55 protein-coding genes and 1 tRNA gene (2 of these 56 running past the window's edge) are annotated in these 57,671 nt (G+C 31.3%); 31 read left to right on the top strand and 25 right to left on the bottom strand.

Translation table 11 applies throughout. The features are described from left to right. The 7 genes from ASC44_RS00840 to ASC44_RS00810 form a co-directional block, all read right to left on the bottom strand. Positions 1 to 178, bottom strand: partial view of a M50 family metallopeptidase gene (locus tag ASC44_RS00840; RefSeq protein ID WP_152973241.1) — the beginning only. It extends 950 nt beyond the left edge of the window; 178 of the gene's 1,128 nt are visible here — the first part of the coding sequence; the start codon lies at positions 176 to 178; the stop codon falls past the left edge of the window. 190 nt (positions 179 to 368) lie between these two features. Next, on the bottom strand, positions 369 to 944 hold the full coding sequence (locus tag ASC44_RS00835; protein ID WP_055445725.1) for a hypothetical protein: 576 nt from the start codon (positions 942 to 944) through the stop codon (positions 369 to 371). 221 nt (positions 945 to 1,165) lie between these two features. After that, positions 1,166 to 2,356: an enoyl-ACP reductase FabV gene (gene fabV / locus ASC44_RS00830; RefSeq protein WP_055445724.1), complete on the bottom strand. Its 1,191-nt coding sequence runs from the start codon at positions 2,354 to 2,356 to the stop codon at positions 1,166 to 1,168. A 3-nt stretch (positions 2,357 to 2,359) separates the two neighbouring features. Then, a complete protein-coding gene (lpdA, locus tag ASC44_RS00825) occupies positions 2,360 to 3,760 on the bottom strand; it encodes a dihydrolipoyl dehydrogenase (protein ID WP_055445723.1) in 1,401 nt (466 codons plus the stop codon). Between the two features lie 262 nt (positions 3,761 to 4,022). Continuing rightward, positions 4,023 to 4,793 carry a LuxR C-terminal-related transcriptional regulator gene (locus ASC44_RS00820; RefSeq protein WP_055445722.1) on the bottom strand — a complete coding sequence of 257 codons (771 nt, stop codon included), beginning with the start codon at positions 4,791 to 4,793 and terminating at the stop codon, positions 4,023 to 4,025. 75 nt (positions 4,794 to 4,868) lie between these two features. After that, positions 4,869 to 5,498: a CPBP family intramembrane glutamic endopeptidase gene (locus ASC44_RS00815; RefSeq protein ID WP_055445721.1), complete on the bottom strand. Its 630-nt coding sequence runs from the start codon at positions 5,496 to 5,498 to the stop codon at positions 4,869 to 4,871. A gap of 12 nt (positions 5,499 to 5,510) precedes the next feature. Then, on the bottom strand, positions 5,511 to 5,969 hold the full coding sequence (locus ASC44_RS00810; protein ID WP_055445720.1) for an Lrp/AsnC family transcriptional regulator: 459 nt from the start codon (positions 5,967 to 5,969) through the stop codon (positions 5,511 to 5,513). A gap of 178 nt (positions 5,970 to 6,147) precedes the next feature. Here ASC44_RS00810 and ASC44_RS00805 point away from each other — a divergent pair, with 178 nt between their 5' ends. Together ASC44_RS00805 and ASC44_RS00800 are read left to right on the top strand one after the other, a co-directional pair. Then, positions 6,148 to 7,362, top strand: a complete 1,215-nt coding sequence (locus ASC44_RS00805) for an aminotransferase class I/II-fold pyridoxal phosphate-dependent enzyme (RefSeq protein WP_055445719.1) — start codon at positions 6,148 to 6,150, stop codon at positions 7,360 to 7,362. Between the two features lie 25 nt (positions 7,363 to 7,387). Beyond that, a complete protein-coding gene (locus ASC44_RS00800; RefSeq protein ID WP_055445718.1) occupies positions 7,388 to 8,044 on the top strand; it encodes a MarC family protein in 657 nt (218 codons plus the stop codon). Positions 8,045 to 8,122: 78 nt separating this feature from the next. Here the strand turns inward: ASC44_RS00800 and ASC44_RS00795 are convergent, their stop codons facing one another. Continuing rightward, positions 8,123 to 9,601, bottom strand: a complete 1,479-nt coding sequence (locus ASC44_RS00795; RefSeq protein WP_152973240.1) for a hypothetical protein — start codon at positions 9,599 to 9,601, stop codon at positions 8,123 to 8,125. A 186-nt stretch (positions 9,602 to 9,787) separates the two neighbouring features. Next, positions 9,788 to 10,810 (bottom strand): metal-dependent hydrolase, encoded by a 1,023-nt coding sequence (locus tag ASC44_RS00790; RefSeq protein ID WP_055445716.1) that lies wholly within the window; start codon positions 10,808 to 10,810, stop codon positions 9,788 to 9,790. A gap of 86 nt (positions 10,811 to 10,896) precedes the next feature. Between ASC44_RS00790 and ASC44_RS00785 the strand changes: the two genes are divergently transcribed. From ASC44_RS00785 to ASC44_RS00755, 7 genes are all read left to right on the top strand, one after another. Next, positions 10,897 to 12,558: a Na+/H+ antiporter NhaC family protein gene (locus ASC44_RS00785; RefSeq protein ID WP_055445715.1), complete on the top strand. Its 1,662-nt coding sequence runs from the start codon at positions 10,897 to 10,899 to the stop codon at positions 12,556 to 12,558. A 145-nt stretch (positions 12,559 to 12,703) separates the two neighbouring features. Further along, complete coding sequence (locus ASC44_RS00780; RefSeq protein ID WP_055445714.1) at positions 12,704 to 13,348, top strand: peroxiredoxin; 645 nt, start codon at positions 12,704 to 12,706, stop codon at positions 13,346 to 13,348. Between the two features lie 6 nt (positions 13,349 to 13,354). Further along, on the top strand, positions 13,355 to 13,663 hold the full coding sequence (locus ASC44_RS00775; RefSeq protein ID WP_055445713.1) for a thioredoxin family protein: 309 nt from the start codon (positions 13,355 to 13,357) through the stop codon (positions 13,661 to 13,663). A gap of 175 nt (positions 13,664 to 13,838) precedes the next feature. Beyond that, on the top strand, positions 13,839 to 14,096 hold the full coding sequence (locus ASC44_RS00770; RefSeq protein WP_055445712.1) for a DUF6952 family protein: 258 nt from the start codon (positions 13,839 to 13,841) through the stop codon (positions 14,094 to 14,096). Between the two features lie 171 nt (positions 14,097 to 14,267). Next, positions 14,268 to 14,837, top strand: a complete 570-nt coding sequence (locus ASC44_RS00765) for a Crp/Fnr family transcriptional regulator (protein WP_055445711.1) — start codon at positions 14,268 to 14,270, stop codon at positions 14,835 to 14,837. Between the two features lie 60 nt (positions 14,838 to 14,897). Continuing rightward, a complete protein-coding gene (locus tag ASC44_RS00760; RefSeq protein ID WP_055445710.1) occupies positions 14,898 to 15,902 on the top strand; it encodes an NAD-dependent epimerase/dehydratase family protein in 1,005 nt (334 codons plus the stop codon). Positions 15,903 to 16,003: 101 nt separating this feature from the next. After that, a complete protein-coding gene (locus ASC44_RS00755) occupies positions 16,004 to 16,369 on the top strand; it encodes a VF530 family DNA-binding protein (RefSeq protein WP_083476210.1) in 366 nt (121 codons plus the stop codon). Between the two features lie 7 nt (positions 16,370 to 16,376). Here the strand turns inward: ASC44_RS00755 and ASC44_RS00750 are convergent, their stop codons facing one another. Further along, positions 16,377 to 17,006, bottom strand: coding sequence for a LysE family translocator (locus ASC44_RS00750; protein WP_241491381.1), 630 nt, complete (start codon positions 17,004 to 17,006; stop codon positions 16,377 to 16,379). Between the two features lie 103 nt (positions 17,007 to 17,109). On the opposite strand from ASC44_RS00750, the gene ASC44_RS00745 reads away from it, so the two are divergent. The 5 genes from ASC44_RS00745 to ASC44_RS00725 all read left to right on the top strand — a co-directional run bounded on the left by ASC44_RS00745 (position 17,110) and on the right by ASC44_RS00725 (position 23,643). Further along, a complete protein-coding gene (locus tag ASC44_RS00745) occupies positions 17,110 to 17,991 on the top strand; it encodes a LysR substrate-binding domain-containing protein (RefSeq protein ID WP_055445708.1) in 882 nt (293 codons plus the stop codon). Positions 17,992 to 18,282: 291 nt separating this feature from the next. Then, a complete protein-coding gene (locus ASC44_RS00740; protein WP_055445707.1) occupies positions 18,283 to 19,404 on the top strand; it encodes a PDDEXK-like family protein in 1,122 nt (373 codons plus the stop codon). 337 nt (positions 19,405 to 19,741) lie between these two features. Further along, complete coding sequence (locus ASC44_RS00735; protein ID WP_055445706.1) at positions 19,742 to 21,199, top strand: hypothetical protein; 1,458 nt, start codon at positions 19,742 to 19,744, stop codon at positions 21,197 to 21,199. Between the two features lie 122 nt (positions 21,200 to 21,321). Beyond that, entirely contained in the window at positions 21,322 to 22,167 is an 846-nt protein-coding gene (locus tag ASC44_RS00730) for a DUF4238 domain-containing protein (protein ID WP_055445705.1), read from the top strand. Between the two features lie 162 nt (positions 22,168 to 22,329). Further along, positions 22,330 to 23,643 carry a MutS-related protein gene (locus tag ASC44_RS00725; protein ID WP_055445704.1) on the top strand — a complete coding sequence of 438 codons (1,314 nt, stop codon included), beginning with the start codon at positions 22,330 to 22,332 and terminating at the stop codon, positions 23,641 to 23,643. A 112-nt stretch (positions 23,644 to 23,755) separates the two neighbouring features. Here ASC44_RS00725 and ASC44_RS17665 read toward each other — a convergent pair whose 3' ends face one another. Next, positions 23,756 to 24,004 (bottom strand): ankyrin repeat domain-containing protein, encoded by a 249-nt coding sequence (locus tag ASC44_RS17665; RefSeq protein ID WP_241491385.1) that lies wholly within the window; start codon positions 24,002 to 24,004, stop codon positions 23,756 to 23,758. Here ASC44_RS17665 and ASC44_RS18275 point away from each other — a divergent pair. Both ASC44_RS18275 and ASC44_RS00715 read left to right on the top strand, forming a co-directional pair. Further along, entirely contained in the window at positions 23,952 to 24,092 is a 141-nt protein-coding gene (locus ASC44_RS18275; protein WP_241491380.1) for a hypothetical protein, read from the top strand. The two genes, ASC44_RS17665 and ASC44_RS18275, sit on opposite strands and share 53 nt — an antisense overlap. A 236-nt stretch (positions 24,093 to 24,328) precedes the next feature. Further along, on the top strand, positions 24,329 to 25,564 hold the full coding sequence (locus ASC44_RS00715; protein WP_055445702.1) for an ATP-binding cassette domain-containing protein: 1,236 nt from the start codon (positions 24,329 to 24,331) through the stop codon (positions 25,562 to 25,564). A 6-nt stretch (positions 25,565 to 25,570) separates the two neighbouring features. Here ASC44_RS00715 and ASC44_RS00710 read toward each other — a convergent pair whose 3' ends face one another. The 3 genes from ASC44_RS00710 to ASC44_RS00700 all read right to left on the bottom strand — a co-directional run bounded on the left by ASC44_RS00710 (position 25,571) and on the right by ASC44_RS00700 (position 29,080). Further along, a complete protein-coding gene (locus ASC44_RS00710) occupies positions 25,571 to 26,041 on the bottom strand; it encodes an ankyrin repeat domain-containing protein (RefSeq protein ID WP_055445701.1) in 471 nt (156 codons plus the stop codon). A 117-nt stretch (positions 26,042 to 26,158) separates the two neighbouring features. Next, the gene (gene katG, locus ASC44_RS00705) at positions 26,159 to 28,333 is read right to left on the bottom strand and encodes a catalase/peroxidase HPI (RefSeq protein WP_055445700.1); all 2,175 of its coding nucleotides are present in this window, start codon (positions 28,331 to 28,333) and stop codon (positions 26,159 to 26,161) included. Between the two features lie 231 nt (positions 28,334 to 28,564). Beyond that, positions 28,565 to 29,080 carry a fasciclin domain-containing protein gene (locus tag ASC44_RS00700; RefSeq protein ID WP_055445796.1) on the bottom strand — a complete coding sequence of 172 codons (516 nt, stop codon included), beginning with the start codon at positions 29,078 to 29,080 and terminating at the stop codon, positions 28,565 to 28,567. 314 nt (positions 29,081 to 29,394) lie between these two features. Here ASC44_RS00700 and tpx point away from each other — a divergent pair, with 314 nt between their 5' ends. The 6 genes from tpx to ribB all read left to right on the top strand — a co-directional run bounded on the left by tpx (position 29,395) and on the right by ribB (position 37,295). Then, a complete protein-coding gene (gene tpx, locus ASC44_RS00695; RefSeq protein WP_055445699.1) occupies positions 29,395 to 29,901 on the top strand; it encodes a thiol peroxidase in 507 nt (168 codons plus the stop codon). Then, complete coding sequence (locus ASC44_RS00690) at positions 29,894 to 30,265, top strand: diacylglycerol kinase (RefSeq protein ID WP_055445698.1); 372 nt, start codon at positions 29,894 to 29,896, stop codon at positions 30,263 to 30,265. Before tpx ends, ASC44_RS00690 begins: the two co-directional genes overlap by 8 nt. Before the next feature lie 95 nt (positions 30,266 to 30,360). Further along, complete coding sequence (locus tag ASC44_RS00685; protein WP_055445697.1) at positions 30,361 to 32,820, top strand: FtsK/SpoIIIE family DNA translocase; 2,460 nt, start codon at positions 30,361 to 30,363, stop codon at positions 32,818 to 32,820. A 43-nt stretch (positions 32,821 to 32,863) separates the two neighbouring features. Beyond that, positions 32,864 to 33,505 (top strand): outer membrane lipoprotein periplasmic chaperone LolA1, encoded by a 642-nt coding sequence (gene lolA1, locus ASC44_RS00680; protein WP_055445696.1) that lies wholly within the window; start codon positions 32,864 to 32,866, stop codon positions 33,503 to 33,505. A 63-nt stretch (positions 33,506 to 33,568) separates the two neighbouring features. Further along, entirely contained in the window at positions 33,569 to 36,034 is a 2,466-nt protein-coding gene (locus ASC44_RS17660) for an LptF/LptG family permease (protein ID WP_420835936.1), read from the top strand. A 109-nt stretch (positions 36,035 to 36,143) separates the two neighbouring features. Next, positions 36,144 to 37,295, top strand: a complete 1,152-nt coding sequence (gene ribB, locus ASC44_RS00670) for a 3,4-dihydroxy-2-butanone-4-phosphate synthase (protein WP_055445695.1) — start codon at positions 36,144 to 36,146, stop codon at positions 37,293 to 37,295. Here ribB and ASC44_RS00665 read toward each other — a convergent pair. The 7 genes from ASC44_RS00665 to ASC44_RS00635 form a co-directional block, all read right to left on the bottom strand. After that, complete coding sequence (locus ASC44_RS00665) at positions 37,292 to 38,542, bottom strand: hypothetical protein (RefSeq protein WP_055445694.1); 1,251 nt, start codon at positions 38,540 to 38,542, stop codon at positions 37,292 to 37,294. The genes ribB and ASC44_RS00665 overlap by 4 nt on opposite strands. Positions 38,543 to 38,554: 12 nt before the next feature. Continuing rightward, on the bottom strand, positions 38,555 to 39,349 hold the full coding sequence (locus tag ASC44_RS00660; RefSeq protein ID WP_055445693.1) for a T9SS type A sorting domain-containing protein: 795 nt from the start codon (positions 39,347 to 39,349) through the stop codon (positions 38,555 to 38,557). Positions 39,350 to 39,391: 42 nt separating this feature from the next. Then, positions 39,392 to 40,384 carry a hypothetical protein gene (locus ASC44_RS00655; RefSeq protein WP_055445692.1) on the bottom strand — a complete coding sequence of 331 codons (993 nt, stop codon included), beginning with the start codon at positions 40,382 to 40,384 and terminating at the stop codon, positions 39,392 to 39,394. A gap of 27 nt (positions 40,385 to 40,411) precedes the next feature. Continuing rightward, positions 40,412 to 41,659 (bottom strand): hypothetical protein, encoded by a 1,248-nt coding sequence (locus ASC44_RS00650; RefSeq protein ID WP_055445691.1) that lies wholly within the window; start codon positions 41,657 to 41,659, stop codon positions 40,412 to 40,414. A gap of 165 nt (positions 41,660 to 41,824) precedes the next feature. Next, positions 41,825 to 43,018, bottom strand: a complete 1,194-nt coding sequence (locus tag ASC44_RS00645; protein WP_055445690.1) for a DegT/DnrJ/EryC1/StrS family aminotransferase — start codon at positions 43,016 to 43,018, stop codon at positions 41,825 to 41,827. 110 nt (positions 43,019 to 43,128) lie between these two features. After that, entirely contained in the window at positions 43,129 to 43,587 is a 459-nt protein-coding gene (locus tag ASC44_RS00640; protein WP_055445689.1) for a thioredoxin family protein, read from the bottom strand. Positions 43,588 to 43,659: 72 nt separating this feature from the next. Then, complete coding sequence (locus ASC44_RS00635; RefSeq protein ID WP_055445688.1) at positions 43,660 to 44,289, bottom strand: NAD(P)H-dependent oxidoreductase; 630 nt, start codon at positions 44,287 to 44,289, stop codon at positions 43,660 to 43,662. Positions 44,290 to 44,379: 90 nt separating this feature from the next. On the opposite strand from ASC44_RS00635, the gene ASC44_RS00630 reads away from it, so the two are divergent. From ASC44_RS00630 to ASC44_RS00620, 3 genes are all read left to right on the top strand, one after another. Continuing rightward, positions 44,380 to 44,769 (top strand): acyl-CoA thioesterase, encoded by a 390-nt coding sequence (locus tag ASC44_RS00630; protein WP_055445687.1) that lies wholly within the window; start codon positions 44,380 to 44,382, stop codon positions 44,767 to 44,769. Positions 44,770 to 44,861: 92 nt separating this feature from the next. Further along, positions 44,862 to 44,946, top strand: a tRNA-Ser gene (locus tag ASC44_RS00625). Positions 44,947 to 45,182: 236 nt separating this feature from the next. Then, positions 45,183 to 46,400: a site-specific integrase gene (locus ASC44_RS00620; protein ID WP_055445686.1), complete on the top strand. Its 1,218-nt coding sequence runs from the start codon at positions 45,183 to 45,185 to the stop codon at positions 46,398 to 46,400. Positions 46,401 to 46,632: 232 nt separating this feature from the next. Here the strand turns inward: ASC44_RS00620 and ASC44_RS00615 are convergent, their stop codons facing one another. Together ASC44_RS00615 and galE are read right to left on the bottom strand one after the other, a co-directional pair. Further along, positions 46,633 to 47,628: a LacI family DNA-binding transcriptional regulator gene (locus tag ASC44_RS00615; protein WP_055445685.1), complete on the bottom strand. Its 996-nt coding sequence runs from the start codon at positions 47,626 to 47,628 to the stop codon at positions 46,633 to 46,635. A 6-nt stretch (positions 47,629 to 47,634) separates the two neighbouring features. Beyond that, positions 47,635 to 48,666, bottom strand: a complete 1,032-nt coding sequence (gene galE / locus ASC44_RS00610; protein WP_055445684.1) for a UDP-glucose 4-epimerase GalE — start codon at positions 48,664 to 48,666, stop codon at positions 47,635 to 47,637. Between the two features lie 112 nt (positions 48,667 to 48,778). Between galE and ASC44_RS00605 the strand changes: the two genes are divergently transcribed. The 6 genes from ASC44_RS00605 to ASC44_RS00580 are packed head-to-tail and all read left to right on the top strand — an operon-like array spanning position 48,779 to position 55,633. After that, positions 48,779 to 49,777, top strand: coding sequence for a GntR family transcriptional regulator (locus ASC44_RS00605; RefSeq protein ID WP_055445683.1), 999 nt, complete (start codon positions 48,779 to 48,781; stop codon positions 49,775 to 49,777). Positions 49,778 to 49,781: 4 nt separating this feature from the next. Further along, a complete protein-coding gene (locus ASC44_RS00600) occupies positions 49,782 to 50,684 on the top strand; it encodes an aldose 1-epimerase (RefSeq protein ID WP_055445682.1) in 903 nt (300 codons plus the stop codon). Between the two features lie 28 nt (positions 50,685 to 50,712). Next, complete coding sequence (locus ASC44_RS00595; RefSeq protein WP_055436941.1) at positions 50,713 to 52,332, top strand: solute:sodium symporter family transporter; 1,620 nt, start codon at positions 50,713 to 50,715, stop codon at positions 52,330 to 52,332. Further along, positions 52,332 to 53,492: a galactokinase gene (galK, locus tag ASC44_RS00590; RefSeq protein WP_055445681.1), complete on the top strand. Its 1,161-nt coding sequence runs from the start codon at positions 52,332 to 52,334 to the stop codon at positions 53,490 to 53,492. Before ASC44_RS00595 ends, galK begins: the two co-directional genes overlap by 1 nt. A 1-nt stretch (position 53,493) precedes the next feature. Further along, positions 53,494 to 54,513 (top strand): UDP-glucose--hexose-1-phosphate uridylyltransferase, encoded by a 1,020-nt coding sequence (locus ASC44_RS00585; protein ID WP_055445795.1) that lies wholly within the window; start codon positions 53,494 to 53,496, stop codon positions 54,511 to 54,513. Between the two features lie 16 nt (positions 54,514 to 54,529). Next, entirely contained in the window at positions 54,530 to 55,633 is a 1,104-nt protein-coding gene (locus ASC44_RS00580) for a formylglycine-generating enzyme family protein (RefSeq protein ID WP_055445680.1), read from the top strand. A gap of 89 nt (positions 55,634 to 55,722) precedes the next feature. Here the strand turns inward: ASC44_RS00580 and ASC44_RS00575 are convergent, their stop codons facing one another. Together ASC44_RS00575 and ASC44_RS00570 are read right to left on the bottom strand one after the other, a co-directional pair. Then, positions 55,723 to 57,303 (bottom strand): sulfatase family protein, encoded by a 1,581-nt coding sequence (locus ASC44_RS00575; protein ID WP_055445679.1) that lies wholly within the window; start codon positions 57,301 to 57,303, stop codon positions 55,723 to 55,725. Positions 57,304 to 57,383: 80 nt separating this feature from the next. Beyond that, positions 57,384 to 57,671, bottom strand: partial view of a hypothetical protein gene (locus tag ASC44_RS00570; protein WP_055445678.1) — the final stretch only. Its footprint extends 1,392 nt past the window's final position; only the last 288 of its 1,680 coding nucleotides appear in the window; its start codon lies beyond the right edge, outside the window — the gene reads right to left on this strand; the stop codon is at positions 57,384 to 57,386.

Below are 57,671 nucleotides of genomic sequence, written 5' to 3'. Positions count from 1 at the left end.
ATCTATATATCTCATGACCCTGACCAAGTACTATACGTTTGGGGTTTCCTCCTGCAAGTTTAGCAAAAAGCAAATGACCTAATTCGTGTAAAACTACTCCAATTTTTAAACAGAACAGAATAGCTATATAATTAAAGATAATTATTGATAATGGTTTTAGAGAAACAGAAAAATTCATAAACACTCCAACACATAAAATTATGTATTGAAATTTAGAAAAAAGAAAAAATATATTTTTTTTTATCATTAACTACTAAGATTACCTTTTGCTAAAATAGTATAATTCTTTTTTAAGAAATAAAATAAAACGAACCTAAAAAGGTTCGTTTTAAAATAGTCTTGAGTTAATTTCATAAAAAAAAGGAAACCTAATCTCTATCCACAATCTCGTCTTTAGCAAGATACTCAAAAACAATGTTTTTCATTTTTAGAGCATCTTTATGGTTCATATTAAAATCTCTTCGTTTTAATTTATGAGTTCTAGACAGCCAATTTTTAAAAGGTATAAAAGCACTTTTTCTTTTGTTTTGATACAGGTCGTATCTTTTATTCTTTGAGCTTACTATCTTAATAATTTTACCTTTAGAGATTATAAATGTCTTTTTACACTTATAAGGCATTTTACCTAAAAGTTGATCTAAATCTGAATAATAAGTGGAGTTAACAACTACTTTTTTTCCTACAGAACTCACAATTTCGATCTCTTCTTTATCTTGCATTACAGTTCCCCAAGAATAATACCCAGAATACTCACGCTTATTTTTACTTACAAGGATTGTATTCCAATATTCTGAAAAGTTTTTATGCAAAGTATTAAAAGTTGCAACAGAATCTTTTTTATTAAAATTCTCAATATAATCCTCAACAATTTTAGAGTTATCATTTTGAGAATTACTAATAGATAAGAAGAAGCATAAAAGAAGTGCTAGGTAGGCAGTTTTCATAATATTATTGTTTTAGATTTGGGACTCTAAAAATACCATAAAAGACGATTAAAAACAATATTAATCGTTGTAATGCGTAAATATTTAACAAACATGTAAGAAAATCAATTTAATTCTTACAATAACTAATTCAGTTTATACTCAAATCAAAAAAAATAATGAACAAAAAAAAAATGCGAACTTTAAAAGTCGCTTTTAATATATTATTATACGTATAAAAATTAAGCTTCTATACTTGGTACGTTAACCATTTCGTTAACATCTTTATCGTAATCTATACCATCAACCTTAAATCCGAAAAGATTAAAGAAATCAGTTTCATAACCTTTTAAATCTCCAATTTCTGGTAAAGTTTCAGTAGTCGCTTGTTTCCAAAGCTCTAAAACTTTTGCTTGAATATCATCACGCATTTCCCAATCGTCAATTCTAATACGTCCCGCTTCATCTAAAGGCGTATTTTCAGAATATAAACGTGCATTAAACAAACGTTCGATTTGCTCAATACAACCTTCGTGAATACCTTCCTCCTTCATTACTTTATACAATAATGAAATATACAACGGTATTACTGGAATTGCAGAACTCGCTTGTGTTACTAAAGCTTTATTAACAGAAACATAAGCTTGACCATTAATATCTTTTAAACCATCTGTAATTTTAAAAGCTGTTGCTTCTAAGTCGTCTTTTGCACGACCAATAGTTCCTTTTCTATAAACTGCTTCAGTTAATGAAGGGCCAATATAAGAATAAGCCACTGTTTTAAAATCTTTGGATAAAACACCTGCTGCTTTAAGTTGGTCGATCCACATTTGCCAATCTTCACCTCCCATTACAGCAACAGTATTATCAATCTCCTCTTCTGTACACGGTCCTATTGTTACTTCTTTAACTTCACCTGTATGAAAATCTACAGTGTTATTTGTAAATGTAGTACCAATTGGTTTTAAAACCGATTTAAAACGCACTCCAGACTCTGGATGCGTACGTACTGGCGAAGCTAAACTATAAACCAATAAATCTATTTCTCCTAAATCTTGTTTGATTAGGTTAATAGTTTCAGTTTTTATTTCGTTAGAAAATGCATCTCCATTTATACTTTTTGCATATAATCCATCTTTATGAGCCTGAGCCTCGAAAGCTGCACTATTATACCATCCTGGTGATGCTGGACGACCTGCTGTTGGTGGTTTCTCAAAAAAAGCACCAATGGTTGCAGCGTTAGATCCGTAAGCACTTGTAATACGTGATGCTAGTCCAAATCCTGTAGATGCACCGATTACTAATACCTTTTTAGGACCTTCTGTAACTGGTCTTTCTTTTATATATTCTATTTGGTTTATTACGTTTTGCTCACAACCTTTTGGGTGTGATGTTAAACATATAAAACCTCTTGTTTTTGGTTCTATTATCATAATCTATACGTGTAAAGCTCTATCGTCTGTTGCTGCTAAAGCTGCTTCTTTTACTGCTTCTGCAAATGTTGGATGTGCGTGAGACATACGCGAAATATCTTCTGCGCTTGCTCTAAATTCCATAGCAACTACTGCTTCTGCAATTAAATCTGCACAACGTGCACCAATCATGTGTACACCTAAAACTTCGTCTGTTTTCTCATCGGCTAAGATTTTTACAAATCCGTCGATATCTCCACTAGCTCTTGCTCTACCTAATGCTCTAAAAGGAAACTGTCCTGCTTTGTAAGCAACACCTTCTGCTTTTAATTCTTCTTCAGTTTTACCAACTGCGGCCACTTCTGGCCAAGTATAAACAACACCTGGAATTAAATTATAATCGATATGTGGTTTTTGTCCTGCTAAAGTTTCAGCAACAAAAGTTCCTTCTTCTTCAGCTTTATGAGCTAACATTGCTCCTTTTACAACATCACCAATAGCGTAAATATTAGAAGCAGATGTTTGTAAATGTTCGTTTACTTCTACCTGTCCTCTATCTGTTAATTTTACACCGGCAGCTTCTGCATTTAAACCATCTGTATAAGGTTTACGTCCTACAGAGACTAAACAATAGTCTCCTTTAAATTCTACTACTTCTCCTTTTTTGTTTTCTGCTTTAACGGTAACTTCGTCTCCATTACGCTCTACAGATTGTACTTTGTGAGACAGCATCATTTTACATTTTGCTTTCTTAAAAACTTTATTCAATTCTTTAGATAAACCTGCATCCATTGTTGGAAGAATGCGATCCATATATTCTATAACAGTAACTTCAGCTCCTAAACGACGGTATACTTGACCTAATTCTAAACCAATAACACCACCACCAATTATTATTAAATGTTTTGGTATTTCTTTAAGTTTTAAAGCTTCGGTAGATGTTATAACGCGTTCTTTATCTAATGTAATAAATGGTAAGCTAGATGGTTTAGATCCTGTAGCGATGATACTGTGCTTTGCTTCAATCTCTATTGTTTCTTCTCCTTTTATTGTAATGTGAGTAGCATCCTTAAAACTACCAACACCTGTAAAAACATCGATTTTGTTTTTCTTCATTAAAAAATCAATACCTCCAGTTGTTTGGTCTACAACGGCTTGCTTACGACCAATCATTTTTTCAAGATTTACTTTAATCTCTCCTGGAATTTCAATACCGTGATCTTCGAAGTGCTTTGTAGCTTCCTCGTAATGATGAGAAGAACTTAACAACGCTTTACTTGGAATACAACCAACGTTTAAGCAGGTGCCTCCTAGTGTTGAATATTTTTCTATTATTGCTGTTTTCATGCCTAGTTGTGCACAACGTATTGCTGCTACATATCCTCCAGGTCCTGAACCAATTATGGCTACATCGTATTTACTCATAAAAATTGTTTTTGTATAGATTTCCTATTTAATTGGAAATGACAAATTTATTATTAAAACAAAAGTACGATTTTGAATGATTAATTACGAATGCTTTGTGTGAATTTTAATACTTAATTTCTAGGTAAAATAAATCAAAAAAAAGCCTAATTAGAAAAGTGCTTTCTAGACTAGGCTTTTAAATAAAAGAATTGATTAATAGCAATGCGAAGTTCTAAATAAATATAAAACTCCACAATACTCAATTTGAGTAATTTTAACCTTAAATTAAAGTTTTATTGATTTTAAGCATTCCTATTAACTCTCCTGTTGAAGAAATTTTAAGTTTCTTTAAAATATTCCTCCTGTGCGTATCTACGGTATGCGAACTAATATTTAATTGTGTAGAAATTTCTTTACTAGAATAATTTAACACCAATAATCTAATAACATCTCGTTCTCTATTGCTTACTCCAGACTTTAGAAGTTTCTGAGAAAAGTTGTTATAATAAATTGTTTCGTATTCATTTTGGGCATTTAACAACTTTGCCGTAGCTGTAATTGGCATTTTAATATTTTCGTTTAAAACCGTATAATGAGCGAGCCCAATAATTGGTTTCATGTCACTATCGAAAGCTAAAGGTGTTGTATTTTGAATGATATTTATATAATTGCCTTTTGCATTTTTAAATCTGTAATTCCAGGTATAATTGGATATAGTTCTATCTTCTTCGGAGATTTCTGCAAGTGTAAACTCCATTAAATGGTTTAAAGCAGCTAACCAAACTTCAATATCTTCTGGATGAATTCTACTCCAAAAATATTTCATTCCTTTAGCTTTAAGCTCAACAGGATCTAAGCCTAAACAGGCTTTAAAGTTTTTACTAATATATTCGAACTTTAAGTCTTGAGTATTTGTAATACAAAAGAATGTAGAACTGTAAGGCAGAAACTGATCTAGCTCTATTATTTTTTGAATGTGGGTTTCTAAAGAAGGCTTACTATAAGATTCGAAAATAGATTTATAGACTTCCTGTATTTCTTGGTATTCCATAATAAATGATTAATAGCGCTTACAAAATAATAATTTTACTACAATAAAAAAAGGCTACTAACTATTTCTAATCGTTTAACTAGGAAATCCAAGCATTTCTCCCATACCAACGGTAAATAACCAACAGCCATAAATGGCATGTTCTATAGATACTAAGAGTGTCGATTTTGTTTTTTTATAAGTAAAAGCAAAAAGTAAACCTCCTAAAAAGGTTAAGACGATTACTAAGGTATTTCTAAAAAATAAGTGGGCTAATGAAAATACAATAGCATTTATAAAAATGAATAATTTTTTATTCTGAAATAAATTCTCGTAACGCTCAAAGTAAAAGGTTCTATAGATTAATTCTTGTGGATAAACCGAAAAAGTAGAATACACAAATAGTAAAACCAACCACATTAAGGGCTTATTTAGTAAAACCTTAAACAGACTCTCTTTATCCGAAAAGAAGACAAAAGCTATTGTTATAAAAGCAATGCCTGCTAATTTTATTAAAGTATTACGCAAAAACAGCGACCAATTAAGATGCTTTGCAATGCTAAATTTCTTTTTCTGAATGTTTAGCAGCACATATATTATGTACACAAAGCCAGTTACAGCTATAATTCCCTTTATCCAAAACGGAAAATCTATTGTAAAACTTACTGGAGTTACAATAAATATTAAAAAAAATTCTATAAGCTTATAACGTGTTGATTGAAACATAATTATTAAAATTTAAATTGAAATAGCAGTTGTATGCTTCACTTCATTAATCATGAACATGCTATGTGTGCTTCCAATATGATTAATATTAGTCAATTTATTGACCATAAACTCTCTAAAAGCTTCCATATCTTTTACAAGTACTTTTAATAAGTAATCGTAATCACCACTTATATGAAAACATTCTAAAACTTCTTCTAGTTCTGTGACTTCCTTCTCAAAACTGATAACGTAATCTTGAGAGTGTTTGGTTAATTTAATATGACAAAAAGCTACAAACGATTTCTCTATCGCTTCCTTTTTTATTAAAGCAACGTATTTATCTATTACACCATTACTTTCAAGTTTTTTTATACGCTCGTAAACTGCTGTTATAGATAAGTTTAATTTACCAGAAAGTTCTTTATTAGTCTGCTTACAATCCTCTTGTAATAATTGAATTAGTTTAGTATCTATAGCATCAAAAGTCATAATCGAAAAATTTTCAGTTGTATTGCCTAATTTTAAATTAAATATTAAAAATAAACTATATTAAATTAATTATTCAGATTTAAAATCTGAATTTAAACAAATCTATTGATTATTAATCTAAAATATATCAATTTTACATTATAATAATCAGATATAATAATTTTTTATATACAAAACTATGAAATTTAAACCAGCAAATAATATTCAGGACTTACAATATTTCGGAGAGTTTGGAGGCGTAAATCCTTCAATTTCAGATTCCTCTACCTACACCTTTTTATCGGCAAAAACAATGCAAGATACATTTGAAGGCAATGCAGATGGCTGTTACTTATATTCAAGACACACAACACCTTCAAACCTATATTTAAGTCAAGCTTTAGCAGCTATGGAAGGTACAGAGTCTGCTAATGTTACCGCTTCTGGAATGGGCGCAATTACTCCTGTTATTTTACAACTCTGTGGCGCTGGAGACCATGTTGTTTCTAGTAGAACCATTTACGGTGGAACTTACGCTTTTCTAAAAAACTTTACGCCGCGTTTAAATATTACAACGTCTTTTGTAGACATAACAAAATTAGATGTCGTTGAAGCCGCTATCACTTCAAACACCAAAGTTTTATACTGTGAATCTGTTAGTAATCCATTACTAGAAGTTGCAGATATTGAAGGTTTAGCAAAACTCGCTAAGAAGCATAATTTAAAATTAGTGGTAGATAACACATTCTCTCCTTTATCTATCTCTCCTGCTGTATTAGGTGCAGATGTAGTAATCCATAGTTTAACAAAATTTATTAACGGATCTAGCGATACTGTTGGCGGTGTGGTTTGTGGAACGCACGAATTTATAGACAGTTTAAAAAGTGTAAACGATGGTGCTTGCATGCTCTTAGGATCTACAATGGATAGTTTACGCGCTGCTTCTGTTCTTAAAAACTTAAGAACATTACATATTAGAATGCAACAACACAGCTATAATGCTACTTTTTTAGCGGAGCAATTTCAAAGCTTAGGTATAAAAACGGTGTATCCAGGTTTGGTTTCTCATCCTTCTCATGAGTTATTTAAAACAATGATGAATGAGAAATACGGATTTGGCGGCATGCTTACTATAGACGCTGGTTCTCTTGAAAAAGCAAACGCTTTAATGGAACTAATGCAAGAAAAAAACTTAGGCTACTTAGCAGTAAGTTTAGGCTTTTACAAAACATTATTTAGTGCTCCTGGAAGTTCTACTTCTTCAGAAATTCCTGAAGACGAACAAAAAGAAATGGGATTAAGTAATGGGTTAATTCGTTTTTCTATTGGACTAGATGCAGACATCGAGCGTACTTTCGATACAATGAAAGCTTGTATGCTTGAAGTTGGTGTTCTACAAACTGAAATGGCATAATTAAACTAACAACTTAATAAGTATAATGAACGAAGTAATCGCTTTCGGAATCTTATCATTCACGTCTTTTTTTACGTTGATAAATCCTTTTGGCACTATGCCAATATTTATGACTATGACTGCAGACTTAGATAAAAGTCATAGAACTAAAACTGCACAAAAAGCATCAATTGTATCTTTTATTACCATAATAATATTTGCCTTTTCTGGTCAAGTCTTATTTAATTTTTTTGGCATCTCTGTAAATAGTTTTAGAGTTGTTGGTGGTGTAATCTTTTTTTTAATGGGTATGGATATGCTCCAAGCACGTTTAGGTAAAGTAAAATTAAAAGAGTCGGAAATTAAAACATACGTCGATGATATTTCTGTAACACCCTTAGCCATCCCAATGATATGTGGACCTGGCGCACTTACAAATGCTATAGTTATGATGGAAGATGCACATTCTATAGAGAAAAAAGTAATCCTTATTCTTGCTGTAGTAGCTGTTATATCTTTAACCTACATTATTTTATACAGTTCGACTAAAATTATTAAAATTCTTGGTCAAACAGGTATAAATGTAATGATGCGTTTAATGGGTTTAATAGTTATGGTAATAGCTGTAGAATTCTTTTTTAGCGGTCTTAAACCAATAATATTAGATATCTTAAATAGTCAAGCAACTAGTATTCTAACTTAAATAATTCGCTTAATTTAAAACATTAAAAAGCCTGAACATAATACATGTTCAGGCTTTTATTTAGAATTTAATAAGAGATTATTGCTCTAAAAACGCTTCAATTTTAAGAAGTCTTTCTTCTAAACTCTTTATCTTTTGGTCTTGAGACTGTATAACTTCATCTGCAGACTTTATTTTTTTATTGAGTTCTGTAATGTATAAAAATTGTTCTTCTGTTTTTTCTAATAAAGAAAGAGACAAATCACTCAAATTAAACTTGAAATTATTTGCCTTAACTTTTTCGTAACTAGTTATCCCTTTTAGATGACCATTTGTTTTCACATATTCTTGTGCATCCTCGATACTTAAAAACGAATAATCTTTATTAATTTCAGAAAAACCATTAAAATACTTTTCAAAAACATAATCGGCGTATTTGTCGGCAGCAGTTGTAGCAACAAAATTATTTGCGGTCACCTGACCTAAAACTGTCACATCTTGAGAAACTCTAACATTTCCTAAAAAATAACCTGCCCAAGCACCTGCTTTTTCTGCTTTAGAAAACACACCATAATGCTGACCTCCAGCAGTTGTCGCAATCACATTAAAACTCCCGTATTTAGTGCCACTCCCAGTACCAAACAAATTATTAATCACACCAAAATGACCTCCATTTCCACTATTATTGATATTGTTATTTGTACCTCTCATAACACCATCTCCGCTACCGCTTAACTGATTATGGACACCATAAAACGCTCCAGTTCCTGCATTCATGGTATTTCTAACACCATATTTAATACCACTACCAATACCAGACAATATAGTGTTGACACCGTAATGATTAGCATCTCCTTTATTAGTAATTGTATTTTCAATTCCGTACTGATCTCCTGTTCCATTTCCCGAAAGTAAATTAAAAACTGCTCTATGTTTACCAGAGCCATTTCCAGATAATTCATTTCTAAATCCAAAATGAACACTATTATCGTTAGTAATAATTCTAGTTCTTATCCCTTCTGTATTTGCAGCTGTTGTTTCTGTCGCTAATTCATTATAAAAACCGGTAACATTAACTGTTCTTGCACCTACAGTTTTAACATTAATAGCTCGTGACTCATTTTCAGACCTAATATCTAAATCAGAAATAGGATCATCATGACCAATACCAACCAAACCTTTGGTAAAAATATTATCTACGATATCAAAAGAAGTATCTATTGTGTTTGCAACATACCAATCTGCATCAAAAGATTCTTTATTAAAATTAATCCAATCCGTTTGCGCATTATCCCAATAATAGAAACCAGAATCGTAATTCTTGGCAGTACCATTAATATTAGTTGCAGTTAGGTTATTATTTAAATAAACCATCATAGAATTTTGATCTACAATAGGATTAGTTGTTGGAAATTTATCAATCCTAGGCACCAATAAACCATCATCGGAGTTTGGAGCTATAATAGATGATGCAGAAATATCTAAAGAAGATTTAGGGTTCGTGTTGCGAATACCAACTTGGGCATTACTAATAAAAGTACTTAGTACTATTAATGCTAAAAGCATCGTATTTTTCATAGGTAACAAAATTTAGGTAGCGCAATATTAACTCCAATAATTCTTGGATAAAAGCATGTTACAACTTAAATGAAATTAAACCGTTAAATGGTGAATAAATAAGACAAATAACATTTGTGATTATTTATAAAGCAATAACATCATGATAATTACATAAAAGTAGAGATCAAATAAGTCGGTGGTAAATTAAATACCTTTCAGTCTTACCCAAAGTTTAAAAACAGCATCACTAAAATCACCTATTTTAGGCTGAAAAGGTTTCATATCTAACCGCTTCTCTACTTTAAAAAGGAGTAAACTAAAAACAGATTCATAACCATTTATTGTTTTAACTAAAGGATAGCGTAAATCGTTATATAAAAACTCATTATCTGCTATTTTTTCAATATTAAAATACCCATTACTAAACCAAGACAAATCTTCTAAGTCTTTATAGTCCAAAACTCTAATAGCTCTTTTTTTTGGTAGTTCTTGCCATTCTGAAAAACGATTCCTTTTATCAAATAACGAATAATAAGCTACTTTATAATGTGTTTCGGTTTCAGCAATACCATACCATAAAATATTATTAGCAATAGTTGGTTGCGTGCTAAAACGTGAATATTCTATATTTTCTTCAGCTAAAGATGTTTTAAAAATAGAATTAACATACAGTTTATTTCCAATGGTAAATAACATATAAATAGAACTAATAGCAATTCCGTAGGTTAACCATTTCTTTCTTTTTAATGTATTCCTTTTAAAGAACATTAAAACAATCACACAAACCAAAAAAGGCAATGTATACAAAGGATCTACAACTGCGATGTTATTAAAAGCCACACGATAATTAGAAAATGGCGCAAACAATTGCGTACCATAAGGCGTAAAACAATCTAATATTGGATGTGTAATAAGTGACCAAAAAAATAATAAAACCCAACCTTTTAAGGTTGTAGAACCCAAACGCTTTCCTGTATTATACAATTTATAAAACAACCAACCAAAGAGAAAAGCACCAAGAACAGAGAATAAAATGGAATGCATAAATCCGCGATGAAACAGCATAGCATCTATTTGGTTTCCAAAAATAAATTTACCAATAAAGACATCTAAATCGGGAATTGTGCCACCAATGGCTCCAAAAAGTAATGCTTTATTTCCAATTTTCTTTCCTAAAACTGCTTCTCCACAAGCGGCTCCTAAAATAATTTGAGTAAGTGAATCCATATAACTCGCTAATTTACAACGTCAAAATGAATTTGCATAACTTCTTCTAAAATCGTAACATTACATATCCAAAAAAAACTAACTAAATGCAAGACGACAATCTTTCGGAAATAGAAATCCAAGACCAAACAATTATAGAAAATAAAGAACTAAACATTTGGGAAGCATTAATACCTGTTGTCTTGTTAATGTGCATGCTAGCCTACAACATATTTGTTGCAGAAGGAGAAGCATTAGGTGCTTATTCTAATCAATTTATTTTACTAATAGCTGGTGGTATTGCAGCAATTGTTGGTTTTTTTAACAAAGTTAAATACAGGTTAATGTTAAAAGAAATCTGGGAAAACCTACAAAGTGTATTTGTACCTATAATGATTCTCTTTTTAGTTGGTGCCCTAGCCGGAACGTGGCTAATTAGTGGTGTTATACCAGCTATGGTATATTACGGTTTACAAGTACTAAACCCAACGGTATTTTTACCAGCTTCTGTAATTATTTGTGCTGTTATTTCTATTGCCACTGGTAGCTCCTGGACCACCTCTGCAACCGTTGGTATCGCACTTATTGGTATTGGTACCGCTTTAGGCATAAACCCAGGAATGATTGCTGGAGCAGTAATATCTGGCGCCTATTTTGGAGATAAAATGTCACCTTTAAGTGATACTACGAACCTTGCTCCTGCTATGGCTGGAACAGATTTGTTTACACATATAAAATATATGAGTATCACTACTGTACCCACAATAATTATTACACTAATAGCATTCTCTATTATGAGTGCAAGTATAGAGTCTACTGGAAGTTCAGATACTTCTTTTATATTAGAAACCATCGATAAATACTTTAACATTACACCGCTACTATTTTTAGTACCGGTAGCAGTAGTAGTATTAATACTTTTTAAGGTTAAACCGTTAATAGCATTAGTATCTGGTGTGTTATTAGCTGCAATGTTTGCTTTTATTTTTCAATCTAAACTTATTGAAAACATAACAGACTCTTCAACTAAAACAGTAATAACATCAATACTAACAGATACCAGTGTTGAAATAGATAATACAGAGTATCTAGCAAACCTTTCGGAAGCAGATATAGCCAAAGTAAATAACGACGAAGAACTTAAAAACTTATTTTCGGATGATGACTTAAAAGGTGTACACACCCTTAAAAGTTTGCAAGCCTTTTTAGCGCCAGATTACACAGATGCCGCTGTTGTAAAAGCAAAAGCCGAAAACTTAGAGAAACTAATAACTATTAAAAGGTTAAAAAAACTATTTAGCGCTGGTGGCATGAACGGTATGCTCTGGACCATTTTATTAATTTGTTGCGCCATGGTTTTTGGCGGCACAATGGACGCTATAGGAGCCTTATCACGTATTACAAAAGAACTTTTAAAATTAGCAACTACCGTCTTTGGTTTATTTGCAAGCACAGTAATTAGCTGTTTAGGATTAAATACAATTGCCAGCGATCAATATTTAGCATTGGTAATACCTGGCAAAATGTTTAAACAAGCCTATAAAGATAAAGGTCTTGCTCCAGAAAATTTAAGTAGAACTCTGGAAGACTCTGGTACTGTAACCTCTGTACTTATTCCTTGGAATACTTGTGGCGCATACCAATCTGGTGTTTTAGGTGTTGGCGTTGGAGAATATTTTATTTATGCCATTTTTAATTGGCTAAGTCCTTTTACTACACTTTTATTCGCAGCGCTTAACATTAAAATAAGACAGCTAAAAGATAAATAATAAAAAGTTATTATTTTTAGACATTACTATAATCAAAAACTATAGCTAAATAAGATTTTAAAATTTTATTTAGCTATTTTTTTTTGCCTTCTAATGTACCTTTGCAGTCTGAAAAAACAATCTAATAATTATAAAATTTTATACAATGGCAATAGTAGGAAAACAGTTCCCAGATTTAAATGTAGATGCAATGAACGAAATGGGTGACACCTTTAAATTAAACGTTCTTGAAGAAGCAAAAAATAACAAAAAGAAGGTAGTATTATTCTGGTATCCAAAAGATTTTACTTTTGTTTGCCCAACAGAATTACACGCATTCGAAGCTGCTAAAGCAGAATTTGCAAAAAGAAACACTATTGTAATTGGTGCTTCTTGTGATACTCCAGAAGTACACTTCGCATGGTTAAACACTCCAAAAGATAATGGTGGAATTGAAGGTGTTACTTACCCAATTTTAGCAGATTCTAACCGTAACCTAGCAAATACTTTAGGTATTTTAGATATCTCTAACGAAAAATACAACGAAGAAACTGGTGTTGTAACTGTAGATGGAGACAACGTAACATACAGAGCAACTTACGTAATAGACGAAGATGGTATTGTACAACACGAAGGTGTAAACAACATGCCAATTGGTAGAAACGTAAACGAATTTTTACGTATTATCGATGCCTTAACGCACGTTCAAGAAAAAGGTGAAGTTTGTCCTGCAAACTGGGAAGAAGGAAAAGATGCAATGAGTGCGAATAGAACTGGTACTGCTGAGTATTTAGCAAACCACGTAAACTAATTTATTATGGTTCAAGAATTAAGCCAAGACAATTTAGCCGAAATTATTGCTGCTAACGACACTGTTGTAGTACAGTACTCTGCAACATGGTGTGGTAACTGTCGTATTATGAAACCAAAGGTTAAGAAATTAGCTGGTGAGTTAGAAAATATAACATTTGTTATCGCTGATGCGGAAAAATTCCCGGAATCGAGAAAATTAGCTACAGTAGATAACTTACCAACATTTGCGGCTTTTAAAGGCGGAAAATTTGTAAATCAAACACAGACTAACAAATTCGATGTTTTAAAAGCATTAGTTGACGAAGTAGCATAATAACTTAAATGTCAGGTTGAGCGCAGTCGAAACCTTAAACCTTTCGGCCGCGTTTAATTTATAAAAAAACTGTTTTCGCTTTCGCGGAAGTAATAAACGTCAGTTCGAGTGCATTTGATTTTATTATCGAATTTGTATCGAGAACAACAGTTTATTAAATTAAATAAAATTATCAATGAAATTACCAGTAATAAAACACCTTACGCAATTTATAGAAGACAACGACGAAGACTTTGTAATCGAAACCATTGAAACGCTTGAAGCCCTAACCGAAGTACCTTCTCTTAAAGACGAAGAACTAGACGTTATTGGAGAATTAATCTCTAATATGTATGGCGCTATAGAAGTGAATAAAATGATTAAAGATGGAGCGAGTAAAAAAGATGCCGTTAATGGTTTTATGAAACGTGTTTTAGGATCTATTGATAAATAGTAAAACTGAAAAAGAAAAATTATTTAAAGCCACTTTGCGAAAGCAAAGTGGTTTTTTGCTTTTACTCAAACCTAAAACTTTAATAATTTTGGCTAACTTCGTTTCATTATCTATAAAATCAAATAAAACAAAACTTTAGCACTGTGTTTTATAGCATTTAATAATCTAACAATGAAAAACTTACTAAACTATATTCAATCTCAATTTACTTTAACTGAAGACGATACACGCTTAGTTAAAAACTATTTCATAACCGAAAATGTACCTGCACACACCAAGCTTTTAGAAGCTGGAAAAACAGAACGTTATATTTATTTTTTAAGTGAAGGCATTGTAAAAGGTTATCTAAATATCGATGGAAAAATTGTAATACAACATTTAGTACCTGAACACGATTTTTTCACATCTTTAGAGAGTTTTATGACCGAAACTCCTGCTCCCGATTACTACGAAACCGTTACCGATTGCAAACTATTAAAAATTTCTAAGTCAGACTACAACCTACTACAAGCCAACTCTACATTTTGGAGTAACTTTATAAAAACGGTTACTAACGAGCATTTAAACTGCAAACTAGAACGCGTTAAAGATTTTCAGATATTAACGGCAAAACAACGCTATTTAAAATTTGTAGAACAGCAACCAAACCTGGCTTTAAACGTATCTATAGATAATATCGCCTCCTTTTTAGGTATGGAACCACAATCTCTAAGCAGAATTAGAAAACAAATCACTTTCTAACAAATGTTATTTTTAGACTCTTAATTACCAAAGACCTTTGCTCAAACAAAAAATAAAAAAATGAGTAAAGACATTGCATTAGTTACAGGCGGAAACGGACATTTAGGAAATAATCTAATACGCTTACTACTTTCTAAAAACCAACATGTAAGAACCACCGTTAGAGATATTAATAACACTACACCTTTTAAAGATTTAGATTGCGAAGTTGTACAAGCAGACCTTTTAGACAAACCATCACTAGAAAAAGCCTTCAAAGATGTTACACATCTATATGCTGTAGCTGCAAATTTTAGTATGTGGGCAAAAAATCCAAAGATTCAAATTTACGACAACAACTTAAAAGGCACACAAAATGTATTCGATGTAGCTAAAGCTTGTGGTATTAAAAACATTGTTTACGTAAGTTCTGTAGCTTCTTTAGATTTTACAACCTTACCAGCAAATGTAGATAATGGCTATAATAAAGACCGTAGAAACTGGTATTACAATTCTAAAAACGACTCCGATAAACTCGCTTTAAAATTAGGCAAAGCATATGGTATTAGAACCGTATTAATTTTGCCATCTGCCATGATTGGTAGCTACGCTCACAAATTAAGCTATTCTAATAATTTAGTACATCAAATTTTAAAAGGCGAAATTCCCGTAGATACCAACGTTACCTTAAATTGGGTAGATGTAAAAGATGTTGCTTTTAGCACTTACCAAGCCATGTTAAAAGGCGAAAACCAAGAACGTTATATTCTTTCCAACCCAACACACACCACATTGCAAGACAGTGTAAAAATAGCAGCAAATTTATATCCTGAACTAAAACTAAAAACACCAAAAAAAGTACCTAAATGGCTATTGTATTCGGTTGCAGGATTAATGGAATTTAGTAGTAAAATAACAGGAAAAGAACCCTTACTACAAAGCCACTATTTAGATATGTTTTATGGTTTAAAACAAGATTACGACATCAATAAATCTAAAACAGTTTTAGGCTATAATCCAAAGCCTTCAAAACAAGCTTTAGAAGAAGCACTTAACTATTTAAAAAACGATTGGGAGCAGAAATAAAAGATTTTAAGCCACTTTGCGAAAGCAAAGTGGTTTTTTGTTTAAATTAACGCTCTATTTCATAAAAGAATTAAAAAAAATCTACAAGGCATACACCAATAATGGACATAAAAAACAATAACGAGGAGGACAACAAACAACAGCAACAAGAACAACCTCTAGATAACGAAACCAAATCTAACACAGCTGATGAAAGCAAACCAACTAAACGTATAAGAAGGCAAGCTACTCAAGAGCAATTAGACAACCCTCTTCATGGTGTAAAACTAGCACAAGTATTAGAACGTTTAGTAGCACATTATGGTTGGGAGTATTTGGGAGACCGTACTAATATTCGCTGTTTTCTCTACTATCCTACCATGAAATCTAGCCTTGGTTTTTTAAGAAAAACAGATTGGGCAAGAGAGTTTGTAGAGGACATCTATTTAGAAATGGTGGAAAGAAACCCAAATGGAATAAAAAAGTAAACCACTTCTACCCAAAAGCAATTTGCAATCCCATTAGTACAAATATAAATCCACTAATTTTATTAAGCCATTTTCCAGAATTAGGAGCGCTTTTTATTTTATTAGAAAACGTACTTGCAAATAACGTTAATAACACATACCAAACCACACCTATTGTTGCAAACGTAAGTCCTAATAAAACAAAAGGAATAGGATCTTCTAATTTTGAAGGCGTAATAAACTGCGGAAAAAACGCCAAAAAGAATAATGCAACTTTAGGATTTAATGAGTTAGTAAAAAAACCAGCCCAAAAGTCGTTTTTAGTATTGTTTTTAACCGTTTCCGTGTTGTTTTCTATAGCTAATACCGATGTATCTCTATATTTTTTCACACCTATATATACTAAATAAACTGCGCCAACATATTTAATTACCATAAAAGCTATTGCAGATTTTGCAATTAAAACCGATAAACCCAAAGCCGACAAACACGTATGTGTTAACACACCCGTATTAATACCCATTGCTGACACTATTCCAGATTTACGTCCTTGACTAATCGATTTATTTAAAACAAAAACAGTATCCATTCCTGGTATCATTACAAAAAAAGTTGCGGTAACCAAAAAGGTTATAAAATTTTCAACACCTAACATCATTTTAAAATTTAGAATTATTAATAAACTTTACACAAAGAAAATAGGATGCTACTTATTAAAAAATACATATTTTTGATTCAGTAATGCAAAAAACGCATTTGTTATGACCACACAACAAATAAAATATTTTTTAGTTTTAGCCGAAGAACTTCACTTTTGGAACACTGCCGAAAAAGTATACATCTCGCAATCCTCTTTAACCAGACAAATACAATCACTGGAAGACGAGTTGGGATTTTTACTTTTCGAAAGAAATAAAAGAAACGTAAAACTGACTGATGCTGGTAAATTCCTGCAACAACATTGGAGCAAAACCATGAACGAGTTAGATCATATTTACCAACAAGCCAAAAAAATTAATCAAGGCGATGCTGGTGTGGTTTCTATATCCTATCCTGGTTCAATTACCTTTAGTTTGCTGCCTAATTTTCTAGACCTTATTACAACCAATTTACCAGATCTTAAATTAGAACTGGCCGAACTTACCGACGAAAACCACGAAAAACTCCTCCTTAATTACCAAACAGATATCGCCTTTAGCCGCGACTCTATTTCACATATTAATATACAATCGCTTAAATTATTTACAGAACCTATTTGCATTGCAGTACCCAAAAACCATTGGTTAAATGCCGATACCGTTAACAATATAGACAAACTACAACACGAAAACTTTATACTTTCGGGTTTGCACCAAACCACCTATTTTTCGTCTTTACTACGTAATTTGTTTAATCAGTATGGTTTTGAACCTAAAATTAGTATCGAATCCGATTTTGGTGGCATGATTTTAAATCTCGTGTCTAAAGGACTTGGTATTTCTATTTTACCGCATTCTTTTAAATACTCCAAATTTAATAATGTGCGTTTTATAGATTTAGAACAACAAATCGATTTGTATATCCATTGGCGGAAAAACGAAGGCAATAAAACCATTACTAAAGTTGTAGACTGTGCTAAGTTATTGGATACAACTGTGTATTAAATAAAGAAATTTCTAAAACAAATAGATTAAGAGGTTGCTAAATTAGTTAACGAAGTTAGCGCTCGTTTTTTGTAGAATTTTAGAAAATTGAATTTGAAAACTAGTTAGCTGAAATTTGGTGTGTTTTTGTTTCTTGTAATGGTTGGTTTTCATTCGGTTTTTGGCAACTTCGTTTCTAATGACTTATTAATATAAATAAAGTCCCAATATCACCCTATATTTATGGGATATGAGTCATAAAAGTTATTATATAACGAGTTGGCAACAAGCTAAAAAACATCCGCAAACGCAATGAATGAATTAAAAGATATTGAAAATCTACTAAATATTGTTAAGTCAAGAATCGACGCTCACGTTAAATTTAAAAAGGAATACGACAAACAATTAGCATTTGATTTTAGTCTTTTCCAGTTTTTTGCTATCGGAGAAAATAAGATTAGCCAAGTTTTAGCTTACTTTTTAGATGTAAATCAAAATCACGGACAAGGAGATATATTTTTAAACGAGTTCGTAAAAACTTTCTACGAAAAAGAAATTGAAATCCAACAATTAGAAAATGTCTGTGAAAAGATAATTACGGAAAATAGAAGAATAGATATTTATATTAAACTCAAAGGTTTAACGATTGGTGTCGAAAATAAGATTTGGGCAGACGACCAGCAAAATCAATTAAAAGATTATTCTACATTTTTGGAACATAAATCGAAAGGAAACTATTTATTACTTTATTTAAATCCTTATGGTTTAGAACCAAAACCAAAGAGCATAAACGATAAACTCAAAAGAAAACTTGTAGCCGAAAACAAACTAAAAATCATAAGCTACAAACACGATATAATCAATTTAATTAATAGTTGGTTAGTTATTTGCGAAGCAGATAATGTTTCTCATTTTCTAAAAGAGTTTAAGAAATATCTTGAGATAAAATTTCTCGGTAAAAACACACTAAATATGTCAAAAGAATTAAGAACAATAATTCACGAAAACGAAAGAGAAGTACAGCAATTAGTGAATGAGTATAAACTAATTGAAAACGAAATTTTAAGCACATTAAATACTGTTGCGAAAGAATTAGACAAAACTCAACCTGTTTTAGATATTGCAATTGAAAAAAGCAGAAATGAGTTATTTAATTACAATGGTTCAAGGGTTTACAAATATTCTATTTCTAAAAACGGAAATAAAATTTGGATACAATTTGTTAAGGAAGAAATACATTTGTACTTAAATTATTATTTACAAGAGGGAACAGATTCAAGTTTCAAAGAAATTCTATCGGAATTAAAGTTTACAAATAACACCAAGATAGATTATAAACAAAATAAATCGGAACTCGTAAAAATATTTTTACAACACGTAGGAATTGCAAACGAAAGTTTTAGAGTTTATGATAAACGAAATGAAAAAGAATAATAGCCAATTGCCAACACCGTATATAATTTATTGCTAGTTCTAGCCTGCTTACGAAAGTCCTCGCGGAATTTCTTGGTCGGTAATTATTTACTAAATTAGTTGCTTGAAACACGCAACAAACCATATACAAACACGTTCTGGTTAATGCGCCGCTGCGCTCTGCATTAACCAGAACTCCTGGCGGCTACGCCTAACGTTCTTGTTGATTGCTTCGCTTCGCTGCGCACTAAACAAGAACGTTAGGCTATAAGTCATTTTTTGAAATTTAAAAATACTTCGTATATTCAAATTTCAAAAAACAACTCATAGCCGCCAGGAGTTAGCTTTAATAAAAAAAATGGAACAAGAAAGGAAATATTTTGACATACATAATGTCGAAAGTCTAATTCCATTGATTGATAATAATGGAGTCATAGACGCGGATATCTGCATAAGACCTACAAATAATAATTTGAAATTTGAAAAAATTAAATTTGTACGAGAAATAAACGGAAATCTATATATCGATTCTAACGAATTACAAGATTTAGGCAGTTTAGAATGTGTCAGAGGTGATTTTAAGATTTCTAATGCAAAAACTCTCAAATCATTAAATAACCTTAAAGTGATTTTAGGAAATGCAATTTTAAGATACTCTGCAATAGAAACATTAGGAAAACTTAAAGAAGTTTCAGGTAAATTATCCCTACGTGATACCCCTATTAAAAATCTATCAAACTTAAAAATTGTTGGTCAAGATTTATTTTTACCAAAAAGATTAAAAAATCAATTACCTACAAACATTGTAATAAGGGGAAAAACAAAGTTTTGGAATGACAAAAATACAAGTGAAATTTCAAACTTAAATAGTAATTACAATTGGGGAATTAATAATAATTCAAATTTCTCTAAAATTCATACTCAAGAAATAAATAATAAAAAACGTTTCTTATCTGGAGAATTTTTAGTTCAAAAATGTTTTAATCCTTGCGAGTTAAATAATTATATAATCGAAAACATTAATGAATATTATGAATTTATTAATAAAAAACTTGATGTTTTATATGAAGAAAAATACTCCTTTTATGATACTTTATTCAATGAATTAAAAACTGTTAACAAATTAAATAAAGAATTTCCTATTATAAAACTCGACAAGAGAAAACAAATAGATTTTGGAAAAACTAATAAAGAAGTAAACCTTATTATAAAAAAGAATATTAAAGATTATCCATTTACAAAATATAAAGAAATCCTGAAAAATTTCAAAATAAAATATGATTTTACAGGTTACACTTCTAAATATATTTTAAAATACAATTCACATAAATTAGAATTGTCTGAATATACTGGTTTAGAAAAAGGTTCTTTCATTTATTTTATTGAAAACTCAATATTAGAAATTTTTTCAATATTTATTTATGGAAATCAAGACGAATTTAGAATATCAAAAGGATTACCAAAAATTGGAGAGGGTTGGATATCTGAAACAGAATTATTTCAAAAAATTAAAAATCATTTCTATAAAGAGAACGTAAAACAACACGGAAAACCAAAATGGTTAGGTCGTCAGCATGTTGATATTTGGATTACTAAATATAAAATTGGAATTGAATTTCAAGGAAAACAACATTATGAACCAATTGCATATTTTGGAGGAATAGAAACATTTAAGAAAAACCAAGAACGGGATTTAAGAAAAAAAGATCTTTTTAAAAAAAACAATGCTCACTTAATAGAAGTAACACACGGTTACAATTTGGAAAGTTTAATAAAAAAAATAGAGAATATAATTACTACAGCCAACACCGAGTAAAATTAATTCCTGGCTTTAGCCAATTTACAAAAGTCCAAACGGACTTTCTTGGTCGGTAATTATTTACTAAATTAGGTGCTTGAAACACGCAACAAACCATATACAACACTGTTGTATACCATATGAATATAACCAAAAAACCACATTTTGTACCTGCAACTTATCTTCAATTTTGGAGCGTGAATAACATTCCTAATGGAAGAAAATCTCATATATATGTTACAGATAAAAATGGAAGTAGAATTAGTTCTGCTTCTAAAACAGGAGTCGCTAAGCATTTCTATTCAAAAATAAATCCAAATAAAGCTGAGGAATACTTTCAAAAATTTGAAGACGGATGGTCGAAATTGGTTAAAGAATTATTAGAAAACAAAGGACCTAAACCAGAAATATTAAGTTGTTTATTTCTACTCCAATCTTCCCAATTTTTATTACGAAATAGATGCTTTGAAAATTTATCTGAAAAAGAAAGAATAGAAGTATATCACAATTGTATTGAAACATATTGGACAAAAACTATAATGAACAATAAAATTGGAAAAACGCACGAAGAGTCTCTCAAACTAATAGAAAAAAATTGGACTTGTTTGCTTGTGAGAAATAAAGACGAGAGGTTTATCACATCTGATAATCCAACATTAACACTTAATGTTAAAGGAAAAAATCCAGCTATAATTTATATAGCTCTAAATCCAAAATGGTCTTTACTTGCCTTGAATAATGAAGTTATTAAATTAAAAAGCAATAATTTAACCGAACAGGATATTGATTATCTAAACAATTATACAATTGGAAATTGCAACCGAGAAGTGTACTCAAATAAACCTCTTAATAAGGAGTCTTTATCGAAATTTATTGAATACATGAAAATAAGACCTGAAAAGAATAGTTATTACGATGATAAAACATTACACTTAATATCATATGATTATCCAATTCTTGGAATGGAATTCTCATTTATTGAATAAATACGGCATATAAACAGCGTGCATAATTCATTACTTGTTTAGTTAATTTACGTGAGTCGTCGCGGATTTTATATTCGATTTTTAATTACTAAATCACACTCTAAATCACGCAACAATCCACATAAAATCAAGTTTACAGCCAATACAAAATCAACCTAATTAATGAAATTCGAATTAGACCGTCAAACAAAAAATGATTTAGAAATTTTCAATTCTAGGGATAATTCTATTCATAGTTATTATGATATGACAAAAACTAAAGGTGGTAAAAACTGTCTTTATGAAATAATGAATAACCCACTGTCAAACATTTCTAAAATTAAAAATAGACGTGACATTATTCAATTCTTTTACAATTCCGATTTTAGACTCTCTATAAATTATAATCAGTTAGAATATATTGAACATTACTTAAAATTAGGAACAACACCTTTGAATGCCAATATATTCAGTTCGTTAATAAACCACTTAACTTATAAAATAAGACCAAATAACGATTACTATTTAATTACAAAAGGTATTGAGCAGCTGTTATTACTTTTTAAAGAATTAAATAACACACTACAAATAGATCTTGAAAACTGCCCAGAATTATTAAATAAAGAAATAAAAACCATTAATGATTTAATAAAATCACCTTTTTTAAATACATTCATTTTATCCAATAAGCCGTTAAATTTTAGTGATATTAATAAGTTAGATACTTTTTTAAGAAATAGTCATTTTCATGCGTTAGAAAACTTAATAGCATCTGTATATACAATAGATGCCTTTATTTCGGTAGCAGATACTGCTAGAAAAAAAAACCTAACGTTTCCGGTTTATGTTGACACAAAAACACCGGAATTGCAGCTTACTGGCCTTTATCATCCATTATTAAAGAAAGCAAAATCTTACGATTTTGAAATTAATAAAAAATCAAATATGGTATTTTTGACAGGCCCAAATATGGCAGGAAAATCAACCTTTCTTAAATCCATTGGACTGTCGGTTTTCATATCCCATTTAGGGTTTCCTGTGCCTGCTGCTGCCATGACAACTTCTGTTTACAATGGCGTTGTGTCTACCATAAATTTGTCGGATAATTTAAATAAGGGATTAAGTCATTTTTACACGGAAGTCAAACGTGTAAAAGAAACAGCGCTTAAATTAAAAGAAAACAAAAATTTACTTGTTATTTTTGACGAGCTATTTAGAGGGACTAATGTAAAAGATGCAGCAGATGCATCTTTATTAATTATTGACTCGTTTTCTAAAATTAAAAAAAGCACATTTTTTGTATCAACACATATTACAGAAGTAGCATCGGAATTATCTGGTGCGGATAGTATCCAGTTTAAATGTTTTAACTCGCAATTGGTTAATAACACACCAGTTTACGACTATAAGTTAAAAGATGGTATTTCTCATGAGCGCTTAGGACTGCTTATTGTAAAAAACGAAAAGATTGTCGAGATTTTAAAATCGATAGAATAATTAAAAAGGACTGCCTGTAACACTCCATAATAATTAATATCTAGCTCGAGCTTACTTACGAAAAACCTCGCTTATTTCATTAGTTACTTCCACACTCTTCAAACAAAAAAAACTATCTCAAAAGCGGAATAATTTCAGTAAAACTCTTGTCTATTGCATAATCCAGAGCAGTCTTACCGATGTTATATTTAATACTAATATCAGCGTTATGTTCTAATAATAATTTTACAATATCTACTTTATTGTATTGTGTTGCAAAGGTTAACGCTGTGGTTCTGTTGTTATTTGTTGCATTTAAATTAGCACCATTGTCAATTAAATATTTAGCAAAAGCGACGTTTCCGTTAAAACTAACACCAATTAAAGCGTTATTTCCAGAGGCATCTTGTGCATCAATTGGTGCTTGGTGTTATACTAATGTTTTAGTGGCTGCTTCGTTATCAAAATAAGTGGCTAAAATTAATGGTGAAGTAATAAAGTTTTCATTGATAAATTAACTGAGAATTTAAAATAGTATTGACATTAGCAAAAAAAAACTCCACTCCAAAACTTTAGCAAATATTCAAAACAAGCTTTTTCCTAAATAAACTAATTATTAACTTACATCAAATAATTTCGTTAATCGAAAAATAACTACTTTAGGATTGGGAACAACTCAAATATTAAAACACTTCTAACTAGAATAATGAAAGCATTACAACAACATTATGCCATTGAAAACACGGAGCGTTCACCACATGAGCATTGGTTACCAAACTTACTTAGTGGCGTTTATAAATTACCAGGATTAGAAGGAAAAAGAGGTGTTTTATTTTCAAATACTATTTTGGAAGAATACATTGAAGAAGAAGAAAAACACGATAATTTTAAGTTAACATCGGGAAAAAGCAGAAACCTGAGAACATTATCTTCTGGTGAGCAAAAAAAAGCATTGCTTACTTATCTACTAAAACAAAACCCAGATTTTATAGTATTAAATAATCCTTATGAAGCGCTAGACAAAGCATCTGTAGCAGCATTAAAACAACAGTTAATTACTTTGTCTAAAAATATACCTATCGTATTTATTTTCAACAGACAAGATGATGTATTAACCGTAATTACTCATGTCATTACATTTGACAAAGCCGAGCTTAAAGCAGTGGTACCTATTGAAGACTATAATTTTAAGAGAAGTCCGTTTGTTTTTAATAAAGAGATCCCACATTCAATAACAACGTACACCAATATTCCAGAAGTGCTCGTAGAACTTAAAAATGTTAATGTAAGTTATGAGGAGCGTTTCATTTTAAATGATATTAACTGGACCATTAAAAAAAAGGAATTTTGGTATTTAATTGGCCCAAATGGTTCTGGTAAAACAACCTTACTATCTATGATTTATGGGAACAACACCAAAGCTTATGGTCAAGACGTATCTCTTTTTGGAAAAAGAAAAGGCAGCGGAGAAAGTGTTTGGGATATAAAACAGAAGATTGGATATATAAGTCCTTCGATGTTAGAATTATTTAAAAGAAGCTATACCGTAGAGCAAATGATTATTTCGGGCTTTTTTGATAGTGTTGGCTTATATAAAACACCATCTACTTTACAAGTTCATACGGCTACGCAATGGATAGAAGTCTTAAATTTAAGTAAAGAAAAGAACACTTCTTTTCTTAAATTATCACCACCTATTCAGCGCTTAATATTAATAGCAAGAGCGATGATTAAGCATCCGCCATTATTGATATTAGACGAACCATTAATTAATGTAGACGATGAAGGTACAGCACTTATTTCGGCATTAATAAACAAAATCGCAAAAGAAAGCGAAACCAGTATTTTGTTTGTTTCTCATCGTGACGAACCTAATATTCATCCTGATTTTACTTATGAACTTTTTCCATCACCAAATGGCTCTGTAGGCATACAGAAATAACAAACATTAAGCTAAAAGCGCAGCAATAGCACTAAAACCTTTTGCTTCGGCATAGTCTAAAGCTGTTTTGTTATCATTATCTTTAATGGTAGCATCTGCTTTTTGTTCTAATAACAATTTTACAATATCTACTTTATTGTATTGTGTTGCAAAGGTTAATGCTGTGGTTCCGTTGTTATTTGTTGCATTTAAATTTGCACCATTCTCAATTAAATATTTAGCAAAAGCGGCATTTCCTTTAAAACTAACACCAATTAAAGCTGTGTTTCCAGAGGCATCTTGGTCGTTTATTGGTGCTTGATTTTCTACTAATGCTTTCGTGGCTGCTTCGTTATCAAAATAAGTGGCTAAGATTAATGGTGTAAATCCGCGTTCGTCTTTAGCTTCTGCTAATTTAGGATTTGCTGTAAGTAATGCTTTTAAAGTAGCAGTATCTTTATTTTTTATGCTTTCGAAAAGAGTGTTTATATTTTTCATTTCTTTTATTTTTTTGTGGTTTTTATTGCGTTTACCAATGGTAAATACTGACTTTTTTTCAATAAAAAAGGAATGGATTTTAAAAATCCACTCCTTTATATTATATGTTAATACTCCTTATTTTAAATCAAAACGGTTAGCGTTCATCACTTTAGTCCAAGCAGCAACAAAATCTGTTACAAATCTTTCTTTACTATCATCTTGTGCATACATTTCTGAATACGCACGTAAAATAGAGTTAGAACCAAATACTAAATCTACACGTGTTGCAGTAAATTTAACATCTCCAGTTTTACGGTTTTTAATTTCGTAAATACCGTTGTCTTGAGATTTCCATTCGTAAACCATATCGGTAAGGTTTACAAAGAAATCGTTAGTTAAAGCACCTTCATTTTCTGTAAACACACCATGTTTAGTTCCTCCAAAGTTGGTTCCCATAACACGCATACCTCCTACTAATACTGTCATTTCTGCAGCAGTTAATCCAAGTAATTGTGTTTTATCTAGTAACATCTCTTCAGGGCTAACTACATATTCTTTCTTTTGGTAATTTCTAAAACCATCTGCAAGCGGCTCCATAGACTCAAAAGATTCTACATCTGTCATAGCCTGCGTAGCATCACCTCTACCTGAAGTAAAAGGAACACTAATGTTCATACCAGCATTTTTAATAGCTTTTTCTACACCAACATTACCAGCTAATACAATAGTATCTGCAAGGCTAATTCCAAACTCAGTAGCAATTGGCTGTAAAACAGCTAATACTTTTTCTAATTGAGCAGGCTCGTTACCTTCCCATTTATTTTGAGGCGCTAAGTTAATACGTGCGCCATTTGCGCCACCTCTAAAATCTGATCCTCTATAAGTTCTTGCACTATCCCAAGCGGTAGATACTAATTCTGAAATCCTTAAATCTGTACTAGCAATTTTATCTTTTACAGCATTTACATTATAATCGTTATTTCCTTTTGGAATTGGATCTTGCCAGATTAAATCCTCTTGTGGTACATCTGGTCCAAACCATCGGTCTTTTGGTCCCATATCACGATGCGTTAATTTAAACCAAGCACGTGCAAATGCATCTGAAAATGCATCAAAATCGTCTTTAAATTTTAATGAAATTTCGTTATAAATAGGATCCATTTTCATAGCCATATCTGCATCTGTCATCATTGGATTTAATTTTGTTGTTAAATCCTCAACATCTACAGGTTTATCTTCTTCTTTAATACTTACAGGTTCCCACTGTGTAGCGCCTGCAGGACTTTTACGTAATTCCCACTCATGGTTATATAACATTTCGAAAAAACCATTATCCCATTTAGTAGGATGCGTTGTCCAAGCACCTTCTATCCCACTAGTAACCGTATATCTTCCTTTTCCTGATTTATTTGGATTAGACCAACCTAAACCTTGCTCTTCTACATCTGCACTTTCTGGATCTGGACCTAAAATGCTTGCATCTCCATTTCCGTGCGCTTTACCAACGGTATGCCCACCAGCAGTTAAAGCAACAGTTTCCTCATCATTCATCGCCATACGCTTGAATGTTTCTCTAACTTGTAATGCTGTTTTTAATGGATCGGATTTACCATTTACACCTTCTGGATTTACATAAATTAATCCCATTTGTACGGCTGCTAATGGATTTTCCATAGTATCTGGTTTATCAACATTACCATAACGCTCGTCGCTTGGTGCTAACCATTCTTTTTCGGCTCCCCAATACACATCTTTTTCTGGGTGCCAAATATCTGTACGACCAAATGCAAAACCATAGGTTTTTAATCCCATGTTTTCGTAAGCAATAGTTCCGGCAAGAATAATTAAATCTGCCCAACTTATTGTATTACCGTATTTTTTCTTGATAGGCCAAAGTAAACGTCTTGCTTTATCTAAACTAGCATTATCTGGCCAAGAATTTAAAGGTGCAAAACGTTGGTTTCCTGTACCACCACCGCCACGTCCATCTGCTAATCTGTAAGATCCTGCAGCATGCCATGATAATCTAATCATTAATCCACCATAATGTCCCCAATCTGCAGGCCACCAATCTTGACTATCCGTCATAAAATCATTCACATCCTTTTTTAAAGCGGCTACATCTAATTTTTTTAATTCTTCTTGATAATCGAAATCTGCACCTAAAGGATTTGTTTTAGAATCCTGCTGGTGTAAAATATCTAAGTTTAAGGTGTTAGGCCACCAATCTGTTACCGATTTTTCGGTAGTTGTAACTGCGCCTTGCATAAAAGGGCATTTGCTTGCGTCTCCATTAGTAGAATGATCCATATATTTAATTGTTTTTTTATTTGACGTTTAATTTTTGATAAAATTACTCTATTGACAAGCTTAATACTTATAAATAAAATTGATTGTTTTTATTTTATCATAAAAATAATTTATAGATAATTAATTTATTGAATCCTTAAATTTAAAGAAAGCAATCTACTTAAACAAAAAAAGAGCAACTTCTAATAGAAGTTGCTCTTTACTAACTAACCTTAATAAATCCCTAGTAAATTAAGATTTAGGAAGTAATACTGAATCAATTACATGAATAACACCGTTAGATTGATTAACATCTGCGATTGTTACTTTTGCAGAGTTTCCGTTTTCATCTGTGATGTAAACATTTTTATCTTTTAACCAAGCAGTAATAGTTCCACCGCTAACTGTTTTAATTTCAGCTTTACCTTTTCCTTTTTTAATCATTTTTAAAACAGCTTTAGCATTCCATTTTCCAGCAACTACGTGGTATGTTAATACTGTCTGTAAAGTTTTTTTGTTCTCTGCCATTAATAAGGTATTAACTGTACCTTCTGGTAATTTTGCAAAAGCTGCGTTTGTTGGTGCAAATACAGTAAATGGACCTTCGCTAGATAATGTCTCTACTAAATCTGCCGCTTTAACTGCTGCTACTAAAGTGGTGTGATCTTTAGAATTTACTGCATTTTCAATAATGTTTTTACTTGGGTACATTTCTGCTCCACCAACCATTACTGTTTTTTCTTTCATCATTTTTTCTTTCTTCATCATTTTCTCTTGAGAAAATCCGCTGATAGAAGTAATAACTGCTAATGAAAATAAAGTTGCTTTTAATAATTTTGAAGTATTCATAATTTTGTTTTTTTTTAATTAATTATAATATTGTTTACAGGTCTATTAACGAAATATAGATAGTATCGGTTTTAAGGACACCTGTCCTTTAACAAATTATTAACGATGCACCGATACTTAATACAATGACAAACAAGCACTTATTTTATTCTAAAAAAATAAAAAAAATGAACACATGATAGTATTAGCACTTTATTATTCTTAATTTTATACTTTAATTAAAACATAATAAAATGGCTAAAATAACTTTAGGAGGAGCAGCAGTTGAAACGATTGGAAACCTTCCAAAAATAGGAGAAAAAGCTCCAGACTTTACATTAACAGTAAGTGATTTATCAACTCAAAAACTTTCAGACTTTGCAGGAGAAAAGCTTGTATTAAACATTTTTCCAAGTGTAGACACAGGAACTTGTGCAACATCTGTAAGAACCTTTAATAAGGAAGCATCAGAAATGGAAAACACTAGAGTATTATGTATTTCTAGAGACTTACCATTTGCACAAGCTCGTTTTTGTGGTGCAGAAGGTATTGATAATGTTATGATGTTATCAGATTTTAAAACAGGACAGTTTGGTAAGGACTATGGTTTAGAAATTGTTGGTAGTGCTTTTGAAGGATTACATTCTCGCGCTGTTATTGTTTTAGACGAAAATGGTATTGTAAAATACACAGAACAAGTACAAGAAGTTGGAAACGAGCCAAACTATAAAGCATCATTGTATGCACTTTTAGATGAATAAAAAAAAGGACTCTTTTTTAGTAAATAGAATTAAAAGTGTAGGCTTCGCATTTAAAGGAGCCTACCTTTTAATTACCACAGAAGCAAGTTTAAAAGTTCAATTTATTATTGGCTGCTTCATGACTATATTGGGTTTCTACGCAGGCATTTCTGCAACAGAATGGTGTATTCAAATTTTAGTTATTGCACTCATTATGGCTATTGAAGGTGTAAATACTACTATTGAAGAAATTGCAGATTTTATTCACCCAGAACACCATCCCAAAATTGGTTTAATTAAAGACCTTGCAGCAGGAGCTGTTTTTATTGTTGCTATCGCAGCAGTTGTTATTGGTTGTATTATATATATCCCTAAGATTTTTTAATACCATTAGACTTCGCTAACACCTTTAATAATACAAGAAAAACTTCAAAATAATCAATTGAATTTGTTTACTTTTACGCAATCTAAAAACCAACAATGGCGAAAGCAAAAGCAAAATCAAAACCTAAAACAACTAAGAAAAAATTAAGCTTTAAAAAACCTGATTTTAAACTTACAAGTCAACAAAAGTTAATTTTTGGTAGTCTTTTAGTGCTTTTAGGTGTCTTAATTTTTATAGCTTTTCTATCTTTTCTGTTTACTGGAAAAGCAGATCAAAGTGTACTTAGTGAATTTCCATCTAGAGTAGTCGAAACACAAAACTGGGCAAGCCAAAGTGGTGCTTGGATAAGTGACTTTTTTATTCAGCGTGGATTTGGTATTGCTTCTTTTATTTTTTCAGGATTAATTTTCTTGTCTGGAGTTTATATTCTTTTAGATCTAAAAAAGGATAAGCTTTTTAAACATTGGTTTTGGGGCATTATAATAACAATATGGTTATCTCTTTTTCTAGCGTTTATCGCTCCAAAAATTGGTGTTTTAAGTGGTACAATTGGATTTGAATTAAATAATTTCTTACAAGACTATATTGGTAAAATTGGTGTTGCTCTATTATTACTTTTCGGTTTAATTACTTATTTAGCTATTAGATTTGGTTTTACTCCTGAACGTATTGGTGCGCTATTAAGAAGTGCTAAAAAAGATATTAAATCTGAATTTAATGAAGCCTCTAAAGACATTATAGTTCCTGTAGATAATGCTTTATCTGATGAAGCAGAAGCTTTTAAATCGGCTTTCGATATAAAGGAAGATACTAATACTAATGAACCTACAATAGAGAAGCCTTCTGAAACTGAAACTAAACTAGATACGCCTTCCACCACAGAATTAAAAGTAGAAACACCAAAGGTTGAGAAACCTACTATAATTAATTCTACTATGGAAATTGAAATTCCAGAAGACGAACCTGAAGTAGAGATTGAGGTTGAAAAAGTAGTCGAAGAAAAATCTGAAACCGATAATCTTTCAGATAAATTAGTAGCAGATTTTGGACCTTATGATCCTACTCTAGAGTTAGGAAACTATCAATTTCCGCCTTTAGATTTATTAAAAAAATATGATAATGAAGGTGTTACTATTAACCAAGAAGAATTAGAGGCTAACAAAAATAAAATTGTTGAAACTCTAAACAATTATAAAATTGGTATTGCGAGTATTAAGGCAACTATTGGTCCCACAGTTACGCTTTATGAAATTGTTCCAGAGGCCGGTATTCGTATTTCAAAAATTAAAAATTTAGAAGATGATATTGCATTATCTCTAGCGGCTTTAGGGATTAGAATAATTGCTCCTATTCCAGGAAAAGGAACTATTGGTATTGAGGTTCCAAACACGAATTCAACTATTGTTTCTATGCGCTCGGTTATTGCGTCGCAAAAATTTCAGAATTCAAAAATGCATTTACCTATTGCAATAGGAAAAACCATTAGTAACGAGACTTTAGTTATCGATTTAGCAAAAATGCCTCACCTATTAATGGCAGGAGCAACAGGACAAGGAAAATCGGTTGGATTAAATGCTGTATTAACCTCTCTACTATACAAAAAACATCCTGCAGAAGTTAAGTTTGTTTTGGTAGATCCTAAAAAAGTAGAATTAAATTTATTTAATAAAATTGAAAGGCATTACCTCGCGAAACTTCCTGATGAAGCTGAGGCCATTATAACGGATAATACTAAAGTAATTCACACGTTAAATTCATTATGTATTGAAATGGATAACCGTTACGAAATGCTTAAAAATGCATTATGTCGTAACATTGTAGAATATAATACAAAATTTAAAGCCCGTAAATTAAATCCTAATGATGGTCATGCATACTTACCATACATTGTTTTAGTAGTAGATGAGTTTGCCGATTTAATTATGACTGCTGGTAAAGAAGTAGAAACTCCTGTTGCACGTTTAGCGCAACTAGCACGTGCCATTGGTATTCATTTAATTATTGCTACGCAAAGACCTTCTGTTAACGTAATTACGGGTATTATTAAGGCCAATTTCCCGGCTCGAATTGCCTTTAGAGTGTCTAGTAAAATAGATTCTCGTACCATTTTAGATGCTGGTGGTGCAGACCAACTTATTGGTCGTGGAGACATGTTATACACGCAAGGTAATGACATGATTAGAGTACAGTGTGCTTTTGTAGATACTCCAGAAGTCGAAAAAATTGTTGATTTTATTGGCGCTCAAAAGGCCTATCCGGATGCTTATTTGCTTCCAGAATACGTAGGTGAAGAAGGTGGCACGAGTCTTGATATAGATATAGACGATAGAGATAAACTGTTTCGACAAGCTGCCGAAATTATTGTAATAGCCCAACAAGGTTCTGCTTCTTTATTGCAACGTAAGTTAAAATTAGGTTACAATCGTGCAGGACGAATTATAGATCAGTTAGAAGCTGCGGGAATTGTTGGAGGTTTTGAAGGCAGTAAAGCAAGACAAGTTTTAGTTGTAGATTTAGTTGCTCTCGATCAATTATTAGAAAACGAAGGACAATAAAATTAAAATCTCCGTCTAGGCGGAAACTTAAAAAAGTATTTCAATGAAAAAAGTATTACTAGTATTAGCTTTAATTATTTCTGGAGTAACATTTGCTCAAAATGATACTAAGGCAAAAACGCTATTAAATGAAGTGTCTACCAAAGTAAAAGGTTACGACAACATTTCTATAGACTTTAAATATGTTTTAGAGAACACCTCTGAAAACATAAAACAAGAAACACGTGGAGACGTTACTATGCAAGGTGACAAATACAAATTAAACATTCTTGGAGTTACAAGAATATTTGATGGAAAAAAACTACACACTATTAGTCCTGAAGATGAAGAGGTAACTATTTCTAAAGAAACAGGTGAAGAAGAAGGTACTGTTACTCCAAGTAAAATGTTATCGTTTTACGAAGATGGCTTTACTTATAAAATGGATATTGTTCAAAAAGTAAAAGGTAGAAAAATACAGTATGTAAAATTATCTCCTATGGATTCTAATGCAACCATGAAATATATTCTTTTAGGAATAGATGCTGAGACAAAACACATCTATAATCTTATCGAAATTGGAAAAAATGGAACTAAAACAACACTTACTGTTAATTCTTTTAAAACAAATGAGCCTATCTCGAAAACCTTGTTTATTTTTGACGAAAGTAAGTATAAGGATTACTTTATAAATAAATTAGACTAAGGACCATTAGTGAAAATACTAGATAGATACATATTAACTTCTTATCTAAAAACTTTTATCAGCGTGTTTGTTATACTCATGCTGATTTTTGTATTACAGGCTATTTGGCTCTATATAAAAGAGCTAGCAGGTAAAGATTTAGATGTAGTAACAGTTTTAAAATTCCTGTTTTACATTACTCCTACCCTAATTCCACTAATTCTACCACTTACAATATTACTTTCTTCCATTATGGTTTTTGGTAATTTTGCCGAGAATTATGAGTTTGCTGCCATGAAATCTACAGGGATTTCATTACAACGTGCTATGGCTAGTTTGAGTGTTTTTATTGTATTTCTTAGTGTTCTAACCTTCTTTTTTAGTAATAATATTATTCCCAGGGCTGAGTATGAAAGCTATAATTTACGAAAAAATATAGCAAAAGTTAAGCCTGCTATGGCTATTGCTGAAGGACAATTTAATCAAATAGGTGATAATTTTAATATTAAAGTTGCTAATAAAACAGGCGATCGCGGACAGTTTTTAGAAAACGTTGTTATACATAAAGGACAAGCAAGAAAACCAGGAAACTACGTTACTATTATTGCACAAACTGGAGAATTAGTAAGTGCACAGGATTCTGATATTTTAAAACTTATTCTTTTTGATGGTTATTACTATGATGATACACCACCAAATAAGCATAAAGAAAAACTAAAGAAACCTTTTGTAAAGAGTGAGTTTGTAAAATATACAATGAATATAGATTTATCGCAACTTAACGCTGTAGATTTAGACGAAAAAAATACAGACAACAAATACACTATGCTTGCCATTGGTGATTTAAATTACACCACCGATTCGCTTATTATAGAACGTAAGAAAGAATTCGATAAGTTTGGTACTACATTGTATAATAGAACAAATGTAGCAACCCTAAACTTATCTGTCGATACAAAAAACGACACGACTTATACTGGTAATATTATTGACCTTTTTAATACCAAACAAAAAGTACAATTACTCGATTATTCAATAAATGCGGTAACTAGCACAAAACAAATAGTTTCTGCAAAAGAGTCTAATATCAAAGGAAAAAACATCTGGTTAAACAGACATATTATAGCGCTGCACGAAAAATTTGCTTTAGCTATCGCTTGTATTATTTTATTTTTTGTTGGAGCTCCATTAGGCGCCTTAATTAGAAAAGGTGGTTTAGGCTTGCCAATGGTAATTGCAATCGTAATATTTTTAAGCTATCACTTTATAGGTATTTTTGCTAAAAATAGTGCCAGAGATGGTTCATTTAATCCTGCACTGGCAACTTGGTTTTCTACACTTATTATGTTACCACTAAGTATTTATTTAACTTACATAGCCACTAACGATCGTGGGTTATTTGATACAGACAGTTTATTAGAGCCTTTAAAGAAATTCTTTAAAATTAAATCTAAGAAAACAGAATTTAGTACCAAGGTGTTTAATGTAAATTCTAACGACTATAGTATTCTACAAAAATTAGATGATAATAAACTAATCTCAATTGTAAAAGATTATAGAAATTACGATTACACTGTAGAGCATAAAAACACTGCTATCTCGGTTCTTGTATCTAGAGGTATTACAAGAAAGGAACTTAAAATGGCTGGACATTTAAATAATGACTTTTTTGAGGAAGCAACAACTTTAAGAAATGATTATGTAGAAGATTCTAAACTAGCTTTTATTCTTTATGCGATAGGACTAATTTTAATTCTTGGCGGAAGAGTATTAATCAACAACAAAATAGCAGCGGTAGGAAACATATTATTTATTGTTGGAATCATCGCTTTCTTAATTTTTATATTCGCGTTATCGAAGTCCTTTTCTAAACATTCAAATCTTTACAAGCACTTAGAAAAAAACAACAGTATAAACGGTATTCTATTCTCTGTCTTTGGTTTACCTCTCTATTTTATTTTCTATTTTATTCAGAAAAAACAAATCAAGAAAGATCTAGATACTATTGAGTTTGGTAATAATAATACTAAACCTCAAGAAATTAATGAATCTAATCCTACTTCGTCCGCAGTTCAAACCCCAATAAATAACGAACGTAGATCTTTAATTAAAATTTCAGTTGCAACTTTAATTTTAGCAATACTATTAATCGTTCTCTATTTTGTGTTCGCAAATAACAAGTTAGCGCATTACGCTTCGGCTTCAGTACAATTAAGTATTATTTCTGTAATAGTGAGTATTTTCTACTATATCAAGACTTTGCAAAGCGCAAAAAAAACAGTCAATGTCGATACCACTGAAAACAATAATTTTAACACGATTAACAAACCTATAACTATTGCTAATTCGAACAAAGTAGTTGATAAGAAGACGAATAGTTTTCTAATTAAAGCTTCAATTGGAACTTTAATTTTAGCAATAGCATTAATTGTACTCAATTTTGTATTTGCTAATAACAAGCTATCTCATTATGCTTCTGCATCAGTACAATTAAGTATTATTTCTTTTATAGTTAGCATTTTCTACTTTATTAAAAGCAAATCAAAATAGTGACAGTATTCCGCTTTGTATCATCTATTCAGGAATAGAAAAATCAAATCCTTTTTCAAATAACAAAATCATAATTAAGCAATATCTTTGTTACATAAAACTCTTTACAATGATTACTAAAACTGAACCAAAAGTGGCGTTTAAACTAAATACAATTCAAGAAGCAATTAGCGATATTAAAGCTGGTAAAATTATTATTGTTGTAGATGATGAAGACAGAGAGAATGAAGGTGATTTTTTAGCTGCTGCAGAATTAGTAACGCCCGAGATGATAAATTTCATGGCTACTCATGGACGTGGTTTAATTTGTGCTCCTTTAACCGAAGAACGCTGTAAAGATTTAGGTTTACACATGATGGTGACCAACAATACAGATCCTATGGAGACTGCTTTTACAGTTTCGGTAGATTTAAAAGGTCAAGGTGTAACTACTGGTATTTCGGCTGGAGATCGTGCTTTAACAGTAAAAGCTTTAGTAAAAAACGACACGAAACCGTTCGATTTGGCAAGACCTGGACATATATTTCCGTTAGTAGCAAAAGAAGGTGGTGTTTTACGTAGAACAGGACATACAGAAGCTGCAATAGATTTCGCACGTTTAGCAGGTTTACAACCAGCTGGTGTAATTGTTGAAATCATGAACGAAGATGGTACAATGGCTAGATTACCACAACTTGTTGGAGTGGCTAAAAAATTCGATTTAAAATTAGTTTCTATCGAAGATTTAGTGGCTTATAGAATGGATCATGATTCTTTAATTGAAAAGAAAGAAGATTTTGAAATCGAAACACGTTTTGGAAGTTTTAGATTACGTGCTTACCAACAAACTACTAATAATCAAGTACATATTGCGCTTACAAAAGGAGATTGGGCAACTAATGAACCTGTATTAACTAGAGTTAATTCTACGTTAATAAACAACGATATTTTAGGAACACTTACCAACAATGCAGATGAAAAATTAGACGATATGTTTCGTGTAATTAGCAAAGACGGAAAAGGTGCTATTCTATTTATAAACCAACAATCGCAATCTTTAAATTTACTTAAGCGTTTGAGTATTTTAAAAGAAAAGCAAACAGAAGGTACAATAACAAAAGCTCCTGCTATTGCTATGGACAATAAAGATTTTGGTATTGGTGCACAAATTTTACATGATTTGAACATACACAAACTAAAATTAATCTCTAACTCGCAACAAACCAAACGTGTTGGGATTATTGGTTACGGATTAGAGATTGTGGAATATGTTAGTTATTAATTTTCAGTATAGGTTATTTTTACGCAATTAAGTCCTAATTGTGTCCCATTCCAATCTGAAGTTGGTTTTACTCTAATATAATATTGTCTATCGACTCCAGTAGTAAATGGTGTTAAATATACCTCTGTTACACCTGTTGTTGAGCTTCCAAAAGTATCAACCGTAAAGTGTACAGTAGCTGAAAAGCTAGTTCTATAAGCGGACAATACAGAACCTTCAATATTTACATTTGCACTATTATTGACGTCTCTAAAATAAAACGTGACTGATGTTATAGTGGAACCTACTGGGATAAGAATTGGTGAATATATTGGATCGTCTCCAGAAAATTTTTGCACATATGGACCAGTAGCACCATAGTTTATGGGTTCACCATTGCTATTTGTTGTAAAAGAAGTCGCAGGGACAACTATTGTTTTAACACTATTTGAAGCAACAATATTATCAACATAGGTCTTTACTGCGTATTCAGTTGGTAAAGCATTATTACTATTATCTCCCAGTGTTACATCACTTGAAAACTCATTAATCCTTACACCAGTTTTAAAAGTTAATCCATTATACCTTAAGTCCATTAAACCTTCATAATCTGAAGTTGATGTTAAATCTGAAGCAACTTCAAACCTTAATCTATCACTTCTATTTTCAATTTTAAAAAAAGAATGCGCTGCAGTTTCTAATCCATTTTTAAATTCTATTTTGGAAACATCTGCTAAATTTCGGACTTCTAATTTAACTCCAACGGTATCTGTATCATAAATATGCAAAAGTTCCTCTGGCGAATTTGTTCCAATTCCTACATTTTTTGATATTACATGTACATTATCTGCGCCATTATCCCATGATTTATCTCCAGAAGTAATAGCATATGGCACAGTTTTAAATTCGGTAGTTCCCATATCTACAAGACCATCTCCAATATTAATTAATACCTGTAAAAAATGAGAATCGCTAGCCCAATCTAATGTGTTATAAGCAGGGCTTCCAGAAACTAAAGAACCTTCACCTATGTTAACAATAATAATTCCATTAGCATCTGTAGTTGGTGTATGCGATTCTGAATAAACATTAGTCTGTGCTACACCTTTAAGGATATTAAATTGCACTTGAATAAGGTCGTTAGCAATTAAATTACCACTTCCATCTTTTACAACTGCCTTGTAGTTTATACTTTGAGCCTCTACAACCGAAAATGCTGTAGAAAGGCCTATAATTAGTATTACGAGTATTTTATTGATAAATTTCATAATTGTTTGTTTTTATTGTTTTACAATACGTTTTACAACTGTTGCAAATTCTGTTTCTAATTTTAATATATAAACACCAGAAGGTAAACTACCTAATGATAGTTTTAAAGGTTGCTCTACAAGCATTACTTGTTTGCCAGTAACGTCAAAGAGTTTAGCAAAACGTATTGTTTTTTTAGATTGAATGGATATAGAGTCTTTTGTTGGATTAGGATAAACAGAAACTGCAATTTGCAATGTTTCCACTTCGTTAACACCTAGTGTATTGAATCTTATTACTGACATACCAGACTCATAACCACCAAAATAATCTTGTGTACTTGTGTTATCTATGTTGGAATTATAAAAACTATCCAAAACACCTCCTGCTCCCGAAGCAACAGGATCTGTGTTATCTAAAAATGCCATTTCGCCAGACGTTGGCATATTGCTAACCGAAAAAGAAACTAAATCTATTTGCTCTCCCGATGTATGTGCAATAAGTGATTGTCCAGGTGGATTATTAAATTGAAACACATCTCTGCTTCCATCTCCTAAACCTTGGCTGGTTAAAAAAGCAGCATCATATTCTTGCGCAGACCAAGTACGTGCAGCTAATAAACTACTTACATTATTAATAACTGAACTTCCTGCTGGTAATGATAGTGTAAATCCCATATCTGAAGCATCTGTACTGGCATCAAAATCTGGTATGGCGACAACTTTAAAGTTGTAATTGTCAGTATGAACTATACCGTAAGTATAGGCTTGCGAATGGGCACTTACAGACACTAAAACGAGTAATAAAATTGAGTAAAAAGTTTTCATAATTTTGATTTATTTGAATTAATTAATAGTATTATTTATGTACTAATTACCTACAGGAACTGTAGAGTTTATAGTAAATGTTGGTGAGTTAAATCCATTATTTGGATGCTGTAAAACATTATCCTTTATAATATTACTATCGTTATCAGATCCAGAAAATCGGCCTCCACCCGATAAATCAAGATCAATAAGTAAATAACCTACAGAAGTATAGGTCGCAGAATTAAAACCATTCAATGCATCGTCTAATACTTCATCTTTAATAATATTAGCATCGTTATCAGACCCTGAGAAACGTATTTGACCATTAGTATTTGTATCTCCAGTCCATAGTGCCAAATCACCACTTGTTAAGGCAACTTGAGCATTACTGCCATAAGTGGGAGTCGTGTTTTTAGTAAAATCAATAGCAGTACCTATTTCGGTAACAGCAATAGGATTTGCACTCATAACACCTAAATGGTTTCTATGCTGCAAAACGATGTAGTAGTTTTTTGGAACGACACCTAATGTAATGTCTGAAACACCATCTAATGCTACAACATCTCCATCACGTTGCAATAAAACAGGAACGCCTTTAATAATTTTAGATACATCTGTTTCATCTCTAAATTCTAACCATATCCAGTCTACAATATCATCATCAAAATCACCAAGACTAGTAATTCCACCAAGGTTGAATATATTTGGATTTACAGTTTTACCATCTCCAAATGGAGATACTATTGGCAATAATCCTAAATTTCTTAAATCATCATTCATCAATCCTATAGTTTCAGGGTTCAATAATGCACCTTGAAGAAACACTTTAGGATTAATTTTAATTTTAATGAAACGAGACAAAAAGCCTTCAGACATTTGTATTGTTGCTGCAGAGCGTTCGGCGACATTTACTTCTCCTATAGTGTAAACCATTTGTATTGTTGAAGTACTTATAGAAGCGCCTCCACTGTCGATACTAAATTTCTCTATGGTTTGGGCAATTCCGAAAAAAGGCAAAACCAGAATACTAAAAATGATAATTGTAGTTTTCATATTATTGAATTAAAATTTAATTGTGATTTATTGAAACGTGATAAACTGAAATTCACCTTGTATTTGCAATCCTGAAGAATTATAGAGAATTACTAACAATTTTCCATTTTGACTGCTAACACGGCATCGGTATATTGAAGATGAAGAAGCTGTGATATTGGTAGAAAAAAACCTATAAAAATAATCAACACTTGAAATTGTTATTTCATATCGACTTAAACTAGCATCCCAAACCGCAGTAAAATTTCCTGAACCAGAATCTATAGAGGCGTCTGCTTTTATAAACCCATGAGCTAATGGACCAACAGCTGCAGTAGTTTGTATAGTATTATCCTCAAATTGTATAGACTTAAACTCTGCAGAGCCATCAGAATTAATTGCAGCTACAATAGAACCTCCGTTTTCCATTTCAATAAATTGTGAAGATGAAGTAGATCCTGTAGGAACTTTCAATTCTAATAAATCTTTTCCTGTTGGATGTTCAAATGTTTCAATTCTAACCGTATTTGCATTACCTGTTGGTTGCAATACCGAAAAAGTATTAACTGGATTAATAATACCAACACCAACACGACCTTCGTTTTCAGCCATAATTACATCTCCATTAGATTTTAATCTTAATCTTACAGTACCAGTTATTAACTCATTATCCGAACTTCCTATTTGAAGTTCGTTTGTCACTCCACTAGCAATAGACCAATCAATTTTTTCGGCATCGGGATGAAAAAACTCAAATGACGAGGTTCCTTCTGGAGAAGTTACACGTGTAGATGTACTATTGGTTCCCGAACCTAAAATTTCTAATTTTGTAGTAGGAACATTAGTACCAATACCTACATTTCCTGTATTATAAAATGCATTTGTATTATTAGTTTCCCATGTTTTGTTTACTACATCTTTGGCTAAAAAAGCATAAGGGACGCTTTTAAATTGAGTAGTACCCATATCTACTAATCCAGAACCTACATTAACTCTAACATTTAAATAATGGTCATCTGCTTCCCAATCTATTGCTGAAAAATTATCCGCAGAAGTTCCTTCTCCAATATTTAGTAGAAGAATTCCGTTAGCATCTGTAGAGCTTCCATGTATTTCTTGATAAACATTATTAGTAAGCGCAGCACCTTGATATATATTAAATTGAACACTTACAGATGTAGATTCTAAAATATTTCCAGAAGCATCTTTAATTACTGCTTTATAGTTAATACCGTTTTGGGCAATACAATTTAATGCTAACAAAAAAGCAATTAAAAAAGTAATTTTAGTTTTCATAATTTTTGGTTTTAGATTAATTATTGAAATGATTATCAGCGTTTCATTTCTTATTAATAGCTCAAAAACCAAAAGGTTAACTTTTATTTTTAATTTATTTTTTAAACAAAAAAATCCCTTTTAAGTCATAACCTAAAAGGGATTTAATAAATATTTTTTGTTTTTTTAAAGTGAATCTAAAATGGCTTCTTTCATTTTTTCTGCACGACTTTTAACTTCTTCTTCAGTCCATGATAATTTAATTAAACATGAAATATTTCTACCTATAAAGTGATCACTTTGAGTAAACGTTTTTTCACTTAACAAACTTAAAGCATCCTTAATCTCTTTAGATAAAGGAAACAAAGACTTAGCATCCTTTAAATGATTCCATTTTCTAACATAATGCCAATTGTTATCGTAATAATTCCAGCATACATCTACTCCATTTTCTTTAAAACCATCTATTGCTTTTCTGGCAGTTTCTAAATCTGGCAAAAAGAAATTTAAAAAAGCATAACTTTCCTCTCCTCCTTCTGGTACAGTTCTAAAAGTTACTTCAGAAATTTCAGATAAAACCTCTCTTATAATGGTATAGTTTTTTTTCTGAACAGCTAAAAACTCTGGTAAACGCTTTATTTGCGCCAAACCAACAGCTGCATGCAATTCTGAAATTCTAAAATTATATCCTAAAAACGGATGCGTCTCAGCACCTCTATCATTTCCTTGATGATCATGACCATGATCACTAAAATGATCTGCATTAGTGTAATACTCTTTATTATTCGTTATCACAGCACCACCTTCTCCACAGGTAACTGTCTTAACAAAATCGAAAGAAAAACAACCTAAATCACCAATGCTTCCTAATGGTTTATTATTATAACGTCCTCCAATAGCTTGACAAGCATCTTCAACTAAAAGTAAATTATGTTTATCACACACTTGTACTAATGCATTCATATAAGCCATGCTTCCGCACATTTGTACAACCATTACGGCTTTCGTTTTAGGTGTAATAGCAGCTTCAACCGCTTTAGCATCTAAACCTAAAGTATCATCAATATCAACCAAAACAGGAATTGCTCCTAATAATAGAATAGCTTCAAAACTAGCAACAAAAGTAAATGTAGGCATAATAACTTCATCTCCTGCTCCAACTCCAGCACTCGCTAATGCTACAGAAACAGCAGATGTTCCGTTAGAAACCAATTGAACGTAATCACATTCTAATGTTTTTTCTAATTCACTCTCTAATGCTTTCGCTTTCCAATGTCCATTTCGCATGCCATCAAAACCATAACGCATTAAAACACCATTGTCCAATACATCTTGTAATTCTTCTCTTTCTAAATCTCCAAAGCGTTCAAATCCTGGCATACTTATATATTTTTTTTAGTTTTACAAAAATACCTCAATTTCTAAAATAAAAAAAGCCTCAAAAACTAAAGTTTAAAAGGCTTTTTCTAAAGAGTTCAATTTCTTAAATATTACTCTATAAGTGAATCAATAAACGTAAAATGTCTATCTGTTTCTCTTAAAAAAGTATAACCAGATAGTTCACCAATAACATTTAAATTACTGTTTAACGCAACTAAATTAGGATATCCACCTTTTTGATTATATTTCTTTACTAATACTTTATTTTTCTTTTTTTGCTCTGGTGTAATAATATCATTTCTCCTAGGCATATCTACCTTTATCAATACAAAATTTTCTGCTTTGGTTTCAAAAGCTTCTGTATTAAAAAAATCCTTTTTTAGCATCTTACAAGGACCACACCAATCACTTCCCGTAAAATAGATGAGTATTGGCTTTTTGGATGAAACTGACTCTGCTTTTGCTAAATCAAAATCTGTTAACCAATTAAGGTTTGACTCCTCCTCTACATCTTGAGAAAAACCAATTAACGAAATACATAGAAAGAATAAAAAAAATATTTTTTTCATAAAAACACAAGACTTAAAATTACGATTGAATACAAATATAAGATATAACAATTACCTTGCCAATATATTGTATTACATTACAATAACGCTATCATTCAAATCTTTTCGAACCTTCTTCAGTTCAGCCATAAAGTCATCTGCCGCCCTATAACCTATAGGTAAAACTAAAACAGATTGTAATCCCTTATCTTTTAAATTTAAAAGTGCATCATACTTTTCGGAATCAAAACCTTCCATCGGACAAGCATCAATTTCTTCTAAAGCACATACAGTCATCAAATTGCCTAATGCAATGTATGCCTGTTTTATAGACCATTCTTTTATTTCATTTTTCGATTTACTTTCAAAATCATCAATTAAAAAATTTTTAAAAGGATTTAAAATGGCATCAGGTGTATTTCGAATAGACTTTACTAATCTAAAATAGTTTTCTATATAAGCAGTATCAACTATAGTCTCAATACAAATCACTAAAACCTGAGAAGCTTGAGCAACTTGTAATTGATTCATTGAACAAGAAACCAAATCCTCTTGCAACTTCTTATTTTCAATGACCAATAGTTTTAAAGGCTGTAATCCGTATGAAGTTGCTGTTAAATTAAAAGCATTCATAATAACCTCTAATTTCTCTTTAGAAATCTGTTTGTCCTTATCAAAAGATTTTGTTGCATAACGCCAATTTAATGCTTCAATTACGTTCATAGAATTGTATAATAATTTTATGCAAAAATAGAATTACATTCGCAATAAAGACGACAAAGTATAATAAATAAAAATGATACTGATATAAATATGAAATCTACCGAAGAATTAATTAATGAGTCTGAAACAAGAATATTCAAGGCAATTTTTCCAAACACAACAAATCACTATAACACATTATTTGGAGGTACAGCTTTACTTATGATGGATGAAGCTTCATTTATTTGCGCTACTAGATTTAGTAGAAAAAAAGTGGTCACAATATCTACAGATAAGATAGATTTCGAAAAACCAATCCCAGAAGGAACAATTATAGAGCTTGTTGCTCGAATTCATAAAGTAGGAAATACAAGTTGTACCGTAAAAGTAGATATTTATATGGAGCACATGCAAAATTATGATAGAGAATTAACTGTTACTGGTTTCTTTAAGTTCGTGGCAGTCAACGCACAAATGAAGCCAATTTCAATTTTAGGATAAATTTTTAAAAAAACACGTTTTTTATTTGAAAACAATGAAAAAGGTTTCTATATTTGCACCCGCATTCAGGCATTAGCTTGGATAGACACTTTGGAGAGTTGGCAGAGTGGTCGAATGCGGCAGTCTTGAAAACTGTTGAGGGTCATACCTCCAGGGGTTCGAATCCCTTACTCTCCGCTTAGAATTTATTAAATTCTAACAAAACCCTATAAACACTATGTTTATGGGGTTTTTAATTTTATTAAATGCCAGATAATAGCATTTAAACACAAATTAAAAGGGGCTAATTCGGTGTCACTAAATTCTTTAACAAAAGTTCCACCAATAATTTTAACCAACTGAATATAAGATAATTAACTCATTGTTGAATTTATTTATTTTACCTATATTTAAGTAAATAAATATATTTCAAGATGCCACTTTCTCTATCTCTTCTATTTTACATCAAAAAAAGCAAAGCCGATTCGCTTGGAAAAACAAACATCTATTTGAGAATAACTCTTGACAAGCGAAGGTCTGAATTTAGTATTCATAGAAAAATCCATATTAACGATTGGAATTCACAAAATCAACTTGCAATTGGGAATTCGATAGAAGCTCGAGAAATCAACAGACAATTAAGTCTAATTAAGAATAAGGTTTATTCAATTCAACAAAATTTTGAACGTGAGAGCAAATTGTATTCGGCTACAAATATTCGTGATGTGCTCTTGGGTAAAGGCAAAACACAAAAGATGGTCTTAGAAATTTTTCAAGATCATAATAATAAAGTAGAAAGTCTAATTGGTAATGGTTTTGCTAAAGGAACTTCAGAACGCTATCGAACATGTAAAAAACACGTTGCTGAATTTATAAGAACGAAATACAAGAAAAAGGATATTCCCGTCCAAGATGTAAATCATCAGTTCATAACAGGATTAGAATACTATCTTAAAACAACGCGCAAGTGTTCTCATAATTCCGCTGTCAAGTATGTAACCAACTTTAAAAAAATAATACGCATTGCACATGCAAATGATTGGATTGAAAAAGACCCATTTCTTCATTGGAAATCTAAACTTAGAATAGTAGAGAGAGAATTTTTATCTAAAGAAGAAATTCAAAAAATTATGGAACACGAGTTTGTAATGCCTAGACTAGACCAAGTAAAAGATGTTTTCATTTTCTGTTGTTTTACAGGCTTGGCATACGCTGATGTGAAGAAACTTTCTAAAAACGATATTACTACAGGCATTGATGGAGAGCAATGGATAAAAACGAAAAGGTCTAAAACTGATACCAGAAGCAATATACCTATTTTGGCTATACCATTGGAAATACTTGAAAAGTATAAAAAACATCCAAGCAGTTTAAATAGAGGACTATTACTTCCTGTTTTAAGTAATCAAAAAACGAACGCTTATTTAAAAGAGATTGCAGATTTATGTAAAATAAATAAAAATCTTACCTTTCATTTAGCACGGCATACATTTGCTACGACAGTTACCTTAACCAATGGTGTTCCTATAGAGTCGGTAAGCAAAATGCTTGGTCATAAATCATTAAGAACGACACAACATTATGCTAAAATAATTGATAAAAAAGTAAGTGAAGATATGAATGCTTTAAGATTAAGAATGGCAAAAGAATAATCAAAATAAATCAGAAAGCTCATTTGCATAATAAAAATTAGCAGGCAATCTAATACAAGATTTAAATAGAAAAACTAAAGTTTAAGGCACCAGACCGAAACTTTATTATGGAATATTAAACCATTTTTTAGGTTTTATTGAAAATTTCCTTACACTTATCCTGTTGTAAAATGTTTTCAACTTGTTGTTTAATATTAAATTGAATAAATATTTAGATATTAGTAGTTCTTGTTTACAAAAAACAAGCTGCAATAGTCTTAGTGAAAAAAGTTTTTTTATCTTCTTTCTTTATTCTCTCAAGTGCTAATTTCGCAGCCTCGATTCCTATTTCTTCAGCATTCTGATTTACAACTATTAAAGATGGGTTATAGTCAGCTTGATCTTGGTTACAAAAACCTGCCATAGCAATTTTATTATTTAATGGTTTTGGTTTTAAGTCTCTAATAACATGCATAGCCTGGACAACTGCTTGCTCTGTTACTCCAAATACACCATCGACACTAATATCGTTTTTAAGAAGAGCTTTTATTTTTTTCTTTAAATCCTTAGTACTATCCGCTATTACACTAGTACTATTTATATTATGCTCCTTTATAGCATCATTAAAACCTTTGGCTCTTAACTTCCCATGCTGCAAGCCATCAATAAGGGAAGCCATTATAATATTCTTACATCCTTTTACCTCAATTAAATGTTTAGTCGTAGCATAAGAGGTTTTATAATCATCAATAATTACTCTATCACAATCTATTCCTTCACAAATTCTATCGAATGTTACAACAGGAATACCTTGATCTAATAACGAGTTTATATGGCTGTAATCATTCTTAATCTCAGCTTCTTTAGATGGACAAATAATAAGACCATCTATGTAACCAGCAGACATATTTTTAAGACTCTTAGACTCTTTTTCTAAAGATTCGTAAGAAATAGAAGTAATTAGTTTATAACCGTTTTTATCCAATTGTTTTTCGATACCAGATAAAACATTAGCATAAAATGGATTTATTATATTAGGTATTACAAGTCCAATAGTATTGGTATAACCTTTTCTAAAACTAGCTGCAAAACTATTAGGAATATAATTACATTTTTTAGCAAAATCTCTAACTCGATCTTTAGTAGGTTTACTAATTTCTGAGCTGTCAGATAAAGATTTTGATACTGTAGAAATAGATAAATTTAATGCCTTAGACATTTCCGAAAGTGTGGTTCTTGATTGCATCATAATAGTTTATTTAGTTTCATTTCTAAGATTCTGTTCCCATGTCCATGAAGAGCTAATCATGTCTTCAAGTGCTCTATCTGCAGACCAACCTAACTTTTCTTTAGCCAAATCCGTTGAAGCATATAGTTGTGGTACATCTCCATCACGCCTGTCTGTTATTTCGTAATTAAGTTTTGAGTTTGTAACTTTTTCAAAGGTTTTTATTACATCTAAAACTGAATATCCTAATCCTGTTCCTAAATTAAAATATTCAAGAGCAGTTTCTTGCTCTTTTTCAAGTAAACGTTTTACAGCTAAAACGTGTGCTTTAGCTAAATCTACAACATGAATATAATCTCTAATTGGTGTACCATCTTTTGTAGGATAATCGTTTCCATAAACCATTAATTTATCTCTAACTCCGGCTGCGGTTTGTGTAATATAAGGCATCAAGTTATTAGGAATCCCATTAGGCAACTCTCCTATTTCACCAGATTCATGAGCTCCAATAGGATTAAAATACCGAAGTGATATAGCAGAAAAATCTTGACTCGATTTAGTGAAGTCATCTAAAATTTCTTCTGCTATTTTTTTAGTATTACCATAAGGTGAAAATGGACGTTGTGTTTCGTTGTTTTCTGTAATAGGCAATGTATTTGGTGTCCCATATACTGTTGCAGATGAAGAGAAAATAAAATTATTTATATTATTTTTATTCTGAGATTCTAATACATTTAATAAAGAATATAAATTATTCTTATAATACATCAATGGTTTTTCTACAGATTCTCCAACTGCTTTATGTGCTGCAAAATGTATAACTCCCAAAGTATCTTTATGAGCCTCAAAGGCTTTACTTGTATCTTCTTGATTTTTTAAATCTACCTTAATAAAGGTTGGCTTTACACCTGTAATTTTATGGATTCTAGAAATTGTCTTTTCAGTAGAATTTGATAAATCATCAAAAATCACAACTTCAAAACCACTTTCTATTAATTCAATAGCTGTGTGAGAACCAATATACCCACAACCTCCTGTTACAATAATTTTATTTTTCATAATAAATCGATTATATAATCTCTATAGATTGCTAAATTAATAATTTTTATTGAAATAAACGTACTAGTACCTACCAGTTTGTTTATTGAAAAAATATTTATATATTTGACTAATGGGAATTGTAACAATTAAAGAAAAGTCGGGTATACCTAAGTACAAACAAATTGTAGCTTCTATAGAAGATGCTATAATAAATGGTACCATAAAAAAAGGCGATAAACTACCTTCTTTAAATAGCATTAAAAACCAACACTCTCTATCAAGAGACACCGTGCTTACAGCTTTTAACGAGTTAAAAACACGAGGAATAATACAGTCTATAGTAGGTAAAGGCTATTATGTAAATAGTGTAGATATAGACATAAATCAGAAAGTATTTTTATTGTTTGATGAGTTTAATTCTTTTAAAGAAGATCTATACAATGCTTTCCTAACTGGTATGGGAAAAAATGTTCAAGTTGATATTTTCTTTCACCATTTTAATTATGATGTGTTTAATAAACTTATTAATGATAATGTTGGAGATTATAGTCATTATATAATTATGCCTGCAAATCTTAAAGAAACAGAAAACATTATAGATAGGCTTCCAAAAGATAAAGTTTATATTTTAGACCAAACACACAAGGAATTATTAAAATATCCTTCAATACATCAAAATTTCAAGAAAGATATTTACCAAGGACTTGAATCTGGTTTAGATAAAATAAAAAAATATAAAAAGGTAATTCTATTGTATAGTGCCTCTCGCCAACCAAAAGGGCTTTTAGATGGTTTTAATCTATTTTGTACTCACCATAATATTAAAAATGAGATTATAGATACTTTAAATGATAGAGTATTATCTGACAAAGAATTATACATCATTTTAGATGATAAAAACTTAATTAGAATAATTAAAAGCATTAAAGAAAAGCAATTAATTTTAGCAAAAGATATTGGTATAATATCTTATAATGATACGCTTTTAAAAGAAATAGTAGAAGGTGGTATTACAACAATTTCGACCAACTTTAACCTTATGGGTCAACGTTTGGCAGAAATGATTTTAAAAAATGAATTTGCGCAAGTCGAAAATCCAAATAGTTTAATCTTAAGAAAATCTCTATAAAAATTTGTACACAATAACGCACATAGAAAACAATAATTTAAGTTTTATAGAGCTTACCAGCCCAGACAATGCTTCAAAAGCAAGTATTTGCCTTACCCAAGGTGGACGTTTAAGTACATTTTTATTTAATAATATTAAATTGCTTGCAGACTATAAACCTTCATCTTATAAAAATAATTACGCCTCTTCTATCCTATTTCCATTTGCAAATCGCATTAAGGATGGCAAGTATAGTTTTAATAATAAAAACTATCAATTAGAGTGTAACGAAGTAGATAAAAATAATGCATTACACGGTTTGGTTTTCAATAAAACTTTTAGTTCTATAAAAAAAGAAATAACTCCTAACCATGCCTCAATTACCATACAATATAAAAACAAAGGATTAAATGAAGGATTTCCCTATAAATTCAACTTACAATTAACTTATACTTTAAATAAAAACGGGCTTGATTTAATAGTGAAAATTATAAATGAAGACGAAAAAGCGTTCCCTTTTGCTTTAGGTTGGCATCCATATTTTTTGAGTTCAGACTTAGCTAAAAGTAGTATCAATTTTAAAAGTAAACTGAAATATACTTTTGATGAACAACAAATTATTACTGGTACTAAAGATTTAGATTTTAGCCTACCTTATAATCTTAAAAACACAAAATTAGATGATGGCTATCCTCTTGAATCTAATAAAGTTGAGCTTATTACACCGGAATACAGTTTTAAAATAAAAACGTCTTCAAAAGACACCTTTTTACAAGTTTACACACCGGAAGATACTAATGTTATTGCTATAGAACCTATGACTGGTGCTGCTGATAATTTTAATAATAAAATAGGATTACAGATACTCGAACCAAAAAACAAATATAAAGTTGAATGGAACTTAATTATTGATCCCACAAAAAAATAAAACATAATACTAACTAAACTAACAAATTATGCAATTCTTAACATTTTTTGGATTTACTGTTCTTGTAGCCGTAATATCTTATCTAAAAACTAGAAATACAGACGAAAGCTCCTCTGATGGTTATTTTTTAGGAGGACGAAGCCTAACAGGTATAGTAATAGCAGGCTCGTTACTATTAACTAATTTATCTACAGAGCAAATTATAGGTTTAAACGGTCAGGCATATGAACAAGGAATATTAGTAATGGCATGGGAAACCATAGCCGCAATTACAATGGTAATTATAGCTATGTTCTTGTTACCACGTTATCTAAAAGGAGGAATTACAACAATACCACAGTTTCTTGCAAGCAGATATGATAAAACTACAAAAGCAATTGTTTCTGGGCTTTTCTTATCTGGTTATGTTACCATCTTTTTACCTGTAGTTTTATATACAGGAGCATTGGCAATAAATACAATGTTTGATATCCCTGAAGTATTTGGTATATCCAAAGGTGCATCGTTGTGGTTAACAGTTATTGCTATTGGTGTAATAGGATCTATTTATGCTGTTTTTGGAGGATTAAAAGCAGTTGCAATTTCAGACTCCATTAACGCAGTAGGTTTAATTATTGGTGGTTTAATGATTCCATATTTTGGATTGTGTTATATTGGAGATGGCGATATGTTTCTTGGTATAGATACTTTGGTCAGTGCGCATCCAGAAAAATTCGATTCTACTGGATCGGAAGATTCTTATGTCCCATTAAGTACCCTATTTACTGGTATGTTATTAGTAAATTTATTTTATTGGGGAACTAATCAAGCAATTATACAACGTGCTCTTGGTGCTAAAAATTTAGCCGAAGGACAAAAAGGACTAGTGTATGGTGCTTTTTTAAAAATATTAGGTCCTTTAATTTTAGTACTACCCGGCGTTATTGCTTTTTATATTTTTAACGGAAGCTTAGAAAAACCGGATTTAGCATACGCTGCTTTAGTAGCAGAAGTGTTACCTAAACCATTAGTTGGTTTTTTTGCTGCTGTTTTATTTGGAGCCATTTTAAGTTCTTTTAACTCTGCATTAAACAGTTGTGTGACGTTATTTGGTATCGATATTTATAATGAATATATAAATAAAGAAGCTACAGAAAAACAAATAGTAAAGGCAGGTAAAACTTTTGGCATTTTTCTAGCCATATTAGCTATGATGGTAGCGCCTTTTATTGCAAATGCTGGAAGTGTTTTTGAATACTTGCAAGAAATTAATGGTACTTACTCTATTCCAATTTTAACAATAGTTGTTGTTGGTTACACTACAAAATTTGTACCTGCTATAGCTGCGAAAGTTGGTTTATTTTCTGGTGTTATTCTTTATTCTATTAGTCAGTTCTTAATAAAACCTACCTTTAATGTTGTAGAAATGGTTGATGGCGTTGAAATAGTAACGGGAAATACGTACCCACATTTCCTTCATATTATGGCAATTTTATTTGTATTGAATATTATAATAATGCTAATAATTGGTAAAATTTCACCTAGAAAAGAAGAATTTATATTAGAGTATTCAGAAGAAGTTGATATTACACCTTGGAAGTTTTTAAAACCAATGGCCATTGTTATTTGTACAGTTGTTTTAGGAATCTATATATATTTTGCGAAATAATGAATAAGAAATTAGTTAAAGAAGTAAAGCAGAGTTTTAAAGAGCACTTTAGAACAAAACCTCTTATTGTATTTTCACCAGGTAGAATTAATCTTATTGGAGAACATACAGATTATAATGATGGCTTCGCATTTCCTGCTGCAATTAATAAAGGTATAGCACTTGCAATAAGCAAAAGCACATCTAATGTTAGTAGCGTTTATGCATTAAATAAAGAAGAAATTTACGCATTTGATACTTCAAAAATTAAACCTTTAGTAGATGGAGGTTGGAGAAATTATGTTATTGGTGTTGTTGCTGAATTACAAATGCTAGGCAAACAAATTGGAAACTTTGATAGCGTTTTTGCAGGTAATATTCCTGGAGGAGCCGGTATGTCATCCTCTGCTGCCTTAGAAAATAGTTTTGTATATGGATTGAATGATTTGTTTGATTTAGGCTTAACTAAACACCAAATGATATTAGTATCCCAAAAAGCCGAACACAATTTTGCTGGCGTAAAATGTGGCATCATGGACCAATACGCAAGTATGTTTGGTATTAAAAAAAGTGCATTGCTATTAGATTGCAGAACAGTAGAATCTGAACCTTTTAAAATAGATTTTAAAGATTATAAATTAATGCTTATTAATAGTAATGTTAAGCACGATTTATCTGAAAGTGCCTATAATGATAGACGCAAAGTCTGTGAAAGAGTTTCTGAATTATTACATCTTGATGCCTTAAGAGATGCTTCGAAAGAAGATTTAGATAGAATTAAAACAGATATTTCAGAGGAAGACTATCAAAAAGCATTGTACGTGATTAATGAAAATAATCGTGTAAAACAGTTTTCTGAAGCAATAAAAAAAGATGATATAGAAGCTTTAGGAAATTTATTATATCAATCTCATGAAGGTTTAAGTACAAACTACAAAGTAAGCTGTAAAGAATTAGATTTCCTTGTGGACAGAGCCAAAGAAAACACTAATGTTCTTGGTGCTAGAATGATGGGTGGCGGTTTTGGTGGCTGTACTATTAACTTGGTGAAAAAAGACGAGTTCAAAAAATTTAAAAAAGAGGTCTCTAAAAGATTTAGAGCAACATTCGAATATGATTGTTCCGTTTACAGTGTAAAACTATCAAGAGGAACACAAATTGTTAAAAAAGAAAACAACTAAGATGGATACAAATTTGCAAGACTATTCGCATAAGCGATTTAATATACTTACGGGAGAATGGGTTTTAGTTTCACCACATAGAGCTAAAAGACCGTGGCAAGGACAAAATGAAGATGTGTCCAACGAAAAACGTCCAGCACACGATCCAAGTTGCTACTTATGCGCAGGAAATACTAGAATTAATGGAGAAGAAAACCCAAAATATGAAGACGTCTTTGTCTTTACTAACGATTTTGCTGCCTTACAAACAACCTCTCCAAAATTTGCTGTAAACGAAGGTTTATTTAGAGCTGAAAGTGAGCAAGGTATCTGTAAAGTTATCTGTTTTAGTCCAGATCACTCTAAGAGTTTAGCAGATATGGAAGTTAAAGACATTGATAAAGTTGTAAAAACTTGGCAAAAAGAATATACCGAGTTAGGGTCTAACGACATGATTAACTATGTTCAGATTTTTGAAAATAAAGGATCTGTAATGGGGTGTAGTAATCCACATCCACATGGTCAAATATGGAGTCAGTCTACATTACCAAATGAAGTTGATAAAAAAGACCAACACCAAAAAGCATATTTTAGTAAAAATAACAGCAGTTTATTAGGCGATTATTTAAAACAAGAATTAGAAGCTAACGAGCGTATTATTTATCAAAACGACCATTTTGTAGTATTAACACCTTTTTGGGCTGTATGGCCTTTTGAAACTATGATTGTTCCAAAAACACAAAAAAGGAATATTGCAGAACTATCTAATGAAGAAAGTTTGGCTTTTGCTGATGCCATTTCTAAAATTACAGTAGCTTACGATAAATTATTTGAATGTTCTTTTCCATATTCTAGTGGTATACACCAATCTCCAACAAATGGAGAAGCAAACAACCATTGGCATTGGCATATGAGTTTTTATCCACCTTTATTAAGAAGCGCAACTGTAAAGAAATTTATGGTAGGTTACGAAATGTTTGGTTCACCTCAAAGAGATATAACGGCAGAACAAGCTGCTAATAGATTAAAAGATTTATTATAATACAAAAACATAAACATTGAAAAAAGCATTAAACCCTTTCTTATTTATTTTCATTCTATTATTAATAGGCTGCAAAGAAGACACTAAAACCATTAAAAAAGAGAAAGTAATAGTTACAACAACTAAAGATGCTGCTCCTACGGAAGCTACAGTTAAAACTCCTGAGGGAATGTTATGGGTGCAAGAAAAAATATTTTTGCAAGGAGGTAAAGATTCCGATCAATATGCAATGCCAAGAGAAAAACCATCTCATAATGTAAAAGTTGATGGTTTTTTTATTGATGTTACGGAAGTAACCAACAAACAATTTAAAGCTTTTGTTGATGCTACAAACTATCTAACTGTTGCAGAGCGTGAAATTGATTGGGAGGAAATGAAAACACAATTACCAGAAAACACTCCAAAACCACATGATTCTATACTACAACCTGGTAGTCTTATTTTTAATAAAGATGTAAATGCTGTAGTAAACATGCAAAACTATGGGCAATGGTGGACATGGAAAATTGGAGCCAATTGGAAACACCCGCAAGGTCCTGATTCTTCTATAAAAGGACAAGATAATTACCCAGTAGTCCATGTAGCCTACGAAGATGCACTAACGTATTGCAAATGGGCAAATAGACGTCTACCAACAGAAGCTGAATGGGAGTCTGCGGCACAAGGAAAAAATACAGATGCTATTTTTACTTGGGGAGACGATCCACAGTTATTAAATAAAAATGCAAACACTTGGCAAGGTACATTTCCAACTATAAATAATCCTATTGACGGATTTAAATATATATCTCCAGTAAAATCTTATGATCCTAATTCGATTGGTTTATATGATATGTCTGGAAATGTTTGGGAAATAACTAGTGATTTTTTCAATACTAATTATTATAAAACCTTAACAGATAATGAAATTTTAGATAATCCTAAAGGAGCTTCAAAAACATATACAGCAACTAATCCTTTTGTTACTGAGTATGTTATTAAAGGCGGTTCTTTTTTATGTAATGCTTCTTATTGTGCAAGTTTTAGAATTTCGTCAAAAATGGGAATGAGTCCAGATTCTGGATCGGACCATATTGGTTTTAGAACTGTGGCTACAGTAGACATGCTATCTCAAAAATAATAGCTCTTTTACTTTTATAGCAATAGCTTAAAATTCTTTTAATTAAAAACACTCAATTCTATAAGTAGAATTGAGTGTTTTTTTTGTTTTTATCTAAAGATAACTTCCTTTACATTTCTATCATATCCTTCACCTCTTAAGGATTCAAATATTTGAAGTAATTCTTCTAATTTTTCAGGATTTGATTTTGCTAAATTATTTTGTTGGCCTGCATCTTCTTTTAAATTATATAATTGAAATTCTGGTAAATTACCCACTTCTATCCCAACTTTTTCTCTAAAATTCTTGCCTTTATAAGGCGGAATCATTAACCAATCTCCATGACGTAATGCTGTTTTTCCTGTGGCTTCAATAATTAGGTTTTCTCTTCCTATTTTAGATTCTCCCATTAAAACACTTAGAAAATCTTTACTATCTGTTGTTGTATCTTCTGTACCAACTAACTTAGCTAAAGAAGCTAATAAATCCATCTGACAAACAACAGCGTCAGAAACACCTGGATTAATTTTCCCTTTCCAATACGTTATAAATGGTACACGCGTACCTGCTTCAAAAATACTATACTTACCTCCTCTTAATCCACCACTAGGATCGTGCTTTCCTGTTTTTTCTACTGCATCATCATAATAACCGTCGTTAAGTACTGGTCCATTATCGCTAGAAAAGACAATTAATGTATTTTCTAAAAGGCCTTCATCTTTTAAGGTTTTCATAAATTCACCAATACACCAATCTGCTTCTAAAATCACATCACCTCTTGGTCCTAATCCCGATTTACCAGCAAATCTAGGATGTGGTGTTCTTGGTACGTGTGGTTGTTGCATTGCATAGTATAGAAAAAATGGTTTATCCTTATGTGTTTTTACGTAATCTTGAGCCTTTACTAAAAAATGGTCTGCCATATCTGTATCTGTCCATTTAGCAGCTTCTCCACCTTTCATATAACCAATACGACCAATACCGTTTACAATACTGTTATTATGGCCATGATGCCATTTCATATCTACCATTTCAGGATTAGAAACCGCAGTTGGCTCTCCTTCAAAGTTCTCTTTGTAACTCACAGAAATAGGGTCGTTTTTATCTAAACCAACTACATTTCCATTATCTATATAAACTGTTGGTACACGATCTTGTGTTGCTGCTAAAATGTAAGATTCATCAAAACCAACCTCATTAGGTCCTGGAGAAACACGCGCGTTCCAATTTACAACTCCGGTTCCTAAACCTAAATGCCATTTACCAACAATTGCAGTATCATAACCTTGACTTTTTAACATTTTTGGTACTGTTTGTTGCTCTGTACTAATTAACAAAGGAGCGGTTCCTGGAAGGATTTTTGCTTTCTTATTTCTCCAAGGATACATACCAGTAAGTATTGCATATCTACTTGGCGTACATGTTGCTGAGGATGCATAACCATTAGTAAATTTTACACCTCCAGAAGCTATAGCATCTATGTTTGGAGTTTGTAATTCTGTAGCGCCATAAGCGCTTAAATCTCCATAACCTAAATCGTCTAAATAGATGACTATAATGTTTGGTTTATTAATAGCGCTTACTTTTTCAACCTGCTTTACTTCTTCTTTGTTTTTATCAGATTTACAGTTATTAAATAACACTACTGAAACTACTAATACTATCTTAAAAATATTATTTCTTATTGTCATATTCCAACACCTTTATTGACGTTAATATAAAAAAGACATGGTATTCCGTCCTTTTACATCTGTTTTTTTAATACACAAAATTATAATCTTGGCTCTATAATTAAGAAATCGAACTTATCTATCCACATTTTTTGAACTTGAGTATCATTTTGACTAGCATTTCTTATGTTAAGATCTATCCTACCAGAATCTATACCTGTAGTCGTTTCTAATGGAAGCTCTACTCTAACCCATTCTCCTCTAGGAGTTGTACTAAGGTCAAAATTAAGAACAGGACCACCTTGTAAATTATACTGGATATTTGTCATAGTATTACCAACTTCCATAAACACCCATACTGTTGGCATGTAGGTTACTTCAGTAATACC

This window comes from Lacinutrix mariniflava (genome assembly GCF_001418015.1).
In the GTDB taxonomy this organism is placed as follows: domain Bacteria; phylum Bacteroidota; class Bacteroidia; order Flavobacteriales; family Flavobacteriaceae; genus Lacinutrix; species Lacinutrix mariniflava.
Note: the sequence above shows the minus strand (reverse complement) of the source record. Positions and strands in the feature narration are given on the sequence as shown.

Coding starts and splice junctions, on each gene's coding strand:
- ASC44_RS00835 (WP_055445725.1), bottom strand. CDS start 944: ATGAAAACTGCCTACCTAGCACTTCTTTTATGCTTCTTCTTATCTATT.
- fabV (WP_055445724.1), bottom strand. CDS start 2,356: ATGATAATAGAACCAAAAACAAGAGGTTTTATATGTTTAACATCACAC.
- lpdA (WP_055445723.1), bottom strand. CDS start 3,760: ATGAGTAAATACGATGTAGCCATAATTGGTTCAGGACCTGGAGGATAT.
- ASC44_RS00820 (WP_055445722.1), bottom strand. CDS start 4,793: ATGGAATACCAAGAAATACAGGAAGTCTATAAATCTATTTTCGAATCT.
- ASC44_RS00815 (WP_055445721.1), bottom strand. CDS start 5,498: ATGTTTCAATCAACACGTTATAAGCTTATAGAATTTTTTTTAATATTT.
- ASC44_RS00810 (WP_055445720.1), bottom strand. CDS start 5,969: ATGACTTTTGATGCTATAGATACTAAACTAATTCAATTATTACAAGAG.
- ASC44_RS00805 (WP_055445719.1), top strand. CDS start 6,148: ATGAAATTTAAACCAGCAAATAATATTCAGGACTTACAATATTTCGGA.
- ASC44_RS00800 (WP_055445718.1), top strand. CDS start 7,388: ATGAACGAAGTAATCGCTTTCGGAATCTTATCATTCACGTCTTTTTTT.
- ASC44_RS00795 (WP_152973240.1), bottom strand. CDS start 9,601: ATGAAAAATACGATGCTTTTAGCATTAATAGTACTAAGTACTTTTATT.
- ASC44_RS00790 (WP_055445716.1), bottom strand. CDS start 10,810: ATGGATTCACTTACTCAAATTATTTTAGGAGCCGCTTGTGGAGAAGCA.
- ASC44_RS00785 (WP_055445715.1), top strand. CDS start 10,897: ATGCAAGACGACAATCTTTCGGAAATAGAAATCCAAGACCAAACAATT.
- ASC44_RS00780 (WP_055445714.1), top strand. CDS start 12,704: ATGGCAATAGTAGGAAAACAGTTCCCAGATTTAAATGTAGATGCAATG.
- ASC44_RS00775 (WP_055445713.1), top strand. CDS start 13,355: ATGGTTCAAGAATTAAGCCAAGACAATTTAGCCGAAATTATTGCTGCT.
- ASC44_RS00770 (WP_055445712.1), top strand. CDS start 13,839: ATGAAATTACCAGTAATAAAACACCTTACGCAATTTATAGAAGACAAC.
- ASC44_RS00765 (WP_055445711.1), top strand. CDS start 14,268: ATGAAAAACTTACTAAACTATATTCAATCTCAATTTACTTTAACTGAA.
- ASC44_RS00760 (WP_055445710.1), top strand. CDS start 14,898: ATGAGTAAAGACATTGCATTAGTTACAGGCGGAAACGGACATTTAGGA.
- ASC44_RS00755 (WP_083476210.1), top strand. CDS start 16,004: ATGGACATAAAAAACAATAACGAGGAGGACAACAAACAACAGCAACAA.
- ASC44_RS00750 (WP_241491381.1), bottom strand. CDS start 17,006: ATGATGTTAGGTGTTGAAAATTTTATAACCTTTTTGGTTACCGCAACT.
- ASC44_RS00745 (WP_055445708.1), top strand. CDS start 17,110: ATGACCACACAACAAATAAAATATTTTTTAGTTTTAGCCGAAGAACTT.
- ASC44_RS00740 (WP_055445707.1), top strand. CDS start 18,283: ATGAATGAATTAAAAGATATTGAAAATCTACTAAATATTGTTAAGTCA.
- ASC44_RS00735 (WP_055445706.1), top strand. CDS start 19,742: ATGGAACAAGAAAGGAAATATTTTGACATACATAATGTCGAAAGTCTA.
- ASC44_RS00730 (WP_055445705.1), top strand. CDS start 21,322: ATGAATATAACCAAAAAACCACATTTTGTACCTGCAACTTATCTTCAA.
- ASC44_RS00725 (WP_055445704.1), top strand. CDS start 22,330: ATGAAATTCGAATTAGACCGTCAAACAAAAAATGATTTAGAAATTTTC.
- ASC44_RS00715 (WP_055445702.1), top strand. CDS start 24,329: ATGAAAGCATTACAACAACATTATGCCATTGAAAACACGGAGCGTTCA.
- ASC44_RS00710 (WP_055445701.1), bottom strand. CDS start 26,041: ATGAAAAATATAAACACTCTTTTCGAAAGCATAAAAAATAAAGATACT.
- katG (WP_055445700.1), bottom strand. CDS start 28,333: ATGGATCATTCTACTAATGGAGACGCAAGCAAATGCCCTTTTATGCAA.
- ASC44_RS00700 (WP_055445796.1), bottom strand. CDS start 29,080: ATGATGAAGAAAGAAAAAATGATGAAAGAAAAAACAGTAATGGTTGGT.
- tpx (WP_055445699.1), top strand. CDS start 29,395: ATGGCTAAAATAACTTTAGGAGGAGCAGCAGTTGAAACGATTGGAAAC.
- ASC44_RS00690 (WP_055445698.1), top strand. CDS start 29,894: ATGAATAAAAAAAAGGACTCTTTTTTAGTAAATAGAATTAAAAGTGTA.
- ASC44_RS00685 (WP_055445697.1), top strand. CDS start 30,361: ATGGCGAAAGCAAAAGCAAAATCAAAACCTAAAACAACTAAGAAAAAA.
- lolA1 (WP_055445696.1), top strand. CDS start 32,864: ATGAAAAAAGTATTACTAGTATTAGCTTTAATTATTTCTGGAGTAACA.
- ribB (WP_055445695.1), top strand. CDS start 36,144: ATGATTACTAAAACTGAACCAAAAGTGGCGTTTAAACTAAATACAATT.
- ASC44_RS00665 (WP_055445694.1), bottom strand. CDS start 38,542: ATGAAATTTATCAATAAAATACTCGTAATACTAATTATAGGCCTTTCT.
- ASC44_RS00660 (WP_055445693.1), bottom strand. CDS start 39,349: ATGAAAACTTTTTACTCAATTTTATTACTCGTTTTAGTGTCTGTAAGT.
- ASC44_RS00655 (WP_055445692.1), bottom strand. CDS start 40,384: ATGAAAACTACAATTATCATTTTTAGTATTCTGGTTTTGCCTTTTTTC.
- ASC44_RS00650 (WP_055445691.1), bottom strand. CDS start 41,659: ATGAAAACTAAAATTACTTTTTTAATTGCTTTTTTGTTAGCATTAAAT.
- ASC44_RS00645 (WP_055445690.1), bottom strand. CDS start 43,018: ATGCCAGGATTTGAACGCTTTGGAGATTTAGAAAGAGAAGAATTACAA.
- ASC44_RS00640 (WP_055445689.1), bottom strand. CDS start 43,587: ATGAAAAAAATATTTTTTTTATTCTTTCTATGTATTTCGTTAATTGGT.
- ASC44_RS00635 (WP_055445688.1), bottom strand. CDS start 44,289: ATGAACGTAATTGAAGCATTAAATTGGCGTTATGCAACAAAATCTTTT.
- ASC44_RS00630 (WP_055445687.1), top strand. CDS start 44,380: ATGAAATCTACCGAAGAATTAATTAATGAGTCTGAAACAAGAATATTC.
- ASC44_RS00620 (WP_055445686.1), top strand. CDS start 45,183: ATGCCACTTTCTCTATCTCTTCTATTTTACATCAAAAAAAGCAAAGCC.
- ASC44_RS00615 (WP_055445685.1), bottom strand. CDS start 47,628: ATGATGCAATCAAGAACCACACTTTCGGAAATGTCTAAGGCATTAAAT.
- galE (WP_055445684.1), bottom strand. CDS start 48,666: ATGAAAAATAAAATTATTGTAACAGGAGGTTGTGGGTATATTGGTTCT.
- ASC44_RS00605 (WP_055445683.1), top strand. CDS start 48,779: ATGGGAATTGTAACAATTAAAGAAAAGTCGGGTATACCTAAGTACAAA.
- ASC44_RS00595 (WP_055436941.1), top strand. CDS start 50,713: ATGCAATTCTTAACATTTTTTGGATTTACTGTTCTTGTAGCCGTAATA.
- galK (WP_055445681.1), top strand. CDS start 52,332: ATGAATAAGAAATTAGTTAAAGAAGTAAAGCAGAGTTTTAAAGAGCAC.
- ASC44_RS00585 (WP_055445795.1), top strand. CDS start 53,494: ATGGATACAAATTTGCAAGACTATTCGCATAAGCGATTTAATATACTT.
- ASC44_RS00575 (WP_055445679.1), bottom strand. CDS start 57,303: ATGACAATAAGAAATAATATTTTTAAGATAGTATTAGTAGTTTCAGTA.